Source organism: Nocardia araoensis NBRC 100135, assembly GCF_000308435.1.
Lineage (GTDB): Bacteria > Actinomycetota > Actinomycetes > Mycobacteriales > Mycobacteriaceae > Nocardia > Nocardia araoensis.
The window spans coordinates 1-57,671 of the sequence record NZ_BAFR01000034.1 but is presented as its reverse complement, the minus strand read 5'-3'; the positions used below and the strand labels follow the sequence as shown (position 1 = coordinate 57,671).

The 57,671-nt window shown below is 69.2% G+C and carries 51 protein-coding genes and 2 pseudogenes (1 of these 53 running past the window's edge); 14 read left to right on the top strand and 39 right to left on the bottom strand.

Annotated features, from left to right (window positions below; all coding sequences use genetic code 11):
- A protein-coding gene (locus tag ON21_RS04600; RefSeq protein ID WP_039795677.1) for a WXG100 family type VII secretion target crosses the window boundary here: on the top strand, positions 1-272 show its 3' portion. The gene continues 31 nt to the left of window position 1, outside the view; the window shows 272 of its 303 coding nt (coding positions 32-303); its start codon lies off the left edge, out of view; the stop codon is at positions 270-272.
- A 100-nt stretch (positions 273-372) separates the two neighbouring features.
- Here the strand turns inward: ON21_RS04600 and ON21_RS04595 are convergent, their stop codons facing one another.
- Both ON21_RS04595 and ON21_RS04590 read right to left on the bottom strand, forming a co-directional pair.
- A complete protein-coding gene (locus ON21_RS04595; protein ID WP_039795673.1) occupies positions 373-1,656 on the bottom strand; it encodes a type VII secretion-associated protein in 1,284 nt (427 codons plus the stop codon).
- A gap of 151 nt (positions 1,657-1,807) precedes the next feature.
- Positions 1,808-5,839, bottom strand: coding sequence for a type VII secretion protein EccC (locus tag ON21_RS04590; RefSeq protein WP_039795672.1), 4,032 nt, complete (start codon positions 5,837-5,839; stop codon positions 1,808-1,810).
- 170 nt (positions 5,840-6,009) lie between these two features.
- On the opposite strand from ON21_RS04590, the gene eccD (ON21_RS04585) reads away from it, so the two are divergent.
- From eccD (ON21_RS04585) to eccE (ON21_RS04575), 3 genes are all read left to right on the top strand, one after another.
- Positions 6,010-7,476, top strand: a complete 1,467-nt coding sequence (eccD, locus tag ON21_RS04585) for a type VII secretion integral membrane protein EccD (RefSeq protein ID WP_039795670.1) — start codon at positions 6,010-6,012, stop codon at positions 7,474-7,476.
- Between the two features lie 11 nt (positions 7,477-7,487).
- Entirely contained in the window at positions 7,488-8,957 is a 1,470-nt protein-coding gene (gene mycP / locus ON21_RS04580) for a type VII secretion-associated serine protease mycosin (RefSeq protein ID WP_039795668.1), read from the top strand.
- 366 nt (positions 8,958-9,323) lie between these two features.
- Positions 9,324-10,967, top strand: a complete 1,644-nt coding sequence (eccE, locus tag ON21_RS04575) for a type VII secretion protein EccE (protein WP_039795667.1) — start codon at positions 9,324-9,326, stop codon at positions 10,965-10,967.
- Between the two features lie 115 nt (positions 10,968-11,082).
- Here the strand turns inward: eccE (ON21_RS04575) and ON21_RS04570 are convergent, their stop codons facing one another.
- Positions 11,083-11,643, bottom strand: a complete 561-nt coding sequence (locus tag ON21_RS04570) for an NADPH-dependent FMN reductase (protein WP_039795664.1) — start codon at positions 11,641-11,643, stop codon at positions 11,083-11,085.
- Positions 11,644-11,772: 129 nt separating this feature from the next.
- Entirely contained in the window at positions 11,773-12,582 is an 810-nt protein-coding gene (locus ON21_RS04565) for an S-methyl-5'-thioadenosine phosphorylase (RefSeq protein WP_039795663.1), read from the bottom strand.
- 209 nt (positions 12,583-12,791) lie between these two features.
- Here ON21_RS04565 and ON21_RS04560 point away from each other — a divergent pair, with 209 nt between their 5' ends.
- Positions 12,792-13,115: a metal-sensitive transcriptional regulator gene (locus ON21_RS04560; protein WP_039795661.1), complete on the top strand. Its 324-nt coding sequence runs from the start codon at positions 12,792-12,794 to the stop codon at positions 13,113-13,115.
- Positions 13,116-13,120: 5 nt separating this feature from the next.
- On the opposite strand, the gene ON21_RS04555 is transcribed toward ON21_RS04560, so the two are convergent.
- The 5 genes from ON21_RS04555 to ON21_RS04535 all read right to left on the bottom strand — a co-directional run bounded on the left by ON21_RS04555 (position 13,121) and on the right by ON21_RS04535 (position 18,605).
- Positions 13,121-14,023: a TAXI family TRAP transporter solute-binding subunit gene (locus tag ON21_RS04555; protein WP_039796158.1), complete on the bottom strand. Its 903-nt coding sequence runs from the start codon at positions 14,021-14,023 to the stop codon at positions 13,121-13,123.
- Positions 14,020-15,474 (bottom strand): sensor histidine kinase, encoded by a 1,455-nt coding sequence (locus ON21_RS04550; RefSeq protein WP_039795659.1) that lies wholly within the window; start codon positions 15,472-15,474, stop codon positions 14,020-14,022. The genes ON21_RS04555 and ON21_RS04550 overlap by 4 nt, the downstream gene beginning before the upstream one ends.
- Before the next feature lie 28 nt (positions 15,475-15,502).
- Complete coding sequence (locus tag ON21_RS04545; RefSeq protein ID WP_039795657.1) at positions 15,503-16,162, bottom strand: response regulator transcription factor; 660 nt, start codon at positions 16,160-16,162, stop codon at positions 15,503-15,505.
- 46 nt (positions 16,163-16,208) lie between these two features.
- Positions 16,209-17,603 (bottom strand): MFS transporter, encoded by a 1,395-nt coding sequence (locus tag ON21_RS04540; protein WP_039795655.1) that lies wholly within the window; start codon positions 17,601-17,603, stop codon positions 16,209-16,211.
- A gap of 168 nt (positions 17,604-17,771) precedes the next feature.
- Positions 17,772-18,605, bottom strand: a complete 834-nt coding sequence (locus ON21_RS04535) for an LLM class F420-dependent oxidoreductase (RefSeq protein ID WP_039795653.1) — start codon at positions 18,603-18,605, stop codon at positions 17,772-17,774.
- A 173-nt stretch (positions 18,606-18,778) separates the two neighbouring features.
- Here ON21_RS04535 and ON21_RS04530 point away from each other — a divergent pair.
- Positions 18,779-19,219: pseudogene (locus tag ON21_RS04530) on the top strand (Hsp20/alpha crystallin family protein); the annotation flags it as partial.
- Between the two features lie 120 nt (positions 19,220-19,339).
- Here the strand turns inward: ON21_RS04530 and truA are convergent.
- The 9 genes from truA to ON21_RS04480 form a co-directional block, all read right to left on the bottom strand.
- Entirely contained in the window at positions 19,340-20,206 is an 867-nt protein-coding gene (gene truA, locus ON21_RS04525) for a tRNA pseudouridine(38-40) synthase TruA (protein ID WP_051020352.1), read from the bottom strand.
- A 106-nt stretch (positions 20,207-20,312) separates the two neighbouring features.
- Positions 20,313-20,840: a 50S ribosomal protein L17 gene (gene rplQ / locus ON21_RS04520; RefSeq protein WP_039795651.1), complete on the bottom strand. Its 528-nt coding sequence runs from the start codon at positions 20,838-20,840 to the stop codon at positions 20,313-20,315.
- 50 nt (positions 20,841-20,890) lie between these two features.
- Positions 20,891-21,949, bottom strand: a complete 1,059-nt coding sequence (locus ON21_RS04515; RefSeq protein ID WP_039796155.1) for a DNA-directed RNA polymerase subunit alpha — start codon at positions 21,947-21,949, stop codon at positions 20,891-20,893.
- 109 nt (positions 21,950-22,058) lie between these two features.
- Entirely contained in the window at positions 22,059-22,664 is a 606-nt protein-coding gene (gene rpsD / locus ON21_RS04510) for a 30S ribosomal protein S4 (protein ID WP_039795649.1), read from the bottom strand.
- 20 nt (positions 22,665-22,684) lie between these two features.
- A complete protein-coding gene (gene rpsK / locus ON21_RS04505; protein ID WP_039795647.1) occupies positions 22,685-23,098 on the bottom strand; it encodes a 30S ribosomal protein S11 in 414 nt (137 codons plus the stop codon).
- Between the two features lie 9 nt (positions 23,099-23,107).
- The gene (gene rpsM / locus ON21_RS04500) at positions 23,108-23,479 is read right to left on the bottom strand and encodes a 30S ribosomal protein S13 (protein WP_039795645.1); all 372 of its coding nucleotides are present in this window, start codon (positions 23,477-23,479) and stop codon (positions 23,108-23,110) included.
- Positions 23,480-23,726: 247 nt separating this feature from the next.
- Positions 23,727-23,840 carry a 50S ribosomal protein L36 gene (gene rpmJ / locus ON21_RS04495; protein WP_011207363.1) on the bottom strand — a complete coding sequence of 38 codons (114 nt, stop codon included), beginning with the start codon at positions 23,838-23,840 and terminating at the stop codon, positions 23,727-23,729.
- A gap of 150 nt (positions 23,841-23,990) precedes the next feature.
- Positions 23,991-24,212, bottom strand: coding sequence for a translation initiation factor IF-1 (gene infA, locus ON21_RS04490; RefSeq protein ID WP_003418601.1), 222 nt, complete (start codon positions 24,210-24,212; stop codon positions 23,991-23,993).
- 1,536 nt (positions 24,213-25,748) lie between these two features.
- Positions 25,749-25,958, bottom strand: coding sequence for a hypothetical protein (locus ON21_RS04480; RefSeq protein ID WP_157170703.1), 210 nt, complete (start codon positions 25,956-25,958; stop codon positions 25,749-25,751).
- A 1,776-nt stretch (positions 25,959-27,734) separates the two neighbouring features.
- Between ON21_RS04480 and ON21_RS37835 the strand changes: the two are divergent.
- Positions 27,735-28,841, top strand: a pseudogene (locus ON21_RS37835) (MinD/ParA family ATP-binding protein); the annotation flags it as partial.
- 48 nt (positions 28,842-28,889) lie between these two features.
- Here the strand turns inward: ON21_RS37835 and ON21_RS39850 are convergent.
- Complete coding sequence (locus ON21_RS39850; RefSeq protein ID WP_245562465.1) at positions 28,890-29,201, bottom strand: DUF4254 domain-containing protein; 312 nt, start codon at positions 29,199-29,201, stop codon at positions 28,890-28,892.
- 358 nt (positions 29,202-29,559) lie between these two features.
- Between ON21_RS39850 and ON21_RS04465 the strand changes: the two genes are divergently transcribed.
- The gene (locus ON21_RS04465; protein ID WP_039795638.1) at positions 29,560-30,363 is read left to right on the top strand and encodes a GntR family transcriptional regulator; all 804 of its coding nucleotides are present in this window, start codon (positions 29,560-29,562) and stop codon (positions 30,361-30,363) included.
- Positions 30,364-30,366: 3 nt separating this feature from the next.
- Positions 30,367-30,972 (top strand): GNAT family N-acetyltransferase, encoded by a 606-nt coding sequence (locus ON21_RS04460; protein WP_157170702.1) that lies wholly within the window; start codon positions 30,367-30,369, stop codon positions 30,970-30,972.
- Between the two features lie 81 nt (positions 30,973-31,053).
- On the opposite strand, the gene ON21_RS04455 is transcribed toward ON21_RS04460, so the two are convergent.
- From ON21_RS04455 to eccD (ON21_RS04445), 3 genes are read right to left on the bottom strand one after another with little or no spacing between them, the layout of a single operon-like run.
- On the bottom strand, positions 31,054-35,127 hold the full coding sequence (locus ON21_RS04455; protein WP_039795637.1) for a type VII secretion protein EccC: 4,074 nt from the start codon (positions 35,125-35,127) through the stop codon (positions 31,054-31,056).
- Positions 35,128-35,172: 45 nt separating this feature from the next.
- Positions 35,173-36,552 (bottom strand): type VII secretion-associated serine protease mycosin, encoded by a 1,380-nt coding sequence (gene mycP / locus ON21_RS04450; protein ID WP_051020351.1) that lies wholly within the window; start codon positions 36,550-36,552, stop codon positions 35,173-35,175.
- A 32-nt stretch (positions 36,553-36,584) separates the two neighbouring features.
- Positions 36,585-38,015, bottom strand: coding sequence for a type VII secretion integral membrane protein EccD (gene eccD / locus ON21_RS04445; protein ID WP_281032639.1), 1,431 nt, complete (start codon positions 38,013-38,015; stop codon positions 36,585-36,587).
- 285 nt (positions 38,016-38,300) lie between these two features.
- Here eccD (ON21_RS04445) and eccA point away from each other — a divergent pair, with 285 nt between their 5' ends.
- Positions 38,301-40,133, top strand: coding sequence for a type VII secretion AAA-ATPase EccA (gene eccA / locus ON21_RS04440; protein ID WP_039795633.1), 1,833 nt, complete (start codon positions 38,301-38,303; stop codon positions 40,131-40,133).
- A gap of 45 nt (positions 40,134-40,178) precedes the next feature.
- Here eccA and eccB read toward each other — a convergent pair whose 3' ends face one another.
- The gene (eccB, locus tag ON21_RS04435; protein WP_039795632.1) at positions 40,179-41,687 is read right to left on the bottom strand and encodes a type VII secretion protein EccB; all 1,509 of its coding nucleotides are present in this window, start codon (positions 41,685-41,687) and stop codon (positions 40,179-40,181) included.
- A gap of 265 nt (positions 41,688-41,952) precedes the next feature.
- Here eccB and eccE (ON21_RS04430) point away from each other — a divergent pair, with 265 nt between their 5' ends.
- A complete protein-coding gene (eccE, locus tag ON21_RS04430) occupies positions 41,953-43,605 on the top strand; it encodes a type VII secretion protein EccE (protein ID WP_245562463.1) in 1,653 nt (550 codons plus the stop codon).
- A 60-nt stretch (positions 43,606-43,665) separates the two neighbouring features.
- On the opposite strand, the gene ON21_RS04425 is transcribed toward eccE (ON21_RS04430), so the two are convergent.
- The 16 genes from ON21_RS04425 to ON21_RS04350 form a co-directional block, all read right to left on the bottom strand.
- Positions 43,666-43,959, bottom strand: coding sequence for a WXG100 family type VII secretion target (locus ON21_RS04425; protein ID WP_039795628.1), 294 nt, complete (start codon positions 43,957-43,959; stop codon positions 43,666-43,668).
- Between the two features lie 60 nt (positions 43,960-44,019).
- Positions 44,020-44,325: a WXG100 family type VII secretion target gene (locus ON21_RS04420; protein WP_039795626.1), complete on the bottom strand. Its 306-nt coding sequence runs from the start codon at positions 44,323-44,325 to the stop codon at positions 44,020-44,022.
- Positions 44,326-44,419: 94 nt separating this feature from the next.
- On the bottom strand, positions 44,420-45,211 hold the full coding sequence (locus ON21_RS04415; protein WP_039795624.1) for an ESX secretion-associated protein EspG: 792 nt from the start codon (positions 45,209-45,211) through the stop codon (positions 44,420-44,422).
- Positions 45,208-46,197: a PPE domain-containing protein gene (locus tag ON21_RS04410; RefSeq protein ID WP_039795620.1), complete on the bottom strand. Its 990-nt coding sequence runs from the start codon at positions 46,195-46,197 to the stop codon at positions 45,208-45,210. The genes ON21_RS04415 and ON21_RS04410 overlap by 4 nt, the downstream gene beginning before the upstream one ends.
- 34 nt (positions 46,198-46,231) lie before the next feature.
- On the bottom strand, positions 46,232-46,573 hold the full coding sequence (locus ON21_RS04405; RefSeq protein ID WP_039795618.1) for a PE family protein: 342 nt from the start codon (positions 46,571-46,573) through the stop codon (positions 46,232-46,234).
- A gap of 32 nt (positions 46,574-46,605) precedes the next feature.
- Complete coding sequence (locus ON21_RS04400; RefSeq protein ID WP_051020334.1) at positions 46,606-47,988, bottom strand: hypothetical protein; 1,383 nt, start codon at positions 47,986-47,988, stop codon at positions 46,606-46,608.
- Positions 47,985-48,302 carry a type VII secretion target gene (locus ON21_RS04395; RefSeq protein ID WP_039795829.1) on the bottom strand — a complete coding sequence of 106 codons (318 nt, stop codon included), beginning with the start codon at positions 48,300-48,302 and terminating at the stop codon, positions 47,985-47,987. Before ON21_RS04395 ends, ON21_RS04400 begins: the two co-directional genes overlap by 4 nt.
- A gap of 99 nt (positions 48,303-48,401) precedes the next feature.
- Complete coding sequence (locus ON21_RS04390) at positions 48,402-48,689, bottom strand: YbaB/EbfC family nucleoid-associated protein (RefSeq protein WP_245562462.1); 288 nt, start codon at positions 48,687-48,689, stop codon at positions 48,402-48,404.
- A gap of 38 nt (positions 48,690-48,727) precedes the next feature.
- Complete coding sequence (locus ON21_RS04385) at positions 48,728-49,084, bottom strand: hypothetical protein (RefSeq protein ID WP_039795613.1); 357 nt, start codon at positions 49,082-49,084, stop codon at positions 48,728-48,730.
- Positions 49,085-49,130: 46 nt separating this feature from the next.
- The gene (locus ON21_RS04380; protein WP_039795612.1) at positions 49,131-49,904 is read right to left on the bottom strand and encodes an ESX secretion-associated protein EspG; all 774 of its coding nucleotides are present in this window, start codon (positions 49,902-49,904) and stop codon (positions 49,131-49,133) included.
- On the bottom strand, positions 49,901-51,730 hold the full coding sequence (locus ON21_RS04375; RefSeq protein WP_039795610.1) for a hypothetical protein: 1,830 nt from the start codon (positions 51,728-51,730) through the stop codon (positions 49,901-49,903). The genes ON21_RS04380 and ON21_RS04375 overlap by 4 nt, the downstream gene beginning before the upstream one ends.
- Positions 51,731-52,190: 460 nt before the next feature.
- Positions 52,191-53,846, bottom strand: coding sequence for a hypothetical protein (locus tag ON21_RS04370; protein ID WP_245562461.1), 1,656 nt, complete (start codon positions 53,844-53,846; stop codon positions 52,191-52,193).
- Entirely contained in the window at positions 53,843-54,286 is a 444-nt protein-coding gene (locus tag ON21_RS04365; RefSeq protein ID WP_039795609.1) for a TY-Chap domain-containing protein, read from the bottom strand. Before ON21_RS04365 ends, ON21_RS04370 begins: the two co-directional genes overlap by 4 nt.
- On the bottom strand, positions 54,283-54,774 hold the full coding sequence (locus tag ON21_RS04360) for a DUF6301 family protein (RefSeq protein ID WP_039795607.1): 492 nt from the start codon (positions 54,772-54,774) through the stop codon (positions 54,283-54,285). Before ON21_RS04360 ends, ON21_RS04365 begins: the two co-directional genes overlap by 4 nt.
- 29 nt (positions 54,775-54,803) lie before the next feature.
- Positions 54,804-55,088, bottom strand: coding sequence for a hypothetical protein (locus ON21_RS04355; RefSeq protein ID WP_039795825.1), 285 nt, complete (start codon positions 55,086-55,088; stop codon positions 54,804-54,806).
- A gap of 48 nt (positions 55,089-55,136) precedes the next feature.
- A complete protein-coding gene (locus ON21_RS04350) occupies positions 55,137-55,625 on the bottom strand; it encodes a hypothetical protein (RefSeq protein ID WP_157170701.1) in 489 nt (162 codons plus the stop codon).
- Between the two features lie 277 nt (positions 55,626-55,902).
- On the opposite strand from ON21_RS04350, the gene ON21_RS35595 reads away from it, so the two are divergent.
- The 3 genes from ON21_RS35595 to ON21_RS39580 all read left to right on the top strand — a co-directional run.
- A complete protein-coding gene (locus ON21_RS35595; protein WP_051020332.1) occupies positions 55,903-56,229 on the top strand; it encodes a hypothetical protein in 327 nt (108 codons plus the stop codon).
- Between the two features lie 287 nt (positions 56,230-56,516).
- Positions 56,517-57,077, top strand: a complete 561-nt coding sequence (locus ON21_RS04340) for a hypothetical protein (protein WP_039795603.1) — start codon at positions 56,517-56,519, stop codon at positions 57,075-57,077.
- A 110-nt stretch (positions 57,078-57,187) separates the two neighbouring features.
- A partial coding sequence (locus ON21_RS39580) for a hypothetical protein (protein WP_218004038.1) occupies positions 57,188-57,671 on the top strand: 484 nt, incomplete at its 3' end.

Here is a 57,671-nt window from a genome sequence, read left to right as displayed (position 1 = left end):
CGAACTTCGGCGAGGTCGAGGCCGGCGCCCAGGCCATCGTGGCCGAGGCGCGCAGTGTCATGACCATGCTCGAAGATTTCCACAAGCAGGTCACCGACTTCGTGACCAACTACTGGAAGGGTGACGCGAACGACGCGTTCGCCTCGCTGCAGGCCCAGTGGAACACGCAGGTCACCCAGCTGAACACCACGCTGGAAAGCGCGGGCAAGCTGGTCAGCAGCGGCAACTCCGACCTGCAGGGTACCGACACCGCGCTGGCGGGCCTCTTCTGAGATCCCGTCTCGGCTGATTCGAGCCCCCGGTACTTCGGTGCCGGGGGCTCGAATCATGTTGAACCGCAGCGTGTCCGCTCATGCGGGTGTCGCTGCGCCGTCACGGGACGACGCGGACGGTATCTCCGAAATGCGAGCACGGGGCTTCCAATTGACCCCATTCGTCTCCCGCGTACTGGCAGCCGATGCTGACCTGAATTCCGAACTCCAGCAGGACATGCCAGCGGACGGTTGAGCCGTCTCCGGGATGTTCCAGATAGGCCAGACCGGAACGGCCGCCGAACATGACGTCCTGCTGCAAGTCGGTCAGTACGCCCGGTGGGCGCTGCGCTATCTGTGCTTCCAGCTTCGCCGCGACCTGTGCGTAACTGGACGACGCCGTCAGCGGTGCCTGCATCACCGTGATCCGCTGCCGAGCAGCGGCCTCGGGCACCAGATCGACACGAGCACGTCCCGTATCGGGCGACTGGGCAAGGCGCCAGCCGGGAGGAACTCGAAACCGGATTCGGCCGAAAGCCTCCGGCGCCGCTTCGGCCGGTGGGGCGCCCGGCGACGGCGCGGCGGTCGGCGACGGCGCCTCCGCGCCGGGCGCCGCTACCGTCTCCTCGCCTCGGTGACCGGACAGGACCACCGCGCCGGCGATCGTCAGCGCGACGACCACCACGGCCGCGAGCGCGGCGATCGCGATACGCGCACTGCCATAGCGGGGCTGCCGTGCCGCGGCACGCTCGCGCAGCGGTCGCATCCACTCGGTGGGTGCGGTGGGCACTTCGCGTCGATCACCCGGCTCGGCCCCACGCCCTCGGACGAGATCGGGACCGGCGACGGGACGCAGCTCGACATCGGCCCCTATGGACTGCTGGACGGCCCGACGGAGCAAGTCCAGCTTCCCAGGGGCGCTGATACCTACCACTTGCACGAGGTCGATCGGGCCGCTGTCGAGCAATCGAGTGATCAGGCCGCACAGAGCGACGAATCCCGTTCCGTCGGTGTCTATTTCGGCCAACGCGAGCGTCGGCTCGTGCTCACAGGATTCGATGTGCACGCCGCGATGGCTTCGGATGACCGCCGACGCCGTGGTGGCCAGTGCGCCGAACTCCAGTACCAGCGTTCGCCGGCTGTGGCTGGTGCCCTCGTCCGACGCGACCGAACGAACCGCGATGTCCTCGAACACGACATCCGAGGCGACGCGGCGCGCCGCCTGATCGAGCACGCCGCGACGGCTCGCGCCCCATTCGGTCGGACAGACCAGGGTTATCCGGGCACACGGAGTCGCGACACGAAGATGTTCGAGCACACTCGCGAAAACGGCGCTCATCGCGTCCACCACCGAGGGCGTGCGGGGCGGCAGGGCGATGGCGTCGGCGGGTACGAACTGGACCACCGAACCGACCTGGGTGGGGGAGCCAGCGACTGCCCCACCACGAGGTCGAAGCCATTGCTGCCCAGAACCACCGAAGGCGGCGCGTCCCAATGTGTCTCGGCGCCACGCGCCCAGATGCGTGCCTCGGTGACGACGAGCTCGACCTCGGACATCAGGGCGACGGCATCCACGCCGTCTGAACCAAGCCCTCGACATTGCGAGTGACATAGGTGCCCCGGCCCGGCGGCATCGGACTCGGCCGCTTGGTGCCCATCAGGACGCCCTCGTCCTTGCTGCAGCTCAGGATCAGGCCCGCCGAGCCCAGATCGCGCATCCTGGCCAAGGTCGCCTCGAACATCGCCCTGCTCGCACCACCCGAACGCCGGGCGATGATCACGTGGAAGCCGAGGTCTCGGGCGTGCGGCAGATGCTCGAGCAGCGCCTGGACCGGGTTGCCCGCGGAGGTGGCGACGAGATCGTAATCGTCGATGATGACGTACAGTTCCGGCCCGCTCCACCACGAGCGATCCCGCAACTGCTGTGGGGTGACGTCCGAGCCCGGGGTGCGCTTGCCGACGTAAGCGGCCAAGTCGTTCATGTTCTGGGTGAACTGCGGCGCCGTGGAGCCATAGCCCGCGAGGTACCCCTCCGGGACCAGGCCGAGCATGCTGCGCCGGTAGTCGCCGATGATGAAGCGGGCCTGATCGGGGGTGTTGGACGCGGCGATGCCCTCGATCAGCGACCGCAGCAGCGTGGTCTTTCCCGATTCGGTGTCGCCGATGATGATGAAGTGCGGGCTCTCCACGAAGTCGATGTAGACCGGAGCCAATTCGGACTCGTTGATGCCGAACGGGATGCGCAGGCACTTCGCATTCGGGTCGACCTGCGACGGCCAATCGCCCGCCAGATACAGCAGCTGCTCGCGCGGAAGTTGTTCGGGCAGCATGCGAACCTGCGGCGCATGACGGCCCGGCGTCAGTCTGGCGATGGTGGCGACCGCGTCCGCCACGGCCTGGGTGAGGTCGGTCGGGTCGGAGTTGCCGTCGATGCGGGGCAGGCCGGTCAGCATGTGCAGGCACTCCGGGGTCATACCGCGGCCCGGCCGCCCCTGCGGAACCAGCGAGGCGAACTTGCGGCCGAGATCGGAGTCCATCGGATCACCGAGGCGCAATTCGATCCTGGTGCCGATCTGGTCCTTGAGCGCCGGCCGCGCCTCCGCCCAGCGGTTCAGCGCGATGACCACGTGCACGCCGTAGGACAGACCCTGCACGGCGAGGTTCATGATGGTCTGCTCGAGCATCTCGAAGTCCTGGCGGATCGAGCTGAAACCGTCGATCACCAGGAAGACGTCACCGAACGGGTCCTCGTGCGCGCCCGCCGCGCCCGGGCTACTGGCCGGGTCCATCGCGCGCAGTCTGCGGAAGTCGGTCATCGATTCGATGCCGAGCTGGCGGAAGCGCGCCTCGCGCTGCCGCACGATGGTGGTCATCTCCGCGATGGTTCGCCGGACCTGGTCCTCGTCCAACCGGCTCGCCACCGAGCCGACGTGCGGCAGCCCCTGCAGGCTCGCCAGGGTGCCGCCACCGAAGTCGAGGCAGTAGAACTGCACCTGTTCGGCGGTGTGCGTCAACGACATCGCCATGATGAGCGTGCGCAGCGCCGTCGACTTGCCGGACTGCGGGCCACCGACGATGGCGACATTGCCGCGGGCGCCGGACAGGTCGATGACCATCGGGTCGCGACGCTGGTCGTACGGGCGGTCGACGATGCCGATCGGGGCACGCAGCGTGGACACCGAGGAGTACTCGCCGGTGAGGATGGAGCGCGGGACCAGCTGGTCGAGCGTCGGCGCCTCGTCCAGCGGGGGCAACCAGATCTCGTGTGCCGGGCGGCCGTGGCCGCGGATCCGGGAGACCAGCATGTTCAGGTTGGACAGCTGCTCGCCGTCCTCGTCCTGTTCCGGTTCCAGGCTCGGTTCGGGCGGCAGCGGGACGCGGTCCGCGGCCCGGAAGTCGACATGGGTCGCGGTGAACGGCCGTGCCTTGACGTCGATCTCCCCGGACTGCGTGGCCACGGTCATGTCGCGCTGGGAGCCACCGCCGACATACGCACCGGAGACGTAGGAAGCCTGGAAGCGCTGGATCTCTCCGGAGTCGGCCTTCAGGTAGCCGCCACCGGGGTTGTTCGGCAGGTTGTAGGCGTCCGGCACACCGAGCACCTGGCGAGACTCGTTGGCGGAGAACGTCTTCAGGCCGATCCGGTAGGACAGGTGCGATTCCAGGCCCTTGAGCTTGCCTTCCTCCAGGCGCTGCGAGGCGAGCAGCAGATGCACGTGCAGCGAGCGGCCGAGGCGGCCGATCATGACGAACAGCTCCGCGAAATCCGGGTGCTGGGTGAGCAGTTCGGAGAACTCGTCGAGCACCACGAACAGGGCGGGCAGCGGATCGAGGTCGGCGCCCGCGGCTCTGGCCTTTTCGTACTCCAAGACGTTGGCGAAGTTGCCCGCCGCCCGCAGCACTTCCTGGCGGCGGTTCATCTCACCGGCCAGGGCGTCCTTCATGCGGTCGACGAGATCGGCCTCTTCCTCCAGGTTGGTGATGACGGCGGCGACGTGCGGAACCCCTTCCAGGCCGAGAAACGTCGCGCCGCCCTTGAAGTCGACCAGCACCAGGTTCAGCTGGTCGGGCGAGTGTGTGGCCAGCAGGCTGAGCACGAGGGTGCGCAGGAACTCCGACTTACCGGAGCCGGTGGCGCCGATGCACAGACCGTGCGGCCCCATGCCGTTCTCGGCGGCCTCCTTGATATCCAGCTCCACCGGAAGGCCGTCGGCGCCGACACCGAACGGGACGCGCAGGCGTTCCCGTCCGTAGCGCGGCCGCCACGCGTGCTCCGGGTTGAACGAGCCGATGTCGCCGAGGCCCATCAGCTGAGCCCAGCTCGAGATCACCTCGGCGTCGTCGGTCTCCACATCGCTGCTGCGCTGCGTGGCGGCGCGGTAGGGGGCGAGCCTGCGCGCCACCTGTTGTGCCTGCTCGGGGCTGATCCGGTCGATCAGCGCGAACCGCTCTTGATTACCGGTGGCGCCCCGACCGACGCACTCGCCGTTCTCGACGATCATCTTGATGCCGCGCGACACCGCGAGGCGCGGTGCGTAGCCGCACAGATCGATGATGGTGACGCCCTCGTAGCCGGACTCGCGCAGCTGATCGTCCTCGGCCTCGAGCAGACCGCCGTCGACCACGATGACGATGTGCACCATGTTCGCGTTGGCCGGCTGGTTGCGCGAGTACCGGACCCGGTTGCCGAGCAAGGGATGTAACCCCGCCATGGCCTCCCGGATCGAGCCGTAGAACATGCGCTGGGTGCCGATGCCGTCCTGCGCGTCGGGGTGCTGGGTGTGCGGGAGCCACTTGGTCCACTCCCACTCCGGCGCGGTGTCCGGTCCGCAGACGACCGCGACCAGCACTTGGTCCGGCGCCTGGAACATGCACAGCTGCACCAGCATCGCGCGGGTCATGTCGCGCGCCTGGCCGCGGTCGCCGTCCAGCGCGATGGTGGCGAAGCCCTTGACCGCGATGGCGGTCGGCAGATCGGGCACGGTCGAATGGGCGCGCACGAAGCGGCGCAGCGAGACCGCGGCGATCGGTTCGAGTTCCTCGACCGGACCGGTCTCGGGGGCGACCAGCCTGGTGGCCAGGCGCTGGCCACCGAGACCGATGCGAGCGTGGCAGAAGTCCTTGTCCCCCGCGCGGCGTTCCCACATGCGGCTGGTGCCCGCGAGCATCCAGACCAGCTCCGGCTCCGGATGGCTCCACTCGACGGAAGCGCGCTGCTGCGCGGCGGTTTCGTTGACGTCCTTGCGCACCTGGTCGAGGTAACGGAGGTAATCCTTGCGGTCCTCGTTGGCCTCGGCGGCCTTCTGTCCCTTGCCCCCGCCCTGACCGGCGAACATGCCGACCATCGAGAACAGCATCATGAGGGGGAACATCATGCTCATCGGGTTGGAGGCGATGCCGCCACCCTGGGTGAACATCAGGGCCATCATGCCGACCATGCCGATCACCATCACGACGGGCATGAGCTTGAGGACGAGGTTTCCCGGTGTGACCCGGGGGATTTCGGGCGGGGGTTGCAGCGTGACCTCGCCGCCGGGGGTTCGAGGCATCTCGCGGCGCGCACGGCGCTGGAAGCGGACAGTGCTCATCGACGAGATTCCCCCTTCGGCCAGCTGCGATTCGGCCTCAGTGTAGAGGTCACAGCGGACATGTCGTACAGTTCGACCAGCATTCTGCTGCCCGGACCGAGGGTTCGCAAGCTCGCCCCCGGCCCGCCGTGCCGTGGAATCACGAGGTAGAAGACCGAGTTGGGGGAAGCTTGACGCACGCGCGACTTGACCACATCGACGAAGAATCCTCGCGCGGCATCGTCCGCGCCCCCGACCTCGCGCGGGTGACGATTCTGGCCAAGCACACTCAGGTCGACATGGCCATCCCGGTCGACGTGCCGGTCGCGCTGGTGATTCCGAGCGTGGTCGACATGGTCGCCCAGCACAGCCGCAGCAACGACTTCGACAACGAGGGCGAACGTTACGAGCCCGCGGAATGGGTGCTCGCCCGGATCGGCCATCCGCCGTTCTCCAATTCGCTCAGCCTCGGCGAGCACGGCGTCCGCGACGGCGAACTGCTGATGCTGGAAAGCGCCTCGCACACCGCGCCGACGCCGCTGTTCGACGACATCATGTACAACGTCGCGATCGCCGACGCCGACCATTACCGCAGCTGGACCCCGCGGGTCGCGCGGATCACCGGCTCGGTGCTCGCGGCGCTCACCATGATCGTCGGCTGTCTCGGGCTGCTGCTGTCCCCCGGCTCGCTGCCGATCGGGGTCGGCGGTTCGATCGCGCTGGTGGTCGCGATCCTGCTCGTCGTCACCGCGATGGTGCTGAGCAGGATGTACGGCGACAACGGCACCGCGCTGGTGCTCGGCGGCTGCGCGCTGCCCGCGGCCTTCAGCGCCGGAATGCTCTACGTGCCGGACGATTACGGCTGGGCGCATATCCTGCTCGGATCGGTCCTGGCCGGGGCGACCGCGATCCTGGCATGGCGGGTCACCGGCGTCGGGCTCGCGTTGTTCATCGGCGGGGCCGCGCTCGCCGCCTACGCGGTGCCGGCGGCGCTGGTCGGCCTGCTCACCGACCAGCCGGAACGGGCGATCGGCGCGGGCGCGGCGGCGCTCGGCCTCGGCGGCCTGTCCCTGGCGCCGCGGGTATCCATGCTGCTGGCGAAACTGCCGCTGCCGCCGGTGCCTTCGCCCGGCACCCCCATCGATCCGACCGAGGACGACCCGGACGATCACCGCGCGCTGCCGACCATGGAGGTGCTGCGGGTGAAGTCGGAACGCGCCCGCATGTACCTCGCAGGCCTGGTCGCGGCGACCACGCTGGTCACCGTCATCGGCGCGCTCGGCGCCACCGACCCGGCCTCCGACGACCCGTACTGGCCGGGCATCGCACTCGCCCTGGTCTGCGCGGTGGTGCTGATGTTCCGCAGCCGTACCTACGCGGGCGCGGAACAGGCCGTCGTTCTCATCGCCGGTGGCGCGGCCATCGTGCTGATCATGCTGGTCGGCGCGGGTTTCGCGATGCACCAGCCGCTGGCCGTGTTCGGCGCGGCGATGGTGGTCCTGGTCGCGGCGCTGATCCTCGGCATCATCATCCCGAACCAGTCGGCCACCCCGCCGATGCGCCGCGGCGTCGAACTGCTCGAGTACACGTTCGTCGCCGCGGTGTTGCCGCTGGTCTTCTGGGTGGCGGACCTCTACACCCTCGTCCGCGGGCTGTGAGTTTCGGAGCGATGAGTTCGCACCAGCGGATCGGCAGTTGTTTCCGAGCGGTTCGGTTGGGCACGGCAGCCTGCGTGTTGGCGGTCAGCGTCTCCGTCGGATTGGGCGCGACCGCCGGAATCCCGAATGCTCGGGCGGAGAAGCCCACCGTGAGCCCGAACACGCCACCACCAGCGGGGGACCCGGCCGCTCCGCCGGACAAGACCGAGCGGGCATCCAATACTCCGTGCGTCAGTACCGGTTCGGGAGGCGACGGGCCGTCGACCCCGGACGCACAACGCTCCCTCGACCTGCAGCACGCCTGGCGATTCTCCAAGGGCGCAGGCCAACTCGTGGCCGTCATCGACACCGGCGTCGCGCGTCATCCGCGCCTGCCAGGGTTGATCGCGGGGGGCGACTATGTGAGCAATAGTGACGGAACCGAGGACTGCGATGCGCATGGGACGTTGGTCGCGGGGCTGATCGCGGCGACAGAGGTCAGCGGTCAGGGCTTCTCCGGGGTCGCCCCCGAGGCGCGAATCCTCACTATCCGCCAGACCAGCAAGCTGTATCAGAAGGAGGGAGCGAATCGGGACAAAGGGCCCGATGCGCTACCTCAGGGATACGGCACCACTCGCACCATGGCGTCGGCGATCCGCCGCGCGGCGGACATGGGGGCTACCGTCATCAATATTTCCGAAGTGGCGTGCAAGCCGACTTCTGAGCCTTTCGAAGATACCGAGCTCGGTGCCGCGGTCCGGTATGCCGCGATCGAGAAGGACGTGGTCGTGGTGGTCGCAGCCGGCAACCTCGATGAGAGTACGGACTGCAAGGGCACCAATCCGGTGATCGACCCGCTCGACCCAGCGGCCGACCCGTGGAGCAAAGTGAACCTGAACGTATCACCGGCCCGCTATGACGATTACGTGCTCTCTGTCGGTTCCATCAACGGAAACGGCCAGCCGTCTGCGTTCACCGTGCCCGGGCCATGGCTCGGCGTGGCGGCTCCCGGCGAGAACATCACTTCCCTCGATCCACTCTTCAACGACCCGAACAGCAAAGGAACCGTGGTCCAACTCGGCAGCGTCCAACAATCGGGAAAGCTCGGGCCGATTCAGGGCACCAGTTTTGCCACTCCGTTGGTTTCCGGCGTGGCCGCCCTGGTGCGAGCCCGTTTCCCGGAGCTGAGTGCACTGGAGGTCATCAAGCGCATCGAGACCACCGCCCATGCCCCGGCGGAGGGGTGGAACCCTTATATCGGTTACGGCTCCGTCGATCCGATCGCCGCCCTGACCGCCGAAGTGCCGAAAACACTGCCGCCCAAGCGACCCTCGGCAGCCTCGAGGGTGCAACTGCAGGTTCCGTCGCCGGCCCCACCGCCCGACCATCGCGCACGAAACGTAGCGCTGATCGGCAGCGGCAGCGTCGCGGTGCTACTGGTGCTCGGCATGCTCGCCTCGTTCCCGATCCGCCGCCGATTCGGTGTCCGCGAGGACGAATGACCAGCCGTTCGGAATCACCATCGTCGAGGTAGAACACGCTGTCCTCGCGCTGGCTGTCCGGCTCGATTCCCACAATGCGACGCCGCAACCGGCCAGTGCGACACACCCTGAAATCGGGCAGCGTATGCGCGGACCGGGAAACCTATGGGATCGTGCAGCATTCGCACCTCCGGCGCACCAAGGCGTGCTCCATCCGCCGGACCGGAAAGCGGTGACCCGCCGGCCTGCCGGCGAATGGTGGATTTCGAATGCACTATTCCTCCCCCGAACAGTGCTCGCGTTCGCCGAACACAGTACAGTTCCCGGGTACTGTTGTTCAGCTCGGCCGCCGCGAACCGGCCGATATCGGGTACTTGGGGGAAGACGATGGCGGAACCGGCCGGTGCGGGACCACGCCCGCTTTTCGGGCGCGTCTCGATGCAGAACCTGCTGATCGCCCAGATCATCGGGCTGATCGCCGGAGTCGTAGCGCTGTTCGCCGGCCTGCCCGGGCTTCCCGCACTCGCCGTCGCGGTGGTCGTCGCGCTGATTCCGTTGATTCCCGTTGCCGGACGTACCTTGCTGGACTGGGTCGCCACTTGGTGGCGCTATCTCACCCATCGTGACTACGAACTCGGCGACACCGTCGACTTCCGTGGCACCGACGGTCGCTCCCTCGGTTTGTACTGGGATGGCAGTCGCGTGGTGACGGTGGTCGAGGTGCTGCCCCCACCCGGCGGGCTGACCAGGATCGCCCGCACCACGGTGCACGCCTCGCACCTGCTTCCGCTGGCGGAGCTGGCGAAATGCCTGAACCAGCACGACATCCTGCTCAGCGGCATCGACATCATCAGCCACGGGCACCGCAGCCGTTCCGGCACGCCCGCGGGCAAGATCTACGAATCGCTGCTCGGCCCGCTGCCCGCCACCGCGCACCGCACGGTGTGGTTGGCGATCAGCTTCGACGCGGTGGCCTGCCCGGAGGCCGCGGACCGGCGCGGCGGCGGAGCGGAAGGAGCCTCGCGCGCGGTCACCATCGCCACCCAGCGCATCATGCGCACGCTGGAGGACGCCGATTGCAACGCCCGCATCCTCACCGCGCCGGAGATCCGCAAGGCGGTCCTGCAGATCACCGGCGGCTACGATCCGCGCACGCTCGAACACGGTTGGCGCTACGCGGAAATCGGCAACAGCGTGAACATCGGCTGCGCCCTCGACCCCAAGCGGCTCGAATCCGACCTGCTCGCGCAGCTCTGGGTGGCGCCGTCGCGCGGAACGACGGTGGCGGTGCGGCTGCGCCCCGGCAGTTCCGCCGCCTCGGTGAGCATCGGCGCCGCTTGGCGGCTGACCGCACGGGAGCTGCCGGAACGCACCGAGCTGCCGGGCATGATCTCGATGAACGGACGTCACCGCGACGGGCTGCTGGCTCATCTGCCGCTCGCGGTTCCCGGCGTGGACGACACCGTCCCGATGATCGAGCACCTCATCGACATCGTCGATGATCTGCACCTGCCGTCCTCCGGCTGTGGCCAGCTGATCGGCTCCGACGACGAAGGAAACGGCGTGGCGGTCCGTATCGTCGGCGCGGGCATCTCCACGGTGTACGTCGCGGGCGAGCTGTACCTGGCGCAGCAGCTGGTTTTCCGGGCGCTCGCGGTCGGCGAACGGATTCTCATCCGCACCGACCGGGCACGGGCCTGGGAGAACTTGGTCACCACCATCGGCAATCCGGAGCGGTTGACCATCGCGATCGAAACCCACCAGTCCGACGCGGGATTCACCGCCACGGTGGTGGACGGTGTGCTCGCGCCCGCCCCGCACGCGGGCGTCACCACCATCTACGTCACGGGCGATCCGATGGGCTGGCCCGCCAGCCGCCCCGATCTGGCCATCCACCAGCCCGCCGCGATCGGCAATCACGTGGTGCTGCGCACCGGAACGGCGCAGGTCGACCTGACGCTGGTGTCGATTCCCAGCGAGGCCACCTACATCGGCCAGCCGCGCGGCCGTCGCGCGATGCAGCCGCAGTAGCACGAGCGATCGGCGACGTCGGCTCGACGGCTTCCGAGGACGGCCGCTTCCGAATGGCTCAGTCGTCTTCGCGCCGTCCGTGCGGCCACCTTCATCGGCAGGCGGCAGTAACGCGCTAACCGGGATACGGGTCGGCCACCCTCGCGGCTCGCAAAGTGCGTGCCCACCAAGCCAATTGACGCAGCATCCGTTCCGCCGCGTCGATGGCGGCGCCGTCGCGGGTCTCGCCCGAATCGTCGAACCGTTTCTTGGCCTGGTGGAAACTGACCGTCTCGCGGACCGACACCATATGGATCTCGGCGACCACCTGCCGCAACTGCTCCACCGCACGCAAGCCGCCGGAAAGGCCGCCGTAGGAGACGAAAGCGATGGGCTTCGCGCGCCACTCGCGCTTCGCGGTGTCGAACGCCGTTTTCAGCGACGCCGGATAGCCGTGGTTGTACTCCGAGGTGACGACAACGAACGCGTCGGCGTCCCGCAGTCGCGCGCGATAGGCCGCGGTCTCCTCGTTCTCGGTGAGCTCGACCGGCAACGGTGTGTGCGCGAGATCGATGACCCCCGTGTCGAATTCGGGACGGTCGCGCACGGTACGCAGGAACCAGTCCGCGACCACCGGCGCGAACCGCTCCGGACGCACACTGGCCACGATGACCTCGAGCCGCAACGGGGTATCCACCGCGCGAGCCTAACTCGGGACCTACCCGCCACCGCGCACCGGCGCGCTCCGGAGCATCCGGGAACCCCAGCGTCGACTTCCCGCCGTTGACGAATGCCCGACTCATGAAGCACCGGACCCGCGTCGGCCTCAGGGCAGCTCGAACGGCAGCGATACCTCCGCGTGGACCCGGCACTTGTCGCAGGTCTCGGTGCTGTCCACCGCGGCCACCGCGCGGCGGATGAGCTCCTTGAAGGGCACGAGGTTCCGCTTGAACTCGGCGAAGACGTCGACGGCGCGCACGCCCTCGCCCTCCTCCAGACCTGCGTCCAGATCGGTGACGAGCGCGACGGCGGCGTAGCACATCTCGAGTTCGCGGGCGAGCACCGCCTCCGGATGGCCGGTCATGTTCACCAGCTCCCAGCCCTGCGCGGCGAACCACCGGCTCTCGGCGCGGGTGGAGAAGCGCGGTCCCTCGACCACGACCATCGTGGCCGCGTGCATCATGTGCAGCTCGTCGGACTCGGCCTTGATGGCGGCGGCGCGCAGTTCCTCGCAGTACGGGTCGGCGAAGGACACGTGGATGCCGCCGCCGTCGAAGTAGGTCTGCGGACGGCCGGAGGTCCGGTCGACCAGCTGATCCGGCACCGCGACCGTGCCCGGGCCCCAGTCCGCCCGCAGACTGCCGACCGCACAAGGCGCGAAGATCCGGCGCACGCCCAGTGCGCGCAGGGCCCACAGGTTGGCCCGGTAGGGCAGGGTATGCGGGGCGAATTCGTGGTTCTTGCCGTGACGCGGCAGGAACGCCACCGGCCGCCCCTCCACCTCTCCGACGGCGATGCCCGCGCTCGGGGCGCCGTAGGGGGTGTCGACCTCGACGATGGTCGCCTCGTTGTCGAAGAAATCGTAGAAGCCGCTGCCGCCGATGACGGCGAGCGCGGGACGGGGGTGCGAACTCATACCTCAATTGTCTCGTCCCACGGCCGCCGTCGCGCGCCCGGATCCGCGTTACCCTGCTTCCGTCGCGGTTCACGGCTGGACATGGACCGTTCCGACCGAGCGGGAGCCCGCCGCGCCGGATGGCCCGACCTGACAAAACACCTCCCGAACTGTACCCTAGGGGGGTATTGATCCGGTTCCGGCGACCGGCAGGCAGCGAGGAGACATCGGTGGCAGCTTCCCCCAACGACCACACGGCGGCCGACCACGCCGCGCACGGCTACATCACCGCCAAGGACGACTACCTCAAGCGGCTGCGGCGCATCGAGGGCCAAGCGCGCGGTCTGCAGCGGATGGTCGAGGAGGAGAAGTACTGCATCGACATCCTCACCCAGGTCTCCGCCATGACCAAGGCCCTGCAAGCGGTCGCGATGGGCCTGCTGGAGGACCACATCAGCCACTGCGTCGTGGACGCGGCCGTCGCGGGCGGCCCGGAGGCCGAAGCCAAGATCAAGGAGGCCACCGACGCCATCGCCCGCTTGGTCCGGTCCTGACGGAGCTATCCGTGCCAGCGGCGATAGACCGCCGCCGCGCCCGGGTGCAGCGGAATCGGACCGGTGCTGATCAGCGACCGGCCGTCGAGGAACTGGGTGCCCGCCGCTTCGGTGGGTACCAGCGCGTCGGCATGCCACACCAGTAGTTCGACGATGGCCGCGGCCACCTCCTCGGGCATGCCGCCCGCGGCCAGCAGGAGATTCGCCACCCCGATGGTGTGCACGGAGACGCCGCCCGGATAGGCGTCCGCGGGGATCGCGACCCGGTCGTACACCGGCCCGAACCGGTCCCGCATCGGCGCGGCCAGGTCGCCCATGTCCACCAGCCGCATCCGGCTCGGCACCGCCAGCCGCGCCGTCGGCACGCCGCCCGCCCACAACAGCGCATCCGCCTCGCCCGAGGTCAGGGCGGCCACCGCCTGCGCCAAGGGACGATGGGCGATCGCGACGTCGGCGGTCGGGTCGAGCCCCGCTACGCGCAGTATCCGTTCGCCGGTCAAGGCCGCGCCCGATCCCTCCGCGCCCAGGCTCACCCGCGTGCCGCGCAGATCCGCGACCGAACCGATCGGGCTGTCCGCGCGCACGACCAACTGCAGGTAGTTCTCGTAGACCCGGCCCAGCGCGAACACCTGATCGACGCTGTCGCGCACCGAATCGGCGAGTGCCAGCGCGGCTTCGACTTCCCCGCGCGCCAGCAAGGCCAGATTGTCTTGCGAACCCGAAGTGGTCACCCGCTCGATCCGCACGTCTCCCGCCTCGGCGGCGGCCAGGCCGAGCAACCCAGCGAAAGCGTGATAGAAGCCGCCGACCTCGCCGGAAGCCAGCCGGACGGTGGCGCCCCGGCCACTCGGCCCACAACCCGCGACACCCGCCGCGACGGCCAGCGCGAGAAAAACACGCCGACTCATGCCGCGCCGCACGAGCGCCTCCCAGCCGGTAACCGGGCCTCCGCCGCGGGCAGGCGCACCGATACCGCCAGACCGTGCGGACGCACCGCGGCCACGGTGAGCACGCCGCCCCGCGCCTGCGCCAAGGCCGCGGCGATCGGCAGACCCAGCCCGGAGCCACCGGCCCCCGCGGCGGAACCCCGGAAGAAGCGGGTGGTCAGCTTGTCGATCTCGGCGACGGGAACTCCGCTGCCGTCATCGCGGACGGTCACCGTGACCCAGCCCGGCTCGGTCGCGACGATCAGATCGGTGTGCGCGCCCGCGCCCGCATAGCGCGTCGCGTTGCTCAGCGGAACGTCGAGTATCTGCGCGAGCACGTCGGCCGGAACCGCGACATCGGCGTGCCCGGCCACGGGCGCCACGCGCAACTCCTGTCCGGCCGCCTCGAATGCCGAGCACCAAGCGTCGAATCGGTCGGCGACCACCTGCACGGCATCGCACTGGTTGCCGCCCTCGGCCGCGCGGGCGACGTCGAACGCCGCCGGGGTCTCGGCGACAGCGAGGCTGAGCAGGCCGTCGAGCAGCCCGGTCAGCCGTTCTACCTCGGCGCTCGCACTGCGGAAGATGTTCGCCGCGCTCGCCGGGATCGCGGGCTCCAGGGAATCCAGGCGGATGGTCAGCGCGGCCAGCGGGTTGCGCATCGCGTGTGCGGTGTCGGCGACCAGCTGGCGCTGCGCATCCGCCGAATCGGCCACGGCCAGCGCCATCGCGTCGAACGACTCCGCCAGCGCCCGCATCTCCGGCGGCCCGCCGTAGCGGCCGGCGATCGACACCGGCGCGACGGTGTCGGCGCGCGGCTTGGGCAATGTCGCGGTCAACTCCGCCACACCGTGCGACAGCGCCGCCAGCGGCCGCAGCACCCAACGACCGATGGTCACCGCCAACAGCACGAACAGCGCCATCGCGACCACGCCGCCGAGCACGATCACCGCCCAGGCCCGCGCGATGTCGCCGCGGGCGCGGGCCGTCGACGCCTCGATCACCACGGCTCCGTTCACCTGCACGCCGGTGCCGACCGGCCGCGCCACCAGCATGGTCGGCGCGCCCCACGGCGTCAGCTTGTCCACCGCGTGCGGACGCTGATTGCGACGCGCCGCCGCAACCGCCGCGTCGATGCCGGGATCGTCCACGTCCGCGCCCGCGTTCACCGTCGTCGCACCCCTGGCGTCGACCACGAGCACGTTCTCGCCGTACAGCTCGTGATAGCGCAGCACCTCGTCGGCCAGCGCGCGGTTGTCCCCGGCGGTGACCGCGTCGTCGGCGAGAGTGGCGAAGCGGTCGGCGTCTCCCGAGCGCGCGAGCACCAGCTGCTGGGTGCGGCTGGTGGCGATGGTCAGCGACAGCGGCACCGCGAACGCCAGCACCGCGATGGCCGCGAACAGCGTCAGCGCGACGAGCAGGCGACGCCGCATCGCACACCTCCGGCCCGCCGGACCGCGCTCACTGCCCCCACCGGTACCCGTACCCGCGGATGGTGGTGATCAGGCCGGGTCGGTTGAGTTTCGCCCGCAGGCCGGTCATGTGCACGTCCAGCGAGCGCGAGACCGCGACGAAGGCGTCACCCCAGATGCGATCCATCAACTGCTGCCTGCTCACCGCGGCCCCCGGCCGCTCCACCAGCGCCTCGACCAGCTCGAATTCCTTCTGGGTCAGCGACACCGGCTCCCCCGCCACCTCCACCACGCGGGCGCCCAGATCGACCCGCACGTCACCGGTGACGACCACCGACTGCGCCTGCCGCGCCGCCGCGGCCGCCCGCCTGGCGACCGTCTCCAGCCGCGCGACGAGTTCCGCGATGCGCGGGGGCTTCACCAGGTAGTCGTCGGCGCCGCCGCGCAGGCCACGCACGATCGAGCGTTCGTCACTGCGCGCGGTCAGGATCAGCACCGGAACCGAGCTCACCTCGCGCAGTCGCCGCAGCACCTGCAGACCGTCGCCGTCGGGTAGTCCGAGGTCGAGGATCACCGCGTCGTAGTCGCGATGCGCGATCAGCAGATCCGCGCCGCGGCGCTTGCGTTCGGCGCGGTAGCCGCGGGCGTTGAGCGCCTCGACCAGCGCGTCTCCCACGCCGTCGTCGTCCTCGACCACCGCAAGCCGCACGCGCCGATCCTCCCACAGTGGGTGGATCGGCGCGTGTGCCGGTCGGTCAGTCACGCACGGTGACCATCGGCCGTCCCGGCTCGGCCACCGCGGCGCCGGACCCGGTATCGGCGCCCGCGGCGGGTTCGGCCGCGTCGATCGCCGACGAGGCCGAGGTCTCCCGCATGAAGTAGTAGGTGATCAGCGAGACGGCGATGCAGCCCGCGACGTACCAGAAGTACAGCGACTCGTGGCCGCCCTTCTTCAGCGCCAGCGCGATCGTCTCCGCGGTGCCGCCGAAGATGGCGACGGTCAGGGCGTAGGGCAGCCCGACACCGAGCGCGCGGATCTTCGTCGGGAACAGCTCGGCCTTCACGATCGCGTTGATCGAGGTGTATCCCGTGATGATCACCAGCGCCGCCATCATCAGGCCCCACGCGGCGACCGGATTCGTGGTGTGCGCGAGCACCGTCATGATCGGCACGGTCAGCAGCGTGCCCGCCACGCCGAAGAAGATCAGCAGCTTGCGTCGGCCCACCCGGTCCGACAGCGCGCCGGCCAGCGGTTGCAGCACCACGAAGACCAGCAGCGCGATGAAGTTGATCCACGCCACGGTCGACTTCGAGATGCCGGAGGTGTTGATCATGAACTTCTGCATGTAGGTCGTGTACGTGTAGAACGCGACCGTTCCGCCCAGCGTCAACCCGACGACCAGCAAGCACTCACGGGGGTACTGCAACAGGATCCGCAATGAGCCACGCGACTGTTGCACCGCACCGGCTCCCGCGGCGGCCTTCTGCCCGGATTCGGCGCGGAACTGCTCGGACTCGTCCATGCCGCGCCGCAGCCACATCACGATCAGCGCGCCCGCGGCGCCGATCACGAACGGAATCCGCCAGCCCCAGGCGTTCATCTGGTCGGCGTCGAGGAACTGTTGCAGCACGATCTGCACCCCGAGCGCGACGAGCTGACCGGCCACCAGCGTCACGTATTGGAAACTCGAGTAGAACCCGCGCCTGCCCGCCGAGGCGACCTCGGACAGATACGTCGCGCTGGTGGCGTATTCACCGCCGACCGACAGCCCCTGCAACAGCCGGGCGACCAGCAGCAGGGCCGGAGCTGCCAGACCGATGGTCTGGTAACCCGGCGTCGCCGCGATCATCAGCGAACCGGCCGCCATCACGGTCACCGACAGGGTCAACGCCGAGCGCCTGCCGAACCGGTCGGCGTACCGGCCCAGCGCCCAGCCGCCGATCGGGCGCATCAGGAAGCCGACCGCGAACACGGCGGCGGTGGACAACAGCTGCGCGGTCGGGTCGTCCTTGGGGAAGAACGTCTTCGCGAAGTACACGCTGAACGCGGCGTAGACATACCAGTCGTACCACTCGACGAGATTGCCGATGGATCCGCGCAGAACATTCGCGACCACCCGGCGCTCGCCCACGGGCTGTGTCGTAGTCACAACATCTCCTTCTCCGACGCCTCATCACGTCGTCGCAGATCAGTGTGTCGACAGTCACACGCTCGCGAAATGGCTCTCGATGCTTCCTAACAGTCCCTTAGGACGATCGCCGGAAACATCAACCGGCCCCCGGCGCGGGCGCCAGGGGCCGGAGAAGACACAACCGAGTCAGGATTTCGCGGCGAGCAGCGGAGCCAAGGTGCGCAGCGCCGGGAGGTAGTTGTCGCCGAGAATCTGCACCGCGACGTGGTCGGCGCCCGCGTCGGCGTGTTCGGACAGCTGGGCGGCGATCCGCTCCGGCGTGCCGTGCGCGATGACGGCATCGAACAGCGCCTCGCTCGGCGGCACGGTGAGGTCGGCGTCGGTGAAACCGAATCGGCGCAGGTTCGACGCGTAGTTGGTCAGGCCGAGATAGAACGCGACAGTCTGGTCGGCGACGGCGTGCGCCGTGCGCGGGTCGTCGGTCAGCACCACCTTGTGCTCGGTCGCAAGCAGCGCGTCCGGGCCGACGATTTCACGCGCCTTCGCGGTGTGCGCCGCGGGCACGAAGTAGGGCAGCGCGCCCAGCGATCGCTCGGCGGCCAGCTTCAGCACGCGCGGGCCGAGCGCGGCCACCGCACGACGTTCGGCGGGCACGCCCGCGGCGTCGAGATCGTCGAGATACTCGACCAGCGCGTCGTACGGCTTGCGGTACTCACCGGTGTGCTCCGGATGCCCCGCTCCGATGCCGAGCAGGAACCGGCCCGGGAAGCGTGCCTCGATCCGGTGGAACGACTCGGCCGCCTCCTTCGCGGGCGCCGCCCAGATGTTCACGATGCTGGTGGCGACGGTGATCGTTTCGGTCGCCTCCAGCAGCGGCTCGACCACAGCGAGATCCGCCGGAGGCGAAGCCCCCAACCAGAGCGCGCCGTACCCGAGCCGCTCCAATTCCTGCGCGTCCTCCGGGCTGAACCCGTTGTACGCCCGCCACACTCCGAACCGTCCGAGACTGTCGAATGCCATGTCCCGACCCAACACCCGCCCCGGGGCGGCTATTCCGCCTCGTGGCGTCACCTGCTTGCCGGACCCGTCGGATCGATGCCCTTCCGATTACCGGGGGCTAGTGTGGCTATTGCACAGCTATCGGCGCCCGCCGCCGTGGCGGGCGTCACCACTAGGAGATGGAGGTGATTGCTGTGCTTCGATTCGATCCATTCCATGACATCGACACCGTCGCCCGTCAATTGCTCGGCGAGCGAGCCGGAACCGGCCGCGCACCGCGATTCATGCCGATGGATCTGTTCAAAGCGGGAGATCACTACGTCCTGAACGCGGACCTGCCCGGCGTCGACCCCGGCTCGATCGACGTCAGCGTCGACAACGGAACGCTCACCCTACGGGCGCAACGCACCGTGCCGAGCGAAGAAGGCGTCCAGTGGATCGCCTCGGAACGCTTCGCGGGCACCTTCATGCGCCAGATGTCCCTCGGCGAGAATGTCGACGTCGAGAACATCAGCGCGACCTACAACAACGGCGTGCTGTCGGTGACGATCCCCATCGCGGAGCGCGCGAAGCCGCGCCGCATCCAGATCACCGGGGCGTCCCAGGAACCGAGGACCATCGAAGCGCAGTCGAGCCGGTCGGAGACGATGTCGCCGACGCAGCAGGAACAGAGTCAGCAGTCGCAGCAGCAGTACCCGCAGTCATCGAAGTGACCGCACCCGCTACCCGCACCCACGCCCGGGTGCGGGTAGCTCTCACTCGCCGCAGCAACCTGCACCCGGAACCGGAACCGACCGCGTCTCCCGCGTCTGCGCGTTGCGGGCCGCGAGTTCCTCGTCGGCCGGGTAGTCGACGCCGACCAGGCTCAGGCCGTGTGCGGGAGCGACGGTGACCGAACTGGAGCGCTCGGTCTCCCGCAACAGATCGGCGACCCACTCCGGCGTGCGCCGACCTTCGCCGACGGCGAGGACCGCACCGACCAGGCTGCGCACCATCGACCAGCAGAACGCGTCGGCGCTGACGTAGGCGATCAGCAGGTCACCGTCGCGCACCCAGTCGAAACCCTGCAATTCCCGCACCGTCGTCGCCCCCTCCCTGCGGCGGCAGAACGCGGCGAAGTTGTGCAGGCCGAGCAACGTTCGCGAAGCCGCCCGCATGGCGTCGACATCGACGTCGGATCGGCAGGCCACCACGCTGCGGGCGAGCAACGGCTCCGCCCCGTACGGCGCGGTGGTCAGTCGATACGCATAATGGCGGCGAATGGCGGAGAACCGGGCGTCGAACTCGGGCGCGGCCGGGCGGGCGTGCTTGATCCGCACGTCCTTCGGCAGGAAGCGCGCCATCCGGTGCACGAGTTTTCCCGCGTCCAGTTCGCCGGCCGTGTCGAAGTGCGCGACCTGCCCCTCGGCGTGCACGCCAGCGTCCGTACGACCCGCCACGGTCAACTGGATCGGCTCGCGGAACACCTTGCTCAGCGCGTCCTCCAGCACCCCCTGCACGGTGCGCAGACCGGGCTGCCGCGCCCAGCCGATGAAATCCGTGCCGTCGTAGGCGATGTCCAACCGAACCCGGGTCCGTGGCAGTTCGGTCCCCGGCCCGTCCTCGCCCGGCCGGTCCGGCATCGATCCCACCGATTCCTCCACGGTCACATGATCCTCCGGTCGAAATGAACGAGCCCGCCGACCCAGTGCGGGTGGCGGGCTCGTTCGCGAACTCCGACGCTCAGCGTCAGGCGTCCTTCTTGTCCTCGGCGGCCTCGTCGGCAGCCGGAGCCTCGGCCTCGGCGGTCTCGGCGACGGCCTCGTCGGCCTCCGCCTCGACGACCTCGGCGGCCGGAGCCTCCTCCGCCTTCTTCGACGCGGCCACGCGACGGGCGCGATCGGCCTCGTTGGTCACGGTCTTCTCCCGGACCAGCTCGATGATCGCCATCGGCGCGTTGTCACCCTTACGCGGCAGCGTCTTGGTGATGCGGGTGTAGCCACCCTCGCGTCCCTCGAACGACGGGCCGATCTGAGCGAACAGCTCGTGCACGACGTCCTTGTTGCGAATCACCTTCAGCACCTCGCGACGGTCGGCCAGGGTGCCGGCCTTCGCCTTGGTGATCAGCTTCTCCGCGTAGGGACGCACGGCCTTGGCCTTGGCCTCGGTGGTGGTGATCCGGCCGTGCTCGAAGAGCGCCGTGGCCAGATTGGCGAAGATCGCCTTCTGGTGCGACGCCGACCCGCCGAAGCGGGCACCCTTCTTGGGCTTGGGCATTGTGGTGTTCTCCTTGTATGAGGCCGGGCCGGGGCGCCTACCCCGGCGGCCTAGAGCTGTTCGGTCTCGGCGTAGTCCTGCTCGCCGCCGTCGGTGTCGCTGAACGTGCCGCTGTCGCTCCACGTGCCGGTGCTCGCGTCGTAGCCGACCACGCTGGACGGATCGAACGACGCCGGGCTGTCCTTCAGCGAGAGGCCGAGCGCGTGCAGCTTGACCTTGACCTCGTCGATGGACTTCTGGCCGAAGTTGCGAATGTCCAGCAGATCCGACTCGGTGCGGGCGACCAGCTCGCCCACGGTGTGCACACCCTCGCGCTTGAGGCAGTTGTAGGACCGGACGGTGAGGTCCAGGTCCTCGATCGGCAGGCCGAACGAGGCGATGTGGTCCGCCTCTGCCGGCGAGGGTCCGATCTCGATGCCCTCGGCTTCGACGTTCAGCTCACGGGCCAGGCCGAAGAGCTCGACCAGGGTCTTGCCCGCCGAAGCGAGCGCGTCCCGCGCGCTGATGGAGTTCTTGGTCTCCACGTCCAGGATGAGCCGGTCGAAGTCGGTGCGCTGCTCGACGCGGGTCGCCTCGACCTTGTAGGTCACCTTCAGCACCGGCGAGTAGATCGAATCCACCGGGATCCGGCCGATTTCCGCGCCGGAGGCCTTGTTCTGCACGGCGGGGACGTAGCCGCGACCGCGCTCGACGACGAGCTCGATCTCCAGCTTGCCCTTGTCGTTCAGGGTCGCGATGTGCATGTCCGGGTTGTGCACCACGACGCCGCTGGGCGGGACGATGTCACCGGCGGTGACGGTGCCGGGACCCTGCTTGCGCACGTACATAGTGACCGGCTCGTCCTCCTCGGAGGACACGACCAGGCCCTTGAGGTTCAGGATGATGTCGGTGACATCCTCCTTCACGCCCGGAACGGTGGTGAACTCGTGCAGGACGCCGTCGATGCGGATGCTCGTGACCGCCGCCCCCGGAATCGAGGACAGCAGGGTACGCCGCAGCGAGTTGCCGAGGGTGTAACCGAAGCCCGGCTCGAGCGGTTCGATGGTGAACTTCGAGCGATTCTCGGCGACGACCTCTTCGGTCAGCGTCGGACGCTGTGAAATCAGCATGTGGATCATCCTCCTTTTGGGCGCCCGCTATTTGACGCCTCGTCTCAGGGGTTGTGCTCGGCCGCCCATCGGGGGGCGGCCACGCACCAGCGGCACGTTGTGCCAAGTGTTACTTCGAGTAGTACTCGACGATCAGCTGTTCCTGCAGCGGCACATCGATCTGGGCGCGCTCGGGCAACTGGTGGACCAGGATCCGCAGCCGACCCGGGAGCACCTGCAGCCAGCCCGGAACCGGACGGTCGCCGATGGTTTCCCGCGCCACCTGGAACGGCAGGGTGCCCAGCGACTTCTCCTTGACATCGATGATGTCGTACTGGGTGACCTGGAAGCTGGGAACGTCGACCTTCTTGTTGTTCACCAGGAAGTGGCCGTGCGAGACCAGCTGGCGAGCCTGCCGACGGGTACGGGCCAGACCGGCGCGGTACACGACGTTGTCCAGGCGGGTCTCGAGCAGACGCAGCAGGTTGTCACCGGTCTTGCCCTTGAGGCGGTTGGCCTCCTCGTAGTACCGGCGGAACTGCTTCTCCATGACGCCGTAGGAGAAGCGGGCCTTCTGCTTCTCCTGCAGCTGGAGCAGGTACTCGCTCTCCTTGATCCGCGCGCGGCCGTGCTGGCCGGGCGGGTAGGGGCGACGCTCGAACGCCTGGTCGCCGCCGACCAGGTCGACGCGCAGACGACGCGACTTGCGGGTGATAGGGCCTGTGTAACGAGCCATTGTTCGTTATTCCTTTCCCGCTAGACGCGACGCCGCTTGGGCGGACGGCAGCCGTTGTGCGGCTGCGGGGTGACATCGGAGATCGTGCCCACCTCGAGGCCTGCGGCCTGCAGCGAGCGGATCGCGGTTTCGCGGCCCGAACCGGGGCCCTTCACGAACACGTCGACCTTCTTGACACCGTGTTCCTGCGCCTTGCGGGCAGCGTTCTCGGCGGCGAGCTGCGCGGCGAACGGGGTCGACTTGCGCGAGCCCTTGAAGCCGACGTGACCCGACGACGCCCAGGAGATGACGTTGCCGTTCGGGTCGGTGATCGACACGATCGTGTTGTTGAACGTGCTCTTGATGTGCGCGTTGCCGTGCGGGACGTTCTTCTTGTCCCTGCGACGCGACTTCTGGGTCTTCTTCGGGCCCGCGGCCCGACTCTTCGGAGGCATCGGTTATCCCTACTTCTTCTTGCCGGCGACGGTGCGCTTCGGACCCTTGCGGGTGCGCGCGTTGGTCTTGGTGCGCTGGCCACGCACGGGCAGGCCACGACGGTGGCGCAGGCCCTGGTAGCAGCCGATCTCGATCTTGCGGCGAATATCGGCCTGCACCTCGCGGCGCAGGTCACCCTCGACCTTGAACTCCGAAGCCTCGATGTAGTCACGCAGCTTCGTCAGATCGTCGTCGCTGAGATCCTTCGAACGCAGGTCCGGGCTGACGCCGGTGGCCTCGAGGATCTCCTTGGAGCGGGTACGGCCAATGCCGAAAATGTAGGTCAGTGCGATCTCCATGCGCTTCTCGCGCGGGAGGTCGACGCCCATCAGACGTGCCATCTGGCAGTTTCCTTAATCGTTGCGGAGGTCTGCTCCCTGTCCGTCCCCTCGTCTTGGTGGGGCACCGGCCTCCGAACCGGTGGTAGGCGCGCACGCCCAGGGCGAACCCTGATTTCCGCAGCGTGCGGCTGGTGCTGGGAGTTCTTCTTGCCAATCCGAACTGCGGTTCGGTGCTTGGCTGGTGTCGCGTCGAGCGGCGCCGTCGGCAAGCCTCGGGCGGGTGGTGCGAGGTCGCCCTCGCCTCCGCTCAGCCCTGGCGCTGCTTGTGGCGCAGGTTGTCGCAGATCACCATGACCCGGCCGTGACGGCGGATCACCTTGCACTTCTCGCAGATCTTCTTGACGCTCGGCTGAACCTTCACGTCCGTCCAATCTGTTGTGGTTCACAGGGGTGTGAACACAGTTTTTCCCCAGTCGGCGACTGGGGAAGCTCTCGTGTGAGTCTTTCGACTCGGCCCCGGCTCACGCCGGGACTGCCGGTTCGCAATCGACCTCGATCGCGCCGGGCGCGATCACTTGTAGCGGTAAACGATCCTGCCGCGCGACAGGTCGTAGGGCGAGAGCTCGACGACCACACGGTCCTCGGGGAGGATGCGAATGTAGTGCTGCCGCATCTTCCCGCTGATGTGCGCGAGAACCTTGTGCCCGTTCTCGAGCTCGATCCGGAACATCGCATTGGGCAGCGGCTCGACAACCCGACCCTCGACCTCGATGGCCCCGTCTTTCTTCGCCATGTCCTCCGCGATCCCGGTTACACTCAACCTGGTTTGTTTGCCTGGTTCTGCTCGGATGGATCGGTCGCCGGAGCGGACCGCTCGCACACAAACAGGCGGCGCCTAGGTGCACCGCCGCTCCAGCTTACCGATCCGTCCCGGATCGGGCAAAAATGCCTCCCTGTATACCCGTGTCGCCAGGGCTTTCGCAGCCGCCTTCCCACCCGTGGCAGGCCTCGGACGCTGCGCCGCGACGACGCCGGGTTGTCGCGTAAACTGGCCGCTGTCCAGGTATTTGGGTCGAGAACGAGGGGGACGCGTGAGCCGGCGCAGCGTGCGAGCCACCGGCGGAGGCGCTCTCGTCGCGGCCGAAGCGAGCGGCAGGGAGGCGAGGCCGTGAGTAAGCGTAGCGAGCGAGTCACCGGCGCAGCGCCCCTGGCCACGACCGAGCCGAGCGGGCAGCGAGGGAAGTCGTGACCGAGCGCAGCGAGCGAGTGATCGGCATGCCGAGCGGCTGCGAGGCGCTGTCGTGAGCCGTAGCAATGACGGCCTGCCCATGCTGCCGCCGTGGCTGTCGGAGAGCGACGTCGGCCAGAGCGGCTACGAAGCGCCGGTACAGAACCTTCCGCACGACGACCTCATCGAGGAAACCCCCAGCCGCCGACGCGGCCGTTTGCGCAGCCGCGCGCCCGAGGCGGAACGCCCGGAAGCCGCACGGCCGGAGAAGCGCCGTAAGGGCTGGCGCCGCGACAAGCACGAGGGGCACGCCGAGGAGGAGCAGGGTCAGGGCGAGGCGAGCCGCGCGCCCGCTCCGGTTTCGGAGCAGCCCGCGCCGGCTCGGTCCCCGCAGGAGTCCTGGCAGCAGCCGAACGGGTCCTGGCAGCGGCCGCAAGAGGCCCGGCCGCAGCCACAGGAGTCCCGGCCGCAGCCACAGGAGTCCCGGCCGCGGCCGCAAGAGTCCCGGCCGCAGCCGCAAGAGTCCCGGCCGCAGCCGCAACAGGCCTGGCAGCAGCCGCAAGAGGCCCGATCGCTGCCGCAAGAGTCCTGGCAGCAGCCCGGCTACGACCGCAATCCACCGGCGCAGGACAACTCGTGGCAAGCGCCACCTGAGCGCCCCAACGCTTCGCAGCACAGCCTGCCCACGCGCAATCCGTCGCAGCCATCACCCGGTTTTCAGCCGCTGGGCAGCAGGCCCACGGACCCGCCGGCTCCCAGCGAACAGCAGGCTCACCGGCAGGCAGACCGACCCGATCTCCCACCACCGCCGCCCCGGCAGTCGGCCGACGAGCGACCCGCTCCCACGCGGAACGATCACGGGCCCGCTCCAACGCGGAACAACGAGCACGCCCGGCCGTCGCAGGGCCAGAGCACGCCCAGCCCTGCCGTGGGCGGCCGACCTCTGATCGGACCGCAGCACGGCGGATGGCCGTCCACCGGCAACCCTCGGCTCGATGCCGCTCTGTCCGCCGTGGCGCCGAGCCTGTGGCCGAACTCGGCTCCTCCCGCCCGGTTGGTCCCTTCGGCGGGCACGGGGGCCCCGAGTGGAAACGAGGCGGCTCAGCCGAGCGGCGAGGCCAGCCAGACCCCACCCGCCGGTCCGAACCAGACCTGGCCGGCCGCGACGCCGAACACGTCCGCACAGCCTCCCCACGGGGGATATCCCGCCGCGCCTGCGTCCACCGCTGACCAGGCGGCCTGGCAGGGCGGGCCGTCCGCTACGCCGACGAGCGCGCAACCCACACCGCAGCAGACCATCGACCCGGCCACGTCGACTACCGACCGAAGCCCGGCCGGCGCCGACCAGGCGGCGTGGCAGAGCGCGCAGGCACCGACGGGCGCGCAGGCCGCCGGTCCGAACATCGGCGGAACTTCGCACGTGACCGGCTCGGAGCACGCGGCAGGGCAGGGCGGACATCCGTCGGCTCCGACCGCCGCGTCACCCTTCACTCCCGACCAGGCGACCTGGCAGGGCGGGCAGTCCGCTACGCCGACGAGCGCGCAACCCACACCGCAGCAGACCATCGACCCGGCCACGTCGACTACCGACCGAAGCCCGGCCGGCGCCGACCACGCGGCATGGCAGGGCGCGCAGACCCCGACGGGCGCCCCGGCCACCGGTCCGAACATCGGCGGAACTTCGCACGTGACCGGCTCGGAGCACGCGGCAGGGCAGGGCGGACATCCGTCGGCTCCGACCGCCGCGTCACCGTCCACCGCCGATCCCGCTGTCCCGACGGGCAGCGACTCCGCGGCAGCGGCACCCACCGGCGCCGAGCATCCTGGGTGGCAAGCTCCCGACCCGCTGCGCGAAGGTGCGCCCGCGCCACGCGGCGAGCAATCCGGGCCTCCAGCCGACGAGCATGCGGGCCGATACGGCGATCCGACAGCGGCACGCACCGGGGAAAGTCCCGCTTCCGGCGAGGCCGAGGCGGTCCGCCGGGCCGGGAGCCCGAAAGTTGCGCCGACCGGCGGCGATACCGGACTGTCATCCGCTGGGGAGAGCCCGGCGGAACCACACAGCGAGAGCACCGTTGCCGGGGCGCCCCGGAGCGTGGCAGCGGGGCAGGCCCCGACAATGTCGGCAGTTCCGGAAGTCGAGCACGACGCACCCGCCGCCGGTGGCGGCACCGTGCCGTCGACCGATGCCGGGCAGATGCCGCCCACGACCGGACATCCGACGCAAACCGTCGCACCCGTTCCCCCGGCAGCGGCTCCTGACGGTCCGCCGCCCTGGCTCGCCGCACCTCGGCCCGAGCAGGCCGAGCCGTCCGCGACCGACGCACCGCGCCGACTCCCCCGCTGCCCGACCCGCCCGCGCCGCAGGAGCGGCCGCACACCGGCGGGTCCGGCTCGTCCGCAACGGCTGCGGTACACGACGAGCACCGCGTCCCGCCGCGCGGCGCGGACGGCCCGCCGCCCTGGCTCGGGCACAGCACCCCGGAGCAAACCGGTCGGCCGGACCACCCCGGACTCCCGCCCACACCGAACGAGACTGCCGCACCGGCCGACCGGCCGCCCGTCGGCGACTCGGCGCCGGACACCCGCGCGCCTGCCGATCACCGATCGCCGACGCACCCGCGGCCCTTCGAGCACGGCAGCACGGAGCCGACCGCAGCCTCCACCACCGGTCCGCACGCGGGGCAAGGTGGAAGCCCCGCGCCGACCGCACCTTTCAATGCCTCCACGACCAGCGTTGCACCAGCTTCCGCGCCGGAGACCCACGCGCAGCCGGACGCGGTCGGCCCGGTCGATGCGATTCACGCACAACGTGATCCGAGCGCACCGGCGCCGAACTGGACCAGCGGCACCGAAATCGGCCCCGCGGCGGCGCGATCTGTCGTCGGCGGCGGACGCCACCGGCTGTCCGCGGAGCCGAACGAACCATCGGCTGCGCACCCGCCGGTCGGACAAGTGTCCGACTTCGACCAGCAACCGGTTCCTCAGCCCCGGCCGGATTCCGCTCACCACGCGGGCGGGCCGCAGCAACCTCCCCTTGGTGCGAGCGGCGCAAGCACCGCAACGCAGTTCGCGAGCGGCCAGACGCCGGGTACCGCCCCGCAGGCCCCCGCCGACCAGTGGCGCAGTACCGCCGCACCCGAATCCGGCCCGGTAGCACCACATTCCGTGCCATCACACCAAGCCACTGGAAACCCCGCCCCGCAGTGGGGCACGCCGCCGGGCTACCCCCAGCCGCCCGCACCGCAGCCGGGCGCCCCGTTCCAGCAGCCTTCCCTGGACAACGTGCCGCTGCGCCGGGCCAAGAAGGCGCCGGGCACCGGGTGGCGCAAGGCGGTGCATCACGTGTCCGGCGGTGCGATCAACCCCGGTATGTCCGCCGAGGAACGCAGGCTGCAGGAACTGGTAGCGCGGATCAGGCAGCCCGTCCGTGGCGATTACCGGATCGCGGTGCTGTCGCTCAAGGGCGGTGTCGGAAAGACCACGACCACAATGGGTCTCGGCTCCACCTTCGCCTCCATCCGCGGCGACCGAGTGATCGCCGTCGACGCCAATCCCGACTTCGGCACGCTGTCGCAGCGGGTGCCGCTGCAGACCAGGTCCACCGTCCGCGACCTGCTCCTCGATACGACCATCCAGCGCTATTCGGACGTGCGCAGGCACACCTCGCAGGCGACGAGCCGCCTGGAAGTGCTGGCCAGCGAACGTGATCCGGCCGCGTCGGAGGCGTTCAGCGAAGAGGAGTACCGCGCGGTCGCCCGGATCCTGCAGCGGTTCTACAACATCATCCTCACCGACTGCGGTACCGGACTCATGCATTCGGCCATGGCCGGTGTGCTCGACCTGGCGCACTCGCTGGTCCTGATCTCCTCCCCCGCCATCGACGGAGCACGCAGTGCCGCAGCGACATTGGACTGGCTGTCGTTGCACGGTCACGACCATTTGGTGCGCAATGCGGTGGTGGTGATCAACTCTCCGCGGGCCGGATCGCCGAATGTCGGTATCCAGCAGCTACGGGAGTACTTCCTGTCCCGGTGCCGCGCCGTGCACATCATCCCGTTCGACCCGCACATGTCCGAGGGCGCCGAAATCGATTTGCACCGACTGCACAAGCAGACCAAGCGGGCCTACGTCGAACTGGCCGCGACCGTCGCGGACGACTTCGCCACCGATCACCGGCGTTACCACCCATGACACCCGCCGGGCGGTGGCCCGGCGGGCAGAGGCGAACGGATCAGCCGCTCACCACTCGGGCAGACGCCGCCTGCCCGCCATGACGTCGCGCACCAGATCGTCGTAGGCGTCCGCGAGTTCGGCGAGATGATGCCACGCGTTGTGCAGCAACTCGTCGTGCGCGTTCAGAGTCATCAACGCGTGGTGCGCGCGCACCGACGACTCGGCGAGGCGATCGATCACCGCGCCCACCGTTTCGGTGTGCAGCGTGGCGCCGAGCCGATGCTGCGGCACACTTCGCACCACCCAGTCGTCGATGGCCATCACCAATTCGACTCTGCGACGCTCGATTTCGCGGACCACCGCCACGGAGGTGTCCACCGAACCACCGCGGCCGATCAGGCGGCGCTCATGTAGCACTGCCAGATCACGAGCGAACCACAGGAGCGGACCACCGACCACGCGGTGCCCGCGACACGCCCGAACCAATAGGTCGGACGTGGGAAGCAATCCCGGTGCCGAAGAGCGCACCGTAGGATCGACACACCTCGGTGTGCCAGGGAGGGCCATTACGACCGTTGTATCCGAACCTGCCACGTTGCCTCGCCGTCATCGCCGCACAACACCGGATCAGGACTTCATTACAATAAACCTCTGAAGGCACCTGTCAAGCGTTACCCGGCCGTAGGGAGTCACGAAGAGTACACTTCGTTACCTGCACGACCAACCGAGGAGCAAGATGGCGGACGGTCCGACGTATCACCGGATCGCAGACCTCCTCCGCGAGGAGATCCGCGCAGCCAAGTGGAAACCGGGCGATCGACTGCCCAGTCACTCGGAACTTGCCGATCAAATGCAGGTCTCGATAACCACCGCCCGCAACGCGATCCAGGTGCTGGTGACCGAGAACCTCGTCTATACAGCTACTTCCCGCGGAACGATCGTTCGAAACCAAGAAGTTCTCGAATCCGTTGTGACCGATTCCATCCGTCCCGACCGGCCGCAGACCCCGCACGACATCTTCGAGGAGATCGCGCGGGCCGCGCACCGGGAGCCGTCGAAGGAGTTCAGCGCGAAGATGGAGCCCGCCAGCCCCGAAGTCGCGTCGTGGTTGGGTGTACCGCCGGATTCGTGGGTGCTGGCCAGGACGGTGGTCCAGTATCTCGACCACGAACCGTGGTCGTGGGAGGTCAGCTTCTATCCCCGGGATCTGGCCGAGGCCACGGGAATCGACTCACCGCACGACATTCCGGAGGGCACCACTCGCCGCCTCGCGGACCGGGGGCACGCCGAGACCGCGCACCGTGACACGCTCGTCGCCCGTCCGGCCAACGCGGAGGAAGCCTTGGTGCTCGGTGTCGCCACGGGCACCATCCTGCTCGACCATCTGCGCATCGGCGCCACCCACGAGCGCGTAACCCGGGCCACGCGGCAACGTTCGCTCGCCACCGGCAATCGGCTCGCCTACGAACTCGGCGATGCCGAAGGCACCGCGGTCATCCGGAATACGCTTGCCGAATCGCACGGGTCCGGCCGGGCCTGACCTATGACGATCGTGCTGCGCCAGGCGACATCGGGCGACCTCGGCATGATCTGCCGCCTGCGCGTGCAGCGCACGGCGTGGCTCACCGCGCGCGGCTCCGACCAGTGGACGGTAGCCGGACGCGGCCTGCCGATCGAGATCTTCGCCCGTGCCGTAGGTCGTTCGCTCGACGCGGGCGAGACCTGGATCGCCGAGGTGGCGGGTGAACCGGCGGGGACCATCACGGTCAACGACCGCGCCGACGCCGGTCTGTGGTCGACGTGGGAACTCGACGACGCGCTGATCGTCCACTACATGATCGTGGACCTGCGATTCGCGGGCCAGCGAGTCGGCCATTACATGCTCGCGCACGCGGGAACGCTCGCCCGCTGGCATGGCCGCGCCTGGGTCCGGCTCGACGCGTGGACCACCAATACCGACCTGCACGCCTACTACCGTTCGGCGGGATTCCGTTTGGTGCGCATCGCCGGGGGACCGCTCGCGCTCGGTCCTTCCCGCGCGCTGTTCGAGCGGAGGGCGGACACTTGGGATCCCGCGCTTCCGGTCTCGGTGACCGCTGCCGGGCCAGTGGGCGCGCGGGCGCTCTTGCGCCCGCCGCCGAACAACTGAGCGACCCAGCGGCGGCCCTCGGCGCTCACGATGGAGGCGAACGGCCCGGTGTGCGGCGTCCGGCGCGCGACGGCGAACCGATCAGATCGGCGGCAGATGCGCGATGTGCACCATCTCGATGCCCCTGCTGCGTGAGACCAGCGTTCCACGGCCGGGCGGCAGCTTGCTCGGCCGCACGTCGCCGATCAGCTTGCCCTCGTCACGTGACCCGCTCATGATCAACGTCTCCACGGACAGGTTCTTCAGCGTGCCGAGGATCGGGTCGTACAGTGCGCGGGACACACCACCGCTGCGGCGGGTGACCACGAAGTGCATGCCGATGTCGCGCGCTTGCGGCAGGAATTCCAGCAGCGGAGCGAACGGGTTCATGCCGGTGCCCGCCGCCACCATGTCGTAGTCGTCGACCACGATGTAGATCTCCGGGCCGCTCCACCAACTGCGTTCGCGCAGTTGCTGCGGCGTGATGTCCGAGCCCGGAATACGTTTGGCCAGATACCCGGCCACCTCCTGGATCATCGGACCACAAGTCTGCGACGAAGTGGAGTACCCGGCCAGGTGATCGCCCTCGACCACGCCGAGCATGGTGCGCCGGTAATCCACCATGATGATCCGGGCCTGTTCGGTGGTCGACTGTTCCACCACGCCCATCACGATGTTGCGCAACAGGGTGGTCTTGCCGCATTCGACATCCGCGAATGCCATGAAGTGCGGCTCTACCCCGAAATCCAAGACGAGCGGCTGCAATTCGGACTCGCCGAGACCCACGACGACGCGGGTGGGCCCGAGTTCGACGCCTTCGGCCTTCGCGGACGCCATCAGCTCTTCCCTGCCGAACCGCAGCGGCAGCATGCGCACTTCGGGCGCGCGGCGGTTCGGGTACTGCTGTTCGAGTCCGGCCCGCGCTTGCGCGACACCGTCGGCCAGGCTGCCCGGATCGGAGTCGGAGTCCAAGCGCGGCAGGGCGATCAACATGTGCAGTTGGTCCGCGGTCAGGCCGCGACCTGGGCGCCCGACCGGAACCTGGTGCGCGGTGCGCCTGCCCATCTCCGAGTCGGAGGGATCGCCGAGCCGCAGCTCGATGCGGGTGCCGATCTGGTCCTTGACCACCGGACGGATCTCGGCCCAGCGCGCGGCGCCGATCATCAGGTGGATGCCGAACGACAGACCCTGCGCCGCGATGGCGTTGATCTGCGGCTCCAGCATGTCGAACTCTTCGCGGATCGCCGCCCAGCCGTCGATCACCAGGAACACGTCGCCGAACTTGTCGTCGGCGAGCGGATCGGCGGCCCCGGCCGTGCCATCCGGGACGCGGCGGCCCTCGCCGAACTTGCGGCGCCGGAACTCGGCCATCGACTCGATACCCAGTGCGGCGAACCGCTCCTCGCGCTGACGCATCAGCGTGGTGAGCTCGGCGACGGTGCGGCGCACCCGGTCGCTGTCGAGGCGACCGGCCACCGAGCCCACGTGCGGTATGCCGGCCAAGCCCGCCATGCTGCCGCCACCGAAGTCGAGGCAGTAGAACTGCGCCTGTTCGGGGGTGTGCGTGGCCGCGGTGGCCATGATGATGGTGCGCAAGGTCGTCGACTTGCCCGACTGCGGACCGCCGACCACCGCGACATTGCCCTGGGCGCCTGCCAAATTGATGGTGAGCACATCGCGGCGCTGCTCGTAGGGCTTGTCGATGACGCCGATCGGCATCCACAGCTGGCCGTGCCGGTTGACCGGCGAACGCCAGTCCGGGTCCGGCAGCAGCATGTCCACCGTCGGGGATTCGTCCAGCGGCGGCAACCACACCTCGTGCGCCGGGCGGCCGTGCCCGGTGAGCCGCTTGACCACCACATCGAGCAAGGTGTCCGGAATGCCCTCGTCGGCGCCGGGTACGGCGGCCGACGGTGGCGGCGGCAGCTCCAGCAGCGGGTTCGACGGCGCGGCGAGATCCGATTCGGTTTCGGTATCGATCGGCTCGGCAATCTCCACCGGCACGGCGGTGAACAACGCGGGCCGCCTGCCCCCGACCGGGCTGCCGTCCTCGCCGGTCACCGCGCCTTGCGGCGCGACGTATGGTCCGGACACGTAACTGGCGTTGAACCGCAACGGATCCGACGCGTCGCTCTTCAGATAGCCCGAGCCGGGCACGCTCGGCAGATGGTAGGCGTCGGTGATGCCGAGCACGGCGCGTGATTCGTTCGCCGAGAACGTGCGCAGGCCGATGCGGTAGGACAGATGCGATTCCAGTCCGCGCAGCTTGTTCTCCTCCAAGCGCTGCGACGCCAGCAGCAGATGCACGTGCAGCGATCGGCCGAGGCGGCCGATCATCACGAACAGCTCCGCGAAATCCGGCTTCTGCGAGAGCAGTTCGGAGAACTCGTCGACCACGATGAACAGCGCGGGCAGCGGATCGAGCGGTACGCCCGCGGCGCGCGCCTTCTCGTAGTCGGTGACGTTGGCGTAGTTGCCCGCCGAACGCAGCAGCTCCTGGCGGCGGTTCATCTCACCGGCGAGCGCGTCCTTCATGCGATCGACCAGCGACAGTTCCTCTTCCAGGTTGGTGATCACCGCGGCGACGTGCGGCAGCGAGTCCAGGCCGAGGAAGGTCGCGCCGCCCTTGAAGTCGACGAGTACCAGGTTCAGCGCGTCCGGCGAATGCGTGGTGACCAGCGAGAGCACCAGTGTGCGCAGGAATTCGGACTTTCCGGAGCCGGTGGCGCCGATGCACAGGCCGTGCGGGCCCATGCCGTTCTCGGCCGACTCCTTGATGTCGATCTCCACCGGCGTGCCGTCGGGGGTGATGCCGATCGGCACCCGCAGCCGTTCCCTGCCGGTGCGCGGACGCCACACCCGCGCCGGATCGATCTGGGCCGCGTCCGGGATCTTCAGCAGCGCCATGAGTCCCGGATCGGCGGTGGTTCCCTCGCCGAGACTGACGATCTGCGCCGCCGTCGCGAGCCGGTATCTGGCCAACGCGCGGGCGAAGGACTCGGACTCCGCCGTGCTCACCTCGTCCGCGGTGGCGAACTTCTCCACACCGGCCGCACTGCGCGCGGCCACCTCGCCGTCGCCGACCACCAGTTGCAGTCCGCGCCGCGCCGCGAGCCCGCCCTCCGGCGCGGTGAGGTCGAGCACCGTCACCGAATCCAGGCCCGATTCGCTGACCAGCCGTTCGCTGCCGCTGACGTAGCCGTCGTCGATGACGACCACCAGGTGCAGTCGCCCCTGGGTCGGCTGGGGGTTGCGCATGAACCGGCCACGTTCGAGCAGTTCGGCGGCCAGCGCCGTCTCCAGCTCACCGAGCGAGTGGTACATCATCCGCGCCGAGCCCATGCCGTCGCGCTGGGTCGGATGTTGCAGTTGCGGCAGCCATTTCGCCCAGGACCAGGCCGGGCCGTCCGGGTCGGAGCAGACGATCGCCATCGCGAGGTGGTCGGGTCCATGGAAGGCGGCCAGCTCCATCAGCATCGCCCGCACCAGCATGCGCGCGTCCTCGGCCGGCCCGCTGATGTTGATCGCGGGGAACGCGCGCAGCGACACGGCGGTCGGCAGCCGGTGCACCACCGAATGGGTGCGCACGAATCGGCGCAGGGCCACGGTGGACACCGGTTCCAGATCCTCCAGCGGCCCCGTCTCCGGGCGCGCCAGTTTGGTGGCCAGCCGGTGGCTGCCGACCCCGACGCGCACGTGTCCGAAGTCCGGGTCGTTGGGCCTGCGCTCCCACATCCGCCTCGTCCCGATCAGCGACGGCAGGTCGGCGGGCTCGGGATGACTCCACCGCAACGTCTCCAGCTGCTTGCCGCCGGTGCGCCGCACCTCCTTGCGGACCTGGTCGAGATAGCGGAAGTAGTCCTTGCGTTCCTCGTTCAGTTCCACCGCGCGCTTGGGCCCGCCGCCACGGAAGCCCGCCATCATGCCGACCATCGACATGAGCATCATCATCGGGAACATCATCGTGAAGGGATTGGCCAGCAGGTTGCGGCCCATCATCGCCATCATGGCGATCATGCCGACCACCGCGACCACCATGACGATCGGCATCAGCTTCATCATCAGCGGCGCGGGCAGGGCGCGCGCGATCTCCGGCGGAGCGGTCAGCGCCACCTCACCACCGGGTGCCCGGGGCGGCGCGATGCGAGGGCGGCGCACAAAGCCTTCGGTAGCCATGATTCCTTCGTTCGGTCGGCGGCGAGCGGTCGAGCTGCGCCCGCGCTACGGATCGAATTCCGCGTTCAGGTCCTGCCCGGTCCGCCGGAACGGAAACGCGACGGCCACACCGATGGCGAGGACGGCCAGGCAGACGATGGAACCGATCACGGCGATCCGGCGCGGCCGTGGGTCCGGCCCGGGCGGAATCACCGGCGCGGCGACGACTCGTGGGGTGTCGGCGCCCGCGCTGACGGGCTTCTCCGGCAGTTCCGCGGTCAGCGCGGCGAGCGGATCGATCAGGCCGTGGCCGATCCGGTCGTCGCGGCCGGTGCCCGGCCCGTGCGCGGTGCGGATGATGCGGTCCATCACCTGCTGTGCGGTGAGTTCCGGAAAACGCGCCCGCACCAGCGCGGCCAGCCCGGACACATAGGGCGCCGCGAAGCTGGTGCCTTCGACGGCCCTGATCCCGTCGGTGGTCTGGACGCCGTCGACCAGTCCGGTCGCGCCCGGCTTGCTGTCCAGCGACACGATATTGCGGCCGATCGCCGCGACGCCCACCCATGGGCCGTGCAGCGACAACTCCGACACCTGGCCCGTCCAGTCCACCGAGCCGACCGAGAGCACATAGGGCGTGAACCAGGCCGGGCTCGCCACCGTGGCCACCGAACTCCAGCCGGAGCCCTCGTTCTGCTTCGAGCACGCGCCGTCGGGCTGCAGGTTGCCCGCGGCGGCGACCACGACGACATTACGGTCGTAGGCGTACTTCACCGCCGCGCCGAGCGAGCCGTCGGCGGTATCCGATCCCGCTGCGGTGCAGGCGACTTCGGAGATATTGATGACGGTGGCCCCGAGATCGACCGCGCGGACGACGGCCGCGGCCAGCGTGAGCACGCTGCCGTAGCCGTCGCTGCTGATCTTTCCCGGCGGGTCGCCCCGGCCGCCGCGGTCCTTCGGCTCGTAGGCCAGGCTCAGCTGCCGGATGGTGAGCAGGTCCGCGTCGGGCGCGACGCCCGCGAAGGCGTCGCCGGGGCTGGGCTGGGCCGCGATGATTCCGGCGACCAGGGTGCCGTGGCCGTCGCAGTCGACCGTGCCGTCGCTGTCGGAGACGAAGTCACCGCCCGGCTGCAAGGACCGCAGCCGGGGGTGCGGATTCACCCCCGTATCGATGACGGCCACCTTCTGCCCGGCGCCGCGGCTGAACTGCCACGCCGACGGCAGATCCAGTACCCGCTGCGCCATCGGCGGCTCGCTGGGCGGCGCGCCGGTGAGCAGGGGTTCGGCGCAGACGGCGCGCTGTTCGGTCGGTTCCAGCGGGGCCGGCCGAGCGCTCAAACCCTGTGCGGCGCCGAGCGCGCCGAGGTCGATTCCCGGTGGGGTGATCGCTTGGGCGTTCGGCCACGGTAGGCCGATTCCGGCGCCGACGACCGTTGCCGCGCAGGCCATCCGCATGACGCTCCGGCGGAAGGCGCAGCCGGTCATATGTTCCGGGCCATCGAGTAGATGTCCATCACCCACAGCACCAAGGGAATCACCGAGACGATCAGCAAGTACTCGAAGATCTCGATCATCCGCCGGGTCACCGGGGTGACCTCGATGTGCGGACCGATCACCCCGAACCCGACGACACTCGTCGCGAACGCCAGCAAAAGGCCCGCGGCGAGCAAGGTGTAGTCCGAATCTCCCACCGCGAACCCGACGGCCAAGGCGACGGAAGTCACGCACGCGCCGCCGATCATCGTCGCGGCCTGGGTGAGATCGGCGAACGAACGGCCGCGCAACGTGAGGATGATCGCGGTCACGACCGCCAGCGTGACGCCCTGCCAGCGCGCCGAACCCAGCGGATCTGCCACGCCGAACGCGCCGACGCCCGCGCTCGCGGTGCACGCCGCGACCAGGCCGGACTGGAACCGGTTGGCCGTGCGGGCCCGTACCCCGAGCCCCGCGGCCGAGGGCAGGGCGCTGGCGCCGATGGCCCCGATGCCCTCGATGGTCGGTCGCGGTTCGTGGTCGGCCGGGTCGATCGCGCCGCCCGCGGTGGGCACCGGCGGAATCGGCAGCCGCGCCAGCACGGCCGCCAGCCGCGGCACCGCCGAGATGATCGCGATGCCCGCCACCAGCAGACCGGCCGACAGCTTCGGCAGGCCGGGATGCCAGATCAGGTGGATCGCCGCGGCGACACCCGCGATCACCGCGAGGGCTGCGGCGCAGGAGAACAGCGTCGCGCCGGTTCCGGTGATCCGGTAGCCGAGCAGCGCCGCGATCAGCAGCACCGAACTGCCCAGCAGCAGATGGGGACTGCCGAGCGTGCCCGGCACCAGCAGCGCAGCGCCGCCGAAGAGCAGCAGCAGTCCGTCCAGCGACAACCAGGTCGCGGTCACCGTGTCGGTGTATCTGTGCGCCGCGATGCCCGCCGCGACGAAAGCCGCTGTGCCACAACCGAGCAGGGCCAGAGCGGGCGCGAGCGGATCGCCGTGCCCGCGGGAGATCACCAGTACGGCCAACGTGATCAGCACGGTGAGCGCCGAGACGACCAGGCCCATCCACCGGGCCGCCGTCCCGGACCAGCTCCGGAATTCCTCTGCGGTCAAGCGCGATACCGCGTCGATGACGTCGTCGAACAGCGCGGGCGCTTCCTTCGCGGCGACCGACCGCAGCACCAGCAGTTCACCGTCGTAGACCTCGGCCTCGGTGAGGGTGCGGCTCGGCGCGATCGCCTCCCGGCCCAGCCGGGCCAAGGTCCAGTGCCGCGCGTCCAGCGGCGCCGACTCCTCCTCGGCCTCGGGCCGCTGCGGGTTACGCGATTCGATGAGCGCCACCAGATCGCCGATGAATGTGGCGATCGGCACGGTGGCAGGCAATCCGACATCGACCTGAGTGTTCCCACCGATGACCGAAACACGACTCAATACGGGTTCGGTGGTACGCGTACCGCTCGCCGACTCGATCAACGGCAACCTTCCCCCGACCTCATCCGGAACAATGATTCACGCATCGACAACATTTGCTGGAACCCGTCCCGAGTGCACGACTTCACCACATCGAGCACTCTCACACATAGCCGACTCTTGCGTTGCGACCTTCCGGCAGCTGAACCTAATGTAACGGACGAACCGGGCCACGCGCGATCGGTAGTCTGGTATCCAGATGAACGTCTCTACTACGAGAAACGAAGATTTCGGGGTTCGACAGCAATGACCGGCAACCGTCAAGCACAACGCGCATTCGATGCCGGAATCCTGTCGCTCGGATTGTCCATCGAGGGGCAAGAATCCGCACGTGATCTCGACTACGCGAAACTGGCATTCCAGCGCGCCACGGAGTGGGATCCCACGATGTGCGACGCGTGGCTCGGCCGCGCCGCCGCGGGCGAGCTGACCAAGGACGTTCTGTTCAACCTGTACAAGACCAGCGCGAGCACGCTCTATCGCGAGCAGCGCAGGCTCGGGTTGCGTCCACGCGAACTCGCGGGCCGGTTCCTGCCCGGTCTGTACATCGACTATCCGCTGGCCAACCACACCGAGATCACACTGGCGTGGGCGGCGCATCTGATCGCGGAGAAGGAGTACGGCGAGGCAGAGCGGGTGCTCGACGAGCTCGACACGTTCCGCGGCGGACAGCTGAGCAACCCCGAAGGCGAGATAGACAACCGCATCTGCGCGTATGTCCGTGGCGTACTGCACTACAACACCCAGCGCTGGCCCGATGTGATGGCGGTGCTCGCCGGGTCGGCGGACTGGGAGGATCCGTACCTGTCGGCGGGCGCGCACGTGATGGTCGGCACCGCGTGCGCCCAGCTCGGCTTGTTCGGCGAGGCGATCCGGCGGATGCAGCAGGCCGAGGCGGGCCCGATCCCGGCGGCCCGGTCCACCGCGATGTTCTGCCGCGGCCTGTGCCTGCGGGAATCGGGCAACGAGGAAGAGGCCCAAGCGCTGTTCGAGAAGGTGTACTCGCAGGCACCGGATTTCGAGGCGAACGCGGCCGCGATGCGCGACCGCACCTATCGGATCACCGTCACCAGCCGCGAGGTGATCGATGCCCGGACCGACAAGTGGGATCCGGCGTCCTCGCCGTCGATGGAGCAGATGGAGCAGGCCGAGAGCCAGGACCGGGCGAAGAAGATCCTGGTCGAGGCCCGCGCCGAACTGGACTCGCAGATCGGCCTGGCCTCGGTGAAAACCCAGGTGGCGAAGCTGCAGTCGTCGGCGCAACTGGCGAAGATCCGGGCCGAGAAGGGCTTGGCGAGCCAGCCGCGCGGCCAGCACCTGGCGTTCACCGGTCCGCCGGGCACCGGTAAGACGACCATCGCCCGGGTGGTCGCGAAGATCTACTGCGGCGTGGGCCTGTTGAAGACCGACAAGGTGGTCGAGGCCAAGCGCGTCGATTTCGTCAGCCAGAATCTGGGCGGCACGGCGATCAAGACCGAGAAGCTGATCGACACCGCGATGGACGGCGTGCTGTTCATCGACGAGGCGTACACGCTGATCCAGACCGGCCTGCAAGGCGGCGACGCGTTCGGCCGCGAAGCGGTGGACACGCTGCTGGCGCGCATGGAGAACGACCGTGATCGCCTCGTCGTGATCATCGCGGGCTACGACGGCGAGATCGACCGGCTGCTCGCCGCCAACGACGGTCTGGCCTCACGCTTTTCCAAGCGGTTGCAGTTCCCGTCCTACACGCCGGACGAACTGGGACAGATCGGCCAGGTGATCGCCCGCAAACGCGATTCGGACCTGTCCGAAGGAGCGCTCGAGCAGCTGGTGCGCGCCTGCGAGCGCCTGTACGCGATGCAGAGCACCGACCAGAGCGGTCAGCCGCGCCGCGGCGTAGATCTCGCGGGCAACGGGCGGTTCGTCCGCAATGTGATCGAGGCGGCCGAGGAGGAGCGCGAATTCCGGCTGGCCAACGACGAATCGCTGGACCTGACCGACATCGACGAGGCGGTGCTGCGCCGCATCGAGGCGTCGGACATGGAGCTGGCCTTGTCCAGCCTGCTCACCTCGTTGAACGTCGGTTGGACGGACTGAGTCCGGCCGAGAACTCGGCGGACCGGGTCACCGGTCCGCCGCACCTCATTTCGTGGGCAGCGAATCGTGGCTGACCAGCGCGTCCCGCGCCGACAGCGTGGGCCCGGGCACCATCTGGCCGACGATCGCCCATGGCGCGAGGCGCGGGGTGCCGCCGAGCCCGAGCACATTCGCGGTGGCCGCGTCCGGAATGCCGTAGCGCACGCCGGTATCGGCGATGTAGAACAGGCTGTCCCGGCGCGGGCTGCCCGGCTCCATGCCGGTCACCTGCACGAACTCCCCTGAGCCCGGCGGGATGTAGGCGGCGTCGACCCGGTCGCCGACGCCGTCGGAGGTGGACACCTCGACGGGTTTCGCGGACTCCGCGATCGGCAAGCGGGTGCCGACCAGCAGGCTGACCGCCGCGCGCTCACCGGGGCCGTCGCCCGTGCCCGCCTCGCTCTGCCCCGGAGCGGTGCCCGGCGACTTCGCCCAGGCCACACAGGCGACCGGGGCGTCCTCGGCGGGCAGGATCCGCGGGGTCCGCACCGGGAAGTCGTCCACCGGCAGTTGCCGGACCACCGGAACCCGTTCCAGCACATCGGGCGGCATGGTCGCGATCTCCCGCATGCCGTGCGAATCGGCGTACCTGATCACCTGCGCGGTGAACGGCGATACCGGCTGCAAACCCTCGGCGAGCACGACGTACAGCACCGAACCGCCGTCCGGTCCCACGCCGGACACCGAGATGACGCCGCCGACCGGGATCTCCGACAGCGGGCCGGGCCCGCGCTCCCCCGCCCGGGGGATCTGCGGCGGAGTCAGCGCGGGAACCTGCGTCGTCGCGCCGAGCAGTCCGGTGCCGACCGGCCGTGGCCGCTGGGCGCGCAGGTCGAGCGCCCTGGCCATCACCGAATTGGCCGGGTCGACCTCGGCGCGTTTGCCGTCGTAGACCAGGTAGGTCTTGTTGTCGCGCCGGACGAGCAGCGCCTCATCGTGGTTCGAGGTCCGGATCCGGTCCCCGAGCGCGGGATGGCCCGCGATCACCGTCGTCGTGCCGCCCGAGGACGCGGCGGCGCTACCGCCTTCGGACAGCGGAATGGTCTCGCACAGCGACCACTCCGAGTTGTCGCCCTGCTTCGAACCGGGCAGCGCGCTCGGCGCTCCCGGAATGCCGAGCAGCGGCCCGCGCGGCAGATCGTTCAGCTTGTCGTCCTTCACCGCGTGCGGTTCGGCGTTGGCGCCGGTGATCAGCCGCGCGGACGCGAGATTGAGCACGGGGTGCAGGGTCTTGTCGCCCTCCTGGTCTCCCACCACCACGTACAACGCGCCACTCTGCTTTCCCGAGACGATCACGGCGTCGCCGATCGCGCCCTGTGGACGCAGGAACGCCAGAATCGCGGCGCCGGCCACCACGAGCACACCGAGCACCGCGCCGACGAGCAACGAGCGGATCTGGGAACGCATCGGATCGTGCAACATACGCACGTCGCGGCGCACCAGCGCGTGATCGAGCCTGCGCAACAGGAATCGGTATCCGTTGACCTGAGCGCGGGTGGTCAGCTGTGCCGGCACATGGTCTCCATCGAGCTATCGATCACCATTCTCTTCGACACGGTACCGTAATTCACCGACGGCCCGGAACCGATGGAATCCGAAGCCGATCAACGGCGGCCGTACAGAGGCGAAGCAGGGACAAACAACTGTGAACGAATCGATGAACGGCGAGGCAACCGAAAGTGAAATAACGGATGCTCCGACGCCGAGAATTCAACGCCCATCGGACTATGACACTCTGCGCGATCCGGAATTCTGGTTGTTTCGCATTTTTCCGCTGCGCGTGATAGTTCCCGTCGCGATATCGTCCGCCGCCCTCGCGTGGATTGTTCTCGCCGCGGGCAACTCGATCTGGGGTGCGATCGCCGCGGGCGCGGTGGTCGCGCTGGCCGGTCTCGCGCCGATCCGCGGACACACGCCCGCCGAGCGCATCGGTAGCGCGATCGCCCGCAGGCGTCCCGGATTGCGCCCGGCCGAACGCCTGACGCAGGCGCCCGCACTCGACGTACCGCTGGCCGAGGGCGGCGGTTACGGCGTGCGCTGGGACGGCGATCTACTGCTCACCATGCTCCGGATCGACCCGCCACCGGACACGCTGACGCTGCTGGACCGCGGTTCGCTCAGCACCGACCAACTGCTCCCGCTTCCCGAGATCGCTCGCTGCCTCGATCAATTCGATCTGACCCTGGCCGGCATCGACGTGGTGAGCACCGGCGCGCGCACCGCGGGCACCGGCGTCGCCGCGCAACTCTACGACCGCATCCTCGGCCCGCTGCCCGCCATCGCGCATCGCACCTGCTGGCTGGTGCTGCGGATGGATCCACTGGCCAACGCCGAGGCGGTGGACAACCGCGGCGGCGGTGGCAGCGGCGCGCTGCGCACGGCGATCATCGCCACCCGCCGGGTCGCCAACCGGCTCGCCGCGCACGACATCGCCGCGTCCGTGCTGACCGCGACCGAGATGAACACCGCGGTGCGCCAGCTCACCCACGGCTTCGATGTCGACCAACTCGCCGAGTCCCCGAAAACGCTCGAATACCAGGGCCGTTACCTCACCCAGTACCAGATCGCGGCCGACATGATCGGCCCGCGTGGACTGGCCGACATCTGGGCGGTGCCCAGCTTGTCCACCACGGTGACGCTGCGCCTGCGGCCGGGAGCGGCCCGCCACGATCGGCACACCGATTTCGCCGACACCGTGGTGCTCAACGCGGTGGTCCGTTTCGACACCGTCGCGCCACCGGAGGAACCACCACTGCCCGGGTTGCGTGAGCTGGTGGGCAACCAACTGCGAATCCTTCTGGACACCTTGCCCATCGGCTACGCGGGCCGCTGGGGCAGCGACATCGCCTATCGCGGCACGCTGGCCGCGCTCGCCGGGTTCGCGGTGCCGACGGCGGGCTGCGGTCAGCTCATCGGCGCCGACGAGCGCGGGCAGGGCATCGCGGTGCCGTTGATCGGCGAGGGCACCAGGCACCTCGAGGTGATCGGCAACCTGGATCTCGCGCAGCAGGTGATACTGCGCGCCACCGCGCTCGGCGCTCACGCCATCGTGCACACCGCCCGGCCGGAGGCGTGGCACACCATGGTGACGAATCTCGGTGCACCGCACGTTCTCTCGATCGCGCCGCGGGCCGCGGGCGCCAGCTACCATCCGCCCGCTCCTCCGCCGCCGCCCGCCGCGCCCTATCCGAGCACGACGGTGCTGGTGTTCGACGGCGTCCCGCCGATCGCACACGCGGGCGGTGCGACGATCGTGCACGTGCGGCGGCCGGACGATCCGGGCAGGTCCGTCGACGCCGACGTCACGCTGGTGCAGGATCCAGAAGCGCCCAACCGGATCACGGTGCGCACCGCCGCGCGCAGCGCCACCGTGCTGATGGTCACCACACCGGACGAGATGCACTACATCGGCGAGTCACTCGCGGCCCGCTGAGCAGACGAAACGGCCGGCTGGAACCCTCACCAGCCGGCCGTTGTTCGTCGCTGTGCGCGATCAGAACGCGGCGAAGCCGTCGCCGACCTTGCCGTCGGCCTCGATGGCGCGACCGAGCGCGTTCTCGACCTTGGTGGCGAGGTTGTCCAGCTTCTGAAGGGTGTCCTCCAGCTCGGTGGTCAGGTTCTTGTGCGCGGTGTCGAAGTTCGAGACCGCCTGCTCACCCTGCAGGTTCTCGCGGAACGCCGCTGCGGCGCCGTTGAGCTCGTCGATCTGCGCCTTCATGTTGGAGCCGTACTGGTTGAGGTCACCGACCATCTCGGTGATGGCGGGCGAGTTGTACTTGATCGTCATTGTTGTTTCCTTCTAGTCGTGCGGTGGGCGATCCAGCTGGACGGCAATGCCATCGAGCGGTCACAGACCCGCCGCGTCGGAGCCGACAATGGTGTTCTTGCCCGAGGTCACGGCCTGCGAGAGCCGGTCGAGCTTGCCGTTGAGCGCGGTGACCTCGTCGTGCCATTCGGTGGCCGCGGTGTTGAACTCGCGGTGGGCGTCGCCCTGCCAGCCACGCGCGACGGCCTGCACCGACTCGTCGATCTGGTTGATCGAGGTGCGCAGCGTCGAGATCGAGTCCTCCATGCGGCTGACGACGCCGTCGATGCCGCCCTCTTCGACACCGTAGGTGTTCCCCGAGCCGTCGCCGAGAGTTGTGTAAGCCATTTCGTTGGTCCTTCCGTCAGAACTTGTGTTGGTGCGGAGATCGGGACGATCTCGCCGAGCAATGTGGCAACCGAGTTTTCTTGCGACTCGACAGCTACTGAGGCAGCCACCTCCCCCCGGGCAGCCCTTCCAGCAACGTGGCGACCGCCTGAGTCACCCGGTGGTCGGTGCCCGTCGTGACCGTCGACCAGATCTGCTGATCCGGCGAGACCATGGGGGCGACGACGATCCGCCCGCGGCCGGTGTCGTACACCGCCACCGCCCCGGGCGCCCGGCTGGTCAGCCCGTCCCGATGGGCGTAGGCCACGATCTCGGCGTAAGCGCGGCAGGAGCCGAAGGCGAGGCCGAGCACGGCGGCGTCGCGCTCACCGACGCCGAGGGCGTACATCGCGTCGGCGTAGTCGGCGGAGCCCTCGGCCGCGTCCATGCGGTCGGCCAATTCGGCGGCGAGCGCGCTGAATCCGGCGATCTGCGCGGGTTCGCACGGGCCGAGCGCGGCCAGCAGCGGACGAGCCAGCGACGCGTCCGAGCCGTCGGCCCAGATCGACGTCACCTCGAAACTGTCGCCCGAGCGCACGGCGAGCGCGTGCTGCTCACCCCGGCGCGCCAGACAGAAGCGGCGAGCGCCTTCCTCGGTGTAGACGCGGGCGACGAGCTCACGGTCCGGTTGCGCCAAGACGAACAGTGCACCGGCCAAGTCCGATTCGACTTCGCCCTCGGCGTCGAGCAGGCCCTCGCCGATCAGGCCGGACAGCGCCCGCTCCCGCGCGGCGCGATATTCCTCGATCGAATCCTGTTGCGGCCCGGTGGAGAGAACCAGCGGCAAGGTTTGCACACCGAGACGCTCGGCGACGACGAGCAGCGCGTCGTTCGACAGTGACGTCACGGCGCACCTCCCGTCTCGGGGCCTGCCTCCGTCGGCGCGACGGCGTGCGCCGCGGGTTCGGCGCCGCCGAGCACCGCCGGCGCCGCCTGGATGCCGCCCTCGAAGCCGATCTGGTCGCTCGTCTCCGCGGGAAGGCTGGCACGTGGGAACCGCGCCGCCTCCTGCGCGGGCCCGGCCTGCCCCAGTGCTCCAGGAACGAGCGGCGCGGGTTGCCCGCCCGTGTTCACCGTGGCCTGCGTGACGCGCGGAACGACTTCGGCCGTGGCGGCCGACTGGGCGTACACCGGAGCCCGGTACGCGGTGGGCACTCGCGGCATCGCGGGGATGGGCACCGTCCCGATCGGCATCGCACCGATCGGCGCGGCACCGCGTGGCATCGCGGCCTCGGCCGACGCCGCGGCCTGTTCGGCGGTCAGCGCCTGCTCCGGCGCCACCACCGGCGGCTCTTGGTGCTGCCAGGGCAAGGCCAGTGGTTCGGTGGCCATCTCGTAGTTCCGCATGACCCGCGAGGCCATCGCCTTCGCCGCGTCCTGCTCGGCGTCGGTGTCCGCCGCGATCGCGCGGATCGGCGCACCGAGCATCCCGGTCATCGACTCCAGCATGCGCTGTACCTGCTGAAGGTTTTCCAGGTCGGCGGTGTTGGGCATCGTCAGCCGGGCGATCTCGTAGGCGGCGACCTGGGCCTGGAACCGTGCGGCGTTGGCCGCCGCCGCGGCGGCGGCCTCGACCAGCCAGTCGCGCAGGGTCGTGATTCGTTGCAGCACTTCGTCGCTGCGCCCGGATTGCCAGGCTCCGCGCACGTCCGCGAGAACCTTCTCGTACTCGACCACAGCGGCGCCGAACGACGCGGCCAGGCGCGACCACGCCGAGACGGCCTCGGCCATCGGCACGGCGCCCGGCCCCGTGGTGAGGTCGCGCGCGAGCCGCTCGGGCGGACGCGCGGTCCACACCACGCCGGTGAAACCTGGCTGCGGCGATTCGATCATTGCTGCGGAGGACCTTTCGATTGCTCGACGACGGTCAGGCGGACCGGCCGCCCGTGGCGCCGAAATCCGCCGTATTGGCCGATTCCATGCCGTCGAACTCGTTCGAGTGCAGCCGCAACGTGGCCGCGAGCTTGCGCAATTCGTGCACGCTCGCCTGTGCACCGGCCAGGTACGACGACGCCACATCGTTCGCGGTCTGCGCGGCCCGGCCGGAGACCTCGTCGGCGCCCGCGGGAACGACGGTCAGCGCTTCCTCGGCGGAGCGCAGATCCGATGCCAACCGGTCGGCCAGCGCGTCCAGTCCGGATGACGCCTTGGCCGCCGTGACCGGGTCGAATCGCACGCTGTCGTACACCTGACCCCGCCCGTCACTCATAAGACCCTCCTGTGTACTGCTCGGCACTCGCGTCAGAGCGTGAGTTCCTTGTCCGGCGGTGGTTCCGATGTCGCGTCGGCCGCGCCGACCACCGGCAGCGAGACCCCTTCGATCCGGCCGACCACTTCGTCGCCGTGCTGGCCTGTGACCATCTGGCCGCGCAGCGCGTCGGTGGTCGATTCGCCGTCGCGCGCCAAGCCCGCGCCGGCCATACCCGCGCCACCCATCGGCATATATCCGCCCCCGGTTCCGGTCCCCGCCGCGACGGTGGCGGACGCCGCGGACGACGTTCCCGTTCCGGCAGCGGTGGCACCGCCGATGTTGCCGAGCGACCCGCCGGCCACCCGGGTCCCCGGCCAGGGGTTCAGCGGCGCGGCGGCCGCGGCGATCGCACCGGGGACGCCACCGCCGATGCCACCCGCGCCGCCCGAGCCACCGGCGTGCTGTCCTTCTTCGCCTTCCTTGCCTTCCCCTGGCTCACCCGCGCTTTCGTGCGCGCCGGGGGCGCTGATCGGTTTCGGTGCGAGCAGCGAAGGATTGGCCGCCGCCAGCTGCCCGAGCGACTGCGCCACCTGACCGGCCGTGCTGATCAGCGGTGTGATCATGCTCATCAGCTGGGTCAGCTGTTCGGCCGACTTCACCCCGGTCGGCGCGTTCGTGATCGCGACCTTCTGACCGGCCTGCGTCATGCTCGCACTGTGGCCGACCATCTCGGCTTTCGTCTTGGCGGTGATCGCCAGCGCCTCGGTCATCGCCTCGATCGCGGAGGCGACCAGGAAGCCCTGTCCGCCCGGCGAGGCCGCGAGCAGCGGCGCGAAGGCCATGGTGGTGGAGAACTTCGCCAGCACCGCCGACATCAGGCCCGCGCCGGTGAAGACGCTGCCCGCCGCGCTGCCGAGCACCGCCTTCTCCTGCGCGCTCTGCGCCGCCAGCTCGCTCGCGTCGGTCTGCGCCGCACCTGCCTTCTTCGCGGCCTCCATCGCGGCCATGCCCTGCCAGACCGACATCAAGGTCTGCACCAGGGACGAGCCGACCTGCATCACCGTCTGCATCACGGTCGACACGTTCTGCAGCAACTGAGTCGGGTCGACCGGCGGCGCGGGCGGCGCCGCGGCGGTACCACCGGCCTGCGCAGGCGCGGGCGCGGGCGCGCCGAGCTGACCGGTGCCGAACGCGGAGGCGAGATCGGTCAGCGGGCGCATCAGCGCGCCGAGATCGATCGTCGGCAGCGGCGGTAGCTCCGGCAGCTGCACGAAGGCGGGCATCTCCGGCAGATTCGGTAGACCCATGCTGTGCAGCACATCGTTCACCGGCATGTCGAGCATGGGTGCGAGAACACTGCCGCGCAGCAATTCCAGAACTGTGGGATCCAGCGGATCGGCGCCGGGCGGAGGAACGGCTCCCGGCGTGGTCATGACCGCGTGCGGATCGCTCCGATGGCCGCGCCCGAGGCGGTGTCCGTGCCCTCGTAGGTGGCGGCGGCCTGATGCGCCGTCAACGCGGTGCCCGCGTGCACGGCGGCGAGTTGCGCCACCGAGGACAGGTGGTTGGCCTGGGCGAAGGCGTACGAGGCGAGGAACTCCTGGCCGATCAGGCCGAACACCGGGACCACCGCGGCAACCGTCGCGGCTTGGTCGGTCGCGGCGATCGCGCCCACTCCGGCAGCCATGGCCGCCGATTCGCTTCCGTATACACGCAGCGCATCCGGGACTACTTCAATGTGGCTCATGATCATCGTCCAATCCCGAAACATCCCCCGACGTTTCGTATTCAACTTTACCTAGCGAAGACCGCATATCGCGATCCCGTCGTGGTTAACATCCGGTGACTACCCGGTGGCCTCCTCGTTGAATGCGGTGATGAGCGCGCCGCGTTCGGTAAAAGCCTTGTGCGCGGCCGCTCTCGCGGTTTCCACGACCGATTTCTCGAACTCCTCCGGCGAAAGCTTCGACACCGCAGCGGAAAAGCGGAGTCCGATCAAAGCCGCGTTACCGTCGACTTCCGCGGTCACCGCACCGTCGGGCGACGTCTCGGTTACCCGGATGCCATTCATGGCGTCGTTGAGATCGGTGAGCCGGTAGAGCTGATTCCGCACCCGAGCGATGAGCTCGTCCATTGTTTCGACCATGCCAACCTCACGAACTATGTTGCGGCTCAAATCGACCGCAGCCAGCTCTGCGGCTCGGTGTCGTACTCCTGCTCGTCGATGATCTCCTGGGTCGCCACCTGCTGTTCGGTGGGCAGCCCGGTCAGCGCCAACATCTCCGAGGTGAAACCCAGTTGCCGCAATTGCGCCCGCCGCGCCAGGCCCGCGCGGTTCGCCGCCTGTTTGCACAATCGCAGGACCTCGCCCGCCAGTGCTTCCGGGTCACGGCGCAATTGATCGGGGTCCACCTTGATGCCCAGCGGCAGACCCATTTCGGTGGTGCGCACCGAAATAGAGCCGGTGAGCGAAGTCGCGACGAATTCCGCTGGGAATTCGCCGACCGGCCCGGGCTGCGGTGTGGTCATCGAGAACCCCCTCGCATCGAAAATGGAATCTCGCGCATACGACCGATCACATCCGCTCGTCTCTGATGGCTTGGACGACTTCGGCGATCCGCGCGTTGATCAATTCGGTCAGTCGCCTGACGTCCGCCGCGAGCACCGTCGGCGGGCTGCCGGGCACGATCGCATAGCGCCCGTCGTCGACGAGATCGCGCCAGGCCAGGTGCACCCGGGTGATACCGCGCGGACCGAACCGCGAGTGCCCCTGCTCCACCACGATGGTGCCAACCGTGGCCGCGGGCGCGCGATCGAAGGTCTCGCTGCGACTCGCCGCGCGGTCTTCGACCTCGTGCACCGGGGAACGGCCATAGGAATAGTCCAGGCCGTCGCCGCCTGGTTCGATGAGATCGAACGCGCGCCCACGACCTGCATCGACCTTCGGCAACGCGGTGGCCACGATATGGCCGAGCGACAGCACGTCGTGTTCGGCCACCGTGAATCCCCCCGTTCGCCGTTCCGTTCCCGGCTTCTGGGTCACCAGGAACGCGCGGTCGCCCTTGCGGCTGGCGAGCATGCGGATGGAGCCCTGCGGGTTCCGCGCGTCCCGGCCGTCGATCCCGCGGATCACCAGCCGGATATCGGGAACCGTGAGCACGTCCATCAACTCCTCCAGCGCACGGCCCCAGCGCGCCCGAATCCGCTGCCAGGCCTCGGCTTTCTGCCTGCACGCGTCGTCGTAGTAGGTCGTGCCGCTGAGGTAGAAGAACGGATCCGGCAGGCTCTCCTTCGCCGCCTGCCATGCCGCGGCGAATTCGAGACCGGTGAACTCCCAGGTGTCGTTCATTGCTCGACAACGGGTTTCGCTACCACGGGCGCATCGCCGAGCGCCTCTTCCAGATGCTCGGTGGAATCCAGGTAGTCGGCGCGCTTGTGCTCCTTCTGCTGTCCGCCCTGGGCGGCGCCGGGACCACCCATCGGCATGCCGGGGCCCATCATGCCCTGACCCGCCGCGAGTCCCGCCCGACCGGTGGCGGCCGCGGTGACCGCGTTCGTCGCTGCCCGCGGGAACAGTTTCGACGCCTTCTCCAGGTTCTGGTTCGCGGCCGACTTCGGTGCGCCGGGTCCGCCTGCCGAACCACCGGGGCCGCCCGCGCCCTTCGCCAGCGCCGATTCGAGTTTCTTCGTCGCGTCGGACAGATTCGGCATGCCAGGCAGCCCAGCCAGCGAAGCCTGCTGCGCTGCTTGTTGCGCCGCACTGGCCACCTGCTGGCCGATCTGCTGCGCCTGTTGCGCGATCTGCTGGGCGGCTTGCTGCGCCTGTTGCGCCAGCTGCTGCGCGGCTTGCTGCTGCGCCTGTTGCGCGGCCTGCTGGGCGGCTTGCTGTTGCTGTTGCTGCTGTTCGGCGGCGCGGCGCTGAGCGTCCAATTGGGCTTGGCGCTGGGCGTCTTCCAGTGCTTTCCGCTGCTGTTCGGCCTGCCGCTGCGCGTTCTGCATCGACGCCAGCTGGGCCGTGTTGGTTCCCGGGCCCGGTGCTGCGCCCGGCCCGGGGCCGCCGGGTCCCGGTCCTGGGCCCGGCACCTGGCCGGTGGTCGGCGGAATCGGATCCGGCAGTACCGCGATGACCTTGTCGGTCTCCTCGACGCCGGGGACATACGCCGCTTGCATCGCCCTGACGTAATTCCGGACGGCGGCCTCTTCCTTTCGCTGCCGGTACACGTCGTCGGTCTCGCCCGAGTTCCGAGTGGGCGGATAGTCGTCACCCTGCTGGAGCAGCACTCCGGTGGTGTACAGCCATTCCGACACGTATTCGAGGCTGTCGCCGATGAGCTTCATGTTCGTATTCAGCTGATCGGTGCCCGTGCCGTAGGCGGTGATCGCTTGGCGTGCTCGGTGGGCGCCGCCATTGTTGTTCGGACTGGTCCAGCTCGACCTGCTGGTCGTCATCTGGTTGGTGAGGATGTCGAACGTTTCCTTCAGTTCGCCTGCCAGCCAACGCCAATCCGACGCGGCTTGCGCGACTTTGATCGGCATGGTCGGACTGCCCCCGGTGATCGACGAAATGATCGTCTGATACTGGGAATAGGTGAAGTTCTCCGGGTCGTCCGCGTGTACGCCGCGTGGTTCGAATTTCACTTCGCCAGGTTCGGCCAGACTGGTCGGCAATCCGTGGTTCTCCTCGGGTTTGCGCTTGCCGACCTCATTCCAATCCGGATGCGCGTAGGTGTTTCCGCTGCCGTCGCCCGCGGTGGTCAAACCGGCCGGGTCCCATCGCTTCGAAAGATTCTCGGTGATGCCCTTGTGTTCGCTGACCCGGCGCTCGAGCGCGGCGAAATCGACCCTGTTGTCCTCCTCGGTGCCCCGGTAATGCCTGGCCGCCGCGAAGAACGTATCGGTCAGATCATCGAGGATGGTGATGTGGTCGTCCAGGATCCTGCCGAGTTCTCTTCCTTTTTCCGAGAAACGCGAAGCGAGCGCCTCGGCAGACAGCAACACCTCGGCGAACGGCGGCAGCGAATCGATCTTCGACAATTCCTTCTTGACCGACGCGACGCGGACGCGCACCCCGTTCGCCGCGTTGATCAGAGCTTCGAGCACTCCGGGCCGCAGTTCCAAGGTGCCGTTCTGCGCCTCACGGGACAGGCCGCTCCACGGATTCGCCTCCTCAGCCATGCCACGCTCCTTCCGTCCCGACGATTCGGAAGCCCCCTGAACCTGTTGTCACCGCTGGGAAGCGCGCTACGTGGGCGCCTGCGGCCCAAGAAGATACGATGCCGAGGTCCGATCCCGGAGTAGGAGACTCCGAGCACAACCGAATACCTCCCCGACGTGGGCGTCCGCTGTGTACGCGCCACGGCGCGGTGATCCGTTCGCCCCCGAGTACGGGATCACACTGCTGCGCCCGGCAACTCATACGCTGACGACCCTCCTCATCGCTGGCGCGCCACGACCGGCGGTGCGCCACACGTCAATATGGCAGCCGGTTCTTACGACAGACCAAATATTGTCTTACGCCGCACCAACGATTCTATGGTGAGTCGGGTCGCCGACGCATGTACAGACCCGAGTCCTGGTGGCTCATCCGCGCCCCGAGCCGGCCGGTTTCCGGCGCGGCACAGATGAGACGCGCAGATCAGGACGCGCCGACCGGACCGTGCCGGTCCCGGAACCGCCGCTCGAACTCCGCGATGTGGACCGACGGCGCCACCGAGGACGAAGACCGTTCCAGCACACCGTCATCGGCGATGTAGTAGATCGCCCGGCCGATCGCGATCTCACCCGGCTCGACCGGGACGTACACCATCCAGCCCACGCTGATCCGATCGGCGCGCAGGTCGTCCAGCGGATAGTTCGCGAGGTCGGCGCCGCTGTCCCGGAGGAACCGCTCGACCCGGGCGAGCGCGTCCTCCCGCGGCATCGGCCCCGGCGCCGTCGTGGTCACCCCGGCCATGGTGAGCTGGAAGAAAGCGCCGTCCAGATCGAATCGTTCGTCGTCGAAAACACCGGCGAGGGTGTCCCGCGTGACGACGCCGGCTTCCGCGGCGGACACCAGCGCGCCGACGGCCGCCCGCCGCTGCGCGTCCTCGCCGTCACCGAGCAGGCCGCTGACGATGTCCGCGACCGTCTCCGCGCTCCACACGCCCGGCAGGGCCTCGGCGAACCCGGCGGGTCCCGGTGACGCACCGCGGTACCAGCGGCCGTTCTCCCACCAGTAGCAGAACGACAGCAGACCGCTGGTGCAGCGGTGGTTCAACACCTGTCCCGCGACCCATTCCGGCGCGCCCGCGTACAGCTCGGGCAACTGGACGCCGTCGTTGTAGGCCGCCGCCAGTTCCGGGGCGTTCCACACCCCGCCGGACAGCACGGCCCGCCCGCCGGGCAGCGCGTACAGCGAACAACCACTGCGTTTGGCCCCCTCGAACCAACTTACCGAGGGCAGCACCCTTGGGCCCCAAGGTGATTCGGCCGCGACGAACGCCGCGGCGAGCACCGCCCACCGGGCGGCCATGATCGGAAACGGGGGCAGTTCGTCCTCGGACGGCACCGCGCGCACGCCCGCCTCCCGATCCGCCCTCGCCTGTGCCGCCGCCACCCGGGGCGGCCGCGACTGCCGGTCATTGTGGCCGAGGTAGGCGCCGAGCCAGACCGGAAGCGAATCCCGCGGGAACGCCGCGAGATCCGCGAGGTAGACCTCGGGCGGGAACAACTGGTCGTCCGGGAACGGCTCGTCGCCGTAGTCGTAGTCGACCTCCATCCGGCCATCGCTGGTCAGCATGAAGAGCAAACGCCACCATGGCCCGTCCTCGAGCCCGGCCGCCAGTCGGCGATGCTCCCCGACCAGCGCCACGATCCCGGGATCGGGAGTCACCCGGACGGCCCGCTCGCGATCGTCGGAGTAGACGGCCTGCGCGACCTCCGCGACCACCGTCAGCGCGAACACCGCGTCGACCCGCTGCCAGCCCGGCGGGCCGTTCGCGGCCAGCTCGCGGGCGACCTGGTGCATGAGCGCCTTGGCCCGTTCGGCGACATCCTCGACCGGCGCGGCCTCGGACAGGGTGAAGCCGACATCGGGCTCCTCCGCCCCGACCTCGGTGTCCTCCGCTGACCGCGGGACTACCGCTTCGGCCGACTGCGCCTCGGCGGTGGGCTGCGCCTGGGCAGCGGGAGCGTCATCGAACTCGTCGCCGGTCACCCGACCGCCTGGACCGGTCACGTCGCGCACGCCATGATGGCTGCTCTGTTCGTCGTTCATCCTCATCCGCTCCGGTTCGCGCGCGGTGCTCGTCATGGCTCCTGCCGCAGGCCGAGCAGCGGCAGGTCCAGCTCGCGATTCTCCGAACGTTCGTTCCACGCGGCATAGGCCAGTGCGGTCGGGGCGTCGATGCCGAACCCGTCGCGCAACCCGGTGACGACCATGTCGGCCAGTCGGCGGTATTCGGTCGTCGGACTCGGCCATGCGAGCTCGGTCCACCAATTGCTATGGCTCGCATCGCGTTCCCGCCAACCCGACTCGGCGATCACCGCGCGTCCCGCAGCGCCCGCACGCGAGGCGGGATCGAGCCATTCGTCGTCGACCAATTCGGCCGAGAGGGCGTCGTCGAGCTGGAGGAACTGGGCGTATCGCCGCCGCGGTCCGGCCTCGGACTCGACCAGCTTCACGATGGAACCGGCACGCAGCGCGGCGAGTTCCACGGCCAGACCCGCGGCGAAATCTCCCCACCCGGTCAACTCTGCTCCTGCTGCTCCAGCTCGATGGCCTGATCGTGCAGTGCGAGCCAGGAATTGGCGGTCAGGGACAGCTGAACCGAGCGGCCCAGGTCCGCCACCACCAGTGTCGTCTCCGGACCCGCCCACCTGACCTCGGCGGTGGCGCCGGGAACCCGGGTGGTCGGTTCGCCGAGTGCGCCGGTCAGCGCCGCGACCATCGCCACGAACGCGTCCCTCGACCGTGCCTTTCCGTCCGCGTCGTCCGGGGTGAAATCGGTGACGCGCAGTTTGATGTCGACGATCAGGCCGGCACGTCCGTGGATCTTCCCGCTGGCCATCCCGAATCCGGCGTCCAGCATCGCCCGGTCCGGATGGGCGGTCAGCACTTTCCAGCCGAACGCCTCCGCCAGCCGCGGCACCGCGTCCATCGGCTGGGAGCCGTCGAGCGACCGCAGGCCGGTGGCCAGGTCGACGATCTCGCTGTCGCTCAGCGCGCGCCACTCGGTCATGTGCCCACCTTAGGTCGTGACATCGGCGCTCACCGGGCCGACCGGCGACGATTGATCTCCTCGATCTTGCGGGCCAGCGCCTCCTTGCGCTCGCGGGCGTTGGAGCCGTCGAGCTGACCCGCGAACGCCGAGCGTGCCGCGTCGACCAGCGCGTCCGGCACGTCGGGATACGCGCGGGCGATCGCCCACAGCGCGTCCTCGGTCTTCATGTCGAGGCCGGTCTCCGTGCGGATGCCACCGCCGGTCAGCACGGAGCGGAGCATCTCGTCGAAGTTCTCCCGCAGTTCGTCATCCGTCGGATGGTCGATCCGCATCATTCCTCCTCACGTCGGTGGTTACCTTGTCGCATCGTCGGCTTCCGGTCATCCGGCGAAGATCTCGGCGCGGCGCACGGGGTCGTCGACCACGGCCCGGATCAGCGCACCGATGTCCATCTCCTCCGGCACCGAGCGATAGGTCAGCTCGCAGAGGACGGCACCGCCCACGGCCACTGCGAACCGAGTGGTGCGCCACCCCACCGTGCCCCATTCGACGCCGACGGGGCCGTCGAGCTCGACCGTGTGATCGCCGACACGTAGCACCAGTCTGCCGTCATGTCGATAGAACACCACCGTGACTCCACCGAGCTCACCGTAGACGCCGTTGTGCGTGGCCGCCTCGGACGGGTTGGCGCGCAGGGCGCCGGTGCGCGGGTCGAACTCGGCGGGAACACCGAAGCCTGCGAACGGGCGGACGAAGATACCGCGTCCGGAGTCCTGGGTGCGGTGCCCGTTCCCATGCGATCCGCGGCCGTTGGTCCGCCGGGCACCGTTCGCCGGGGGCGCCATCGGCATGCCGGGGGGCATGGGCATGCCAGGGGGGACCGTGCCGTTGTTGTAGCCCGGCCAACTCGGTGACGTGGGCGGATACGGTGGGGCGGACGGGCCGGGATACGGCGGTGTGGACGGGCCCGGAGTCGGCATCGACGGGTACGAGGGTGGGGCCGACGGGTATGGGGGCAGTGGTCCTGGCGGCGGGTACGGAGGCGTCGGCTCGCCAGGTGTCGGCGGGCCGGGCGGGGTGGGAGGCGATGGAGGGGACGGAGGCTGCGTAGGCGGCTCCGAAGGCGTGGGCGGGTACGGAGGCTGCGTGGGCGGTTCCGAAGGCGTCGGCGGTTCCGAAGGCGTCGGCGGCACCGGCAACGTCGGCGGCACCGGCAACGGCACCGGCAACGTCGGCGGGACCGGTGGTGGCGGCGTCGGTGTGACCGGTGGCGTCGGCGTGACCGGTGGGACCGGGGACACCGGGGTCGTCGGCGACACCGGCGGCGTGGGCTTGACCGGGGGCATCGGCGGCTGCGGCGTGGTGGGCGGCTGCGGCGTGGTCGGCGGCTGCGGCGTGGTCGGAGGCTGCGGCATCGGGACGGGCCACGGTTCCACTTCGTTCAGGAACGGACCCGGCATCTCGAATTCGTAGTCCTTCGGCGGATGCGGAATATGCGAGCGGAGCGCCCGGTCCGGCGGCATCCAACGGGGACGCGCCGGAGCCGAGCCCGACGGACCCTCGGGCGGCGTCGATGCACCGTCGCGGTTCGAGCGGGGACCGCCCGACGACTCCTCATCACCGTCGCGAGGTACGCGAGTTCCACCGTTCGACGAATCCTCGCCGCCGTCACGCTCCCGGCGCGACGGCTCCCCGCCACCGCGAGCCGCCCGCGAACCGGACTCGCCCTCCTGGGTAGAACGATGCCTGGATTGCTCCGAATGGAACTGCCGCACAGCGTCTTCCGCCCGCGCGAGCTCGTCCTCGGCATCGAACACACGCCGGGCGGCGCGCTCCAACTCCGCAACCCGGTCCTGCCACGGGCCCTGCTCATCCACCCGCAACGTGCGTCCACGCAGGGCATCCAGCGCGTCGTCCAACGCATCCCGCGTCAGATCCTCGTCATTCACCGGCAATCCACGACGAGCATCCGCGAGATCAGCCTGCGCGTCCGCCAACTCCCGCTCTGCCGCATCACGGTGCGCGGACAAGCGGGCCCGCTCCGCATCGGCCTGGGCATCGGCCGCACCCGGAGCCGATTCAGCTGCCGGGTCGTTCGACGGCCGGTCGGTCTGTCCGAGGGCGTCGGCGATTCGGGCCGCTTCCGCCTCGGCGTCGAAGACGCGGCGGGCGGCCTGCTCGAGTCCGGTGAGCCGGTCCTGCCACTGCTGTTGCTCGTCCACTCGCATCGTGCGCGAGCGCAGGTTCTCCAGCGCGTCAGCGAGGGCATCCGGCGTCAGGTCCGCGTCGTCGACCGGCAAGCCACGGCGAGCCGCAACTAGATCGGATTGGGCGTCCGCCAATTCCCGCGCCGCCGCGTCGCGCTGGGCCGACAACCGCGCCCGTTCGGAATCGGCCCGGCAAGCGAGCTTTCGGGGGCGGGAGCAGTGTTTTGTTCGGCCGCCTCGTCGGCCTGCTCGAGCGCGTCGTCCAGACGAACCAGTTCCGCACCGGCGTCGAGGACGCGCCGAGCCGCGCGCTCCAACTCGTCGACCCGCTCCTGCCACGGGCCCTGCTCATCCACCCGCATCGTGCGCCCACGAAGTCTGTCGAGCGCATCATCCAACGCATCCCGCGTCAGATCCTCGTCATTCACCGGCAAACCACGACGAGCATCCGCGAGATCAGCCTGCGCGTCCGCCAACTCCCGCTCCGCCGCATGACGCTGCGCGGAAAGACGTTCCACATCGGCACGGGCGGCGCGCTGTACGAGGTCGGTGAGGGCGGCGATATCGTCGGCGCGCCCGACGACCTCGGCGCGCAGTGCGGCCTGCACTTCGGCGAGCTGCGCGGGGGTCAGTCGCTCGTTCTGGTCGAGCTTGCCGTCGCGGTAGACCTCGTAGACCTCGGCCCACCGTTCCGGGCCCGCGTCGGTC

What these genes read in the sequence shown, in the direction of transcription:
- ON21_RS04590 (WP_039795672.1), bottom strand. Translation starts at nt 5,839, where the DNA reads ATGAGCACTGTCCGCTTCCAGCGCCGTGCGCGCCGCGAGATGCCTCGA.
- mycP (WP_039795668.1), top strand. Translation starts at nt 7,488, where the DNA reads ATGAGTTCGCACCAGCGGATCGGCAGTTGTTTCCGAGCGGTTCGGTTG.
- eccE (WP_039795667.1), top strand. Translation starts at nt 9,324, where the DNA reads ATGGCGGAACCGGCCGGTGCGGGACCACGCCCGCTTTTCGGGCGCGTC.
- ON21_RS04565 (WP_039795663.1), bottom strand. Translation starts at nt 12,582, where the DNA reads ATGAGTTCGCACCCCCGTCCCGCGCTCGCCGTCATCGGCGGCAGCGGC.
- ON21_RS04555 (WP_039796158.1), bottom strand. Translation starts at nt 14,023, where the DNA reads ATGAGTCGGCGTGTTTTTCTCGCGCTGGCCGTCGCGGCGGGTGTCGCG.
- ON21_RS04550 (WP_039795659.1), bottom strand. Translation starts at nt 15,474, where the DNA reads ATGCGGCGTCGCCTGCTCGTCGCGCTGACGCTGTTCGCGGCCATCGCG.
- ON21_RS04535 (WP_039795653.1), bottom strand. Translation starts at nt 18,605, where the DNA reads ATGGCATTCGACAGTCTCGGACGGTTCGGAGTGTGGCGGGCGTACAAC.
- truA (WP_051020352.1), bottom strand. Translation starts at nt 20,206, where the DNA reads ATGCCGGACCGGCCGGGCGAGGACGGGCCGGGGACCGAACTGCCACGG.
- rplQ (WP_039795651.1), bottom strand. Translation starts at nt 20,840, where the DNA reads ATGCCCAAGCCCAAGAAGGGTGCCCGCTTCGGCGGGTCGGCGTCGCAC.
- ON21_RS04515 (WP_039796155.1), bottom strand. Translation starts at nt 21,949, where the DNA reads ATGCTGATTTCACAGCGTCCGACGCTGACCGAAGAGGTCGTCGCCGAG.
- rpsD (WP_039795649.1), bottom strand. Translation starts at nt 22,664, where the DNA reads ATGGCTCGTTACACAGGCCCTATCACCCGCAAGTCGCGTCGTCTGCGC.
- rpsK (WP_039795647.1), bottom strand. Translation starts at nt 23,098, where the DNA reads ATGCCTCCGAAGAGTCGGGCCGCGGGCCCGAAGAAGACCCAGAAGTCG.
- rpsM (WP_039795645.1), bottom strand. Translation starts at nt 23,479, where the DNA reads ATGGCACGTCTGATGGGCGTCGACCTCCCGCGCGAGAAGCGCATGGAG.
- infA (WP_003418601.1), bottom strand. Translation starts at nt 24,212, where the DNA reads ATGGCGAAGAAAGACGGGGCCATCGAGGTCGAGGGTCGGGTTGTCGAG.
- ON21_RS04465 (WP_039795638.1), top strand. Translation starts at nt 29,560, where the DNA reads ATGGCGGACGGTCCGACGTATCACCGGATCGCAGACCTCCTCCGCGAG.
- ON21_RS04460 (WP_157170702.1), top strand. Translation starts at nt 30,367, where the DNA reads ATGACGATCGTGCTGCGCCAGGCGACATCGGGCGACCTCGGCATGATC.
- ON21_RS04455 (WP_039795637.1), bottom strand. Translation starts at nt 35,127, where the DNA reads ATGGCTACCGAAGGCTTTGTGCGCCGCCCTCGCATCGCGCCGCCCCGG.
- mycP (WP_051020351.1), bottom strand. Translation starts at nt 36,552, where the DNA reads ATGGCCTGCGCGGCAACGGTCGTCGGCGCCGGAATCGGCCTACCGTGG.
- eccA (WP_039795633.1), top strand. Translation starts at nt 38,301, where the DNA reads ATGACCGGCAACCGTCAAGCACAACGCGCATTCGATGCCGGAATCCTG.
- ON21_RS04425 (WP_039795628.1), bottom strand. Translation starts at nt 43,959, where the DNA reads ATGACGATCAAGTACAACTCGCCCGCCATCACCGAGATGGTCGGTGAC.
- ON21_RS04420 (WP_039795626.1), bottom strand. Translation starts at nt 44,325, where the DNA reads ATGGCTTACACAACTCTCGGCGACGGCTCGGGGAACACCTACGGTGTC.
- ON21_RS04410 (WP_039795620.1), bottom strand. Translation starts at nt 46,197, where the DNA reads ATGATCGAATCGCCGCAGCCAGGTTTCACCGGCGTGGTGTGGACCGCG.
- ON21_RS04405 (WP_039795618.1), bottom strand. Translation starts at nt 46,573, where the DNA reads ATGAGTGACGGGCGGGGTCAGGTGTACGACAGCGTGCGATTCGACCCG.
- ON21_RS04400 (WP_051020334.1), bottom strand. Translation starts at nt 47,988, where the DNA reads ATGACCACGCCGGGAGCCGTTCCTCCGCCCGGCGCCGATCCGCTGGAT.
- ON21_RS04395 (WP_039795829.1), bottom strand. Translation starts at nt 48,302, where the DNA reads ATGAGCCACATTGAAGTAGTCCCGGATGCGCTGCGTGTATACGGAAGC.
- ON21_RS04390 (WP_245562462.1), bottom strand. Translation starts at nt 48,689, where the DNA reads ATGGACGAGCTCATCGCTCGGGTGCGGAATCAGCTCTACCGGCTCACC.
- ON21_RS04385 (WP_039795613.1), bottom strand. Translation starts at nt 49,084, where the DNA reads ATGACCACACCGCAGCCCGGGCCGGTCGGCGAATTCCCAGCGGAATTC.
- ON21_RS04380 (WP_039795612.1), bottom strand. Translation starts at nt 49,904, where the DNA reads ATGAACGACACCTGGGAGTTCACCGGTCTCGAATTCGCCGCGGCATGG.
- ON21_RS04375 (WP_039795610.1), bottom strand. Translation starts at nt 51,730, where the DNA reads ATGGCTGAGGAGGCGAATCCGTGGAGCGGCCTGTCCCGTGAGGCGCAG.
- ON21_RS04370 (WP_245562461.1), bottom strand. Translation starts at nt 53,846, where the DNA reads ATGACGAGCACCGCGCGCGAACCGGAGCGGATGAGGATGAACGACGAA.
- ON21_RS04360 (WP_039795607.1), bottom strand. Translation starts at nt 54,774, where the DNA reads ATGACCGAGTGGCGCGCGCTGAGCGACAGCGAGATCGTCGACCTGGCC.
- ON21_RS04355 (WP_039795825.1), bottom strand. Translation starts at nt 55,088, where the DNA reads ATGCGGATCGACCATCCGACGGATGACGAACTGCGGGAGAACTTCGAC.
- ON21_RS04350 (WP_157170701.1), bottom strand. Translation starts at nt 55,625, where the DNA reads ATGCCCATGCCCCCCGGCATGCCGATGGCGCCCCCGGCGAACGGTGCC.
- ON21_RS04340 (WP_039795603.1), top strand. Translation starts at nt 56,517, where the DNA reads ATGGAACTGCCGCACAGCGTCTTCCGCCCGCGCGAGCTCGTCCTCGGC.